The organism is Arachnia propionica (genome assembly GCF_003859805.1).
In the GTDB taxonomy this organism is placed as follows: Bacteria; Actinomycetota; Actinomycetes; order Propionibacteriales; family Propionibacteriaceae; genus Arachnia; species Arachnia propionica_C.
In genome coordinates this window covers 1-56515 of the sequence record NZ_RQZG01000012.1, presented here as the reverse complement: position 1 = coordinate 56515, position 56515 = coordinate 1, and the positions used below count along the sequence as shown (strand labels likewise).

54 protein-coding genes and 1 tRNA gene (1 of these 55 cut by a window edge) are annotated in these 56515 nt (G+C 68.3%); 27 read left to right on the top strand and 28 right to left on the bottom strand.

Annotation, left to right across the window (positions count from 1 at the left end; translation table 11 throughout):
• Positions 1-477, bottom strand: the 5' portion of a protein-coding gene (locus tag EII34_RS10730) for a CoA-acylating methylmalonate-semialdehyde dehydrogenase (protein WP_124845156.1). Its footprint begins 1020 nt before the window's first position; only the first 477 of its 1497 coding nucleotides appear in the window; its start codon is at positions 475-477; its stop codon lies beyond the left edge, outside the window.
• Between the two features lie 256 nt (positions 478-733).
• Between EII34_RS10730 and EII34_RS10725 the strand changes: the two genes are divergently transcribed.
• The 7 genes from EII34_RS10725 to EII34_RS10700 all read left to right on the top strand — a co-directional run bounded on the left by EII34_RS10725 (position 734) and on the right by EII34_RS10700 (position 6932).
• Positions 734-1921 (top strand): Gfo/Idh/MocA family protein, encoded by a 1188-nt coding sequence (locus EII34_RS10725; RefSeq protein WP_124845155.1) that lies wholly within the window; start codon positions 734-736, stop codon positions 1919-1921.
• A gap of 13 nt (positions 1922-1934) precedes the next feature.
• The gene (locus EII34_RS10720; protein WP_124845154.1) at positions 1935-2933 is read left to right on the top strand and encodes a sugar phosphate isomerase/epimerase family protein; all 999 of its coding nucleotides are present in this window, start codon (positions 1935-1937) and stop codon (positions 2931-2933) included.
• A 400-nt stretch (positions 2934-3333) separates the two neighbouring features.
• Positions 3334-3684, top strand: coding sequence for a hypothetical protein (locus tag EII34_RS10715; protein WP_124845153.1), 351 nt, complete (start codon positions 3334-3336; stop codon positions 3682-3684).
• Positions 3671-3910 (top strand): hypothetical protein, encoded by a 240-nt coding sequence (locus EII34_RS10710; protein WP_124845152.1) that lies wholly within the window; start codon positions 3671-3673, stop codon positions 3908-3910. The genes EII34_RS10715 and EII34_RS10710 overlap by 14 nt, the downstream gene beginning before the upstream one ends.
• Positions 3911-3991: 81 nt before the next feature.
• Positions 3992-4135, top strand: coding sequence for a hypothetical protein (locus tag EII34_RS16000; RefSeq protein WP_185711298.1), 144 nt, complete (start codon positions 3992-3994; stop codon positions 4133-4135).
• Positions 4132-5544, top strand: a complete 1413-nt coding sequence (locus EII34_RS10705) for a hypothetical protein (RefSeq protein ID WP_124845151.1) — start codon at positions 4132-4134, stop codon at positions 5542-5544. Before EII34_RS16000 ends, EII34_RS10705 begins: the two co-directional genes overlap by 4 nt.
• 8 nt (positions 5545-5552) lie before the next feature.
• A complete protein-coding gene (locus EII34_RS10700) occupies positions 5553-6932 on the top strand; it encodes a hypothetical protein (protein ID WP_124845150.1) in 1380 nt (459 codons plus the stop codon).
• Between the two features lie 64 nt (positions 6933-6996).
• On the opposite strand, the gene EII34_RS10695 is transcribed toward EII34_RS10700, so the two are convergent.
• From EII34_RS10695 to EII34_RS10675, 5 genes are all read right to left on the bottom strand, one after another.
• Complete coding sequence (locus EII34_RS10695) at positions 6997-8133, bottom strand: Wadjet anti-phage system protein JetD domain-containing protein (protein ID WP_124845149.1); 1137 nt, start codon at positions 8131-8133, stop codon at positions 6997-6999.
• Positions 8130-11522: an ATP-binding protein gene (locus EII34_RS10690; RefSeq protein WP_124845148.1), complete on the bottom strand. Its 3393-nt coding sequence runs from the start codon at positions 11520-11522 to the stop codon at positions 8130-8132. Before EII34_RS10690 ends, EII34_RS10695 begins: the two co-directional genes overlap by 4 nt.
• Positions 11519-12085 (bottom strand): DUF4194 domain-containing protein, encoded by a 567-nt coding sequence (locus EII34_RS10685; RefSeq protein WP_124845147.1) that lies wholly within the window; start codon positions 12083-12085, stop codon positions 11519-11521. Before EII34_RS10685 ends, EII34_RS10690 begins: the two co-directional genes overlap by 4 nt.
• Positions 12082-13509, bottom strand: a complete 1428-nt coding sequence (locus EII34_RS10680) for a DUF3375 domain-containing protein (protein ID WP_124845146.1) — start codon at positions 13507-13509, stop codon at positions 12082-12084. The genes EII34_RS10685 and EII34_RS10680 overlap by 4 nt, the downstream gene beginning before the upstream one ends.
• A 268-nt stretch (positions 13510-13777) precedes the next feature.
• Positions 13778-13860 (bottom strand) — tRNA-Leu (locus EII34_RS10675).
• Between the two features lie 103 nt (positions 13861-13963).
• Here EII34_RS10675 and EII34_RS10665 point away from each other — a divergent pair.
• Positions 13964-14926 (top strand): hypothetical protein, encoded by a 963-nt coding sequence (locus tag EII34_RS10665; RefSeq protein ID WP_185711297.1) that lies wholly within the window; start codon positions 13964-13966, stop codon positions 14924-14926.
• Between the two features lie 11 nt (positions 14927-14937).
• Here the strand turns inward: EII34_RS10665 and EII34_RS10660 are convergent, their stop codons facing one another.
• Positions 14938-16092: an AZOBR_p60025 family cell surface glycopolymer formation protein gene (locus EII34_RS10660; RefSeq protein ID WP_124845143.1), complete on the bottom strand. Its 1155-nt coding sequence runs from the start codon at positions 16090-16092 to the stop codon at positions 14938-14940.
• 304 nt (positions 16093-16396) lie between these two features.
• Here EII34_RS10660 and EII34_RS16590 point away from each other — a divergent pair, with 304 nt between their 5' ends.
• Positions 16397-16525, top strand: coding sequence for a hypothetical protein (locus tag EII34_RS16590; RefSeq protein WP_260425128.1), 129 nt, complete (start codon positions 16397-16399; stop codon positions 16523-16525).
• Between the two features lie 2 nt (positions 16526-16527).
• On the opposite strand, the gene EII34_RS10655 is transcribed toward EII34_RS16590, so the two are convergent.
• From EII34_RS10655 to EII34_RS10645, 3 genes are all read right to left on the bottom strand, one after another.
• A complete protein-coding gene (locus EII34_RS10655; protein ID WP_124845142.1) occupies positions 16528-16872 on the bottom strand; it encodes a hypothetical protein in 345 nt (114 codons plus the stop codon).
• Between the two features lie 137 nt (positions 16873-17009).
• Positions 17010-17477 carry a hypothetical protein gene (locus EII34_RS10650; protein ID WP_124845141.1) on the bottom strand — a complete coding sequence of 156 codons (468 nt, stop codon included), beginning with the start codon at positions 17475-17477 and terminating at the stop codon, positions 17010-17012.
• Positions 17478-17562: 85 nt separating this feature from the next.
• Positions 17563-18552, bottom strand: a complete 990-nt coding sequence (locus tag EII34_RS10645; protein ID WP_124845140.1) for a GTP-binding protein — start codon at positions 18550-18552, stop codon at positions 17563-17565.
• Between the two features lie 72 nt (positions 18553-18624).
• Here EII34_RS10645 and ykgO point away from each other — a divergent pair, with 72 nt between their 5' ends.
• Positions 18625-18747 carry a type B 50S ribosomal protein L36 gene (gene ykgO, locus EII34_RS10640; RefSeq protein WP_124845139.1) on the top strand — a complete coding sequence of 41 codons (123 nt, stop codon included), beginning with the start codon at positions 18625-18627 and terminating at the stop codon, positions 18745-18747.
• Between the two features lie 148 nt (positions 18748-18895).
• Here the strand turns inward: ykgO and EII34_RS10635 are convergent, their stop codons facing one another.
• Together EII34_RS10635 and EII34_RS10630 are read right to left on the bottom strand one after the other, a co-directional pair.
• On the bottom strand, positions 18896-19375 hold the full coding sequence (locus EII34_RS10635; RefSeq protein WP_124845138.1) for an NUDIX hydrolase: 480 nt from the start codon (positions 19373-19375) through the stop codon (positions 18896-18898).
• A gap of 1 nt (position 19376) precedes the next feature.
• Positions 19377-20453 (bottom strand): branched-chain amino acid aminotransferase, encoded by a 1077-nt coding sequence (locus tag EII34_RS10630; protein WP_124845137.1) that lies wholly within the window; start codon positions 20451-20453, stop codon positions 19377-19379.
• Between the two features lie 60 nt (positions 20454-20513).
• On the opposite strand from EII34_RS10630, the gene EII34_RS10625 reads away from it, so the two are divergent.
• The 3 genes from EII34_RS10625 (at position 20514) to EII34_RS10615 (ending at position 24792) form a co-directional block, all read left to right on the top strand.
• Positions 20514-21749 (top strand): ROK family transcriptional regulator, encoded by a 1236-nt coding sequence (locus tag EII34_RS10625; RefSeq protein ID WP_185711296.1) that lies wholly within the window; start codon positions 20514-20516, stop codon positions 21747-21749.
• A 359-nt stretch (positions 21750-22108) separates the two neighbouring features.
• Positions 22109-22939 (top strand): hypothetical protein, encoded by an 831-nt coding sequence (locus EII34_RS10620; protein WP_124845135.1) that lies wholly within the window; start codon positions 22109-22111, stop codon positions 22937-22939.
• Between the two features lie 548 nt (positions 22940-23487).
• Positions 23488-24792 (top strand): MFS transporter, encoded by a 1305-nt coding sequence (locus EII34_RS10615; protein WP_185711295.1) that lies wholly within the window; start codon positions 23488-23490, stop codon positions 24790-24792.
• Positions 24793-24953: 161 nt separating this feature from the next.
• Here EII34_RS10615 and EII34_RS10610 read toward each other — a convergent pair whose 3' ends face one another.
• The 3 genes from EII34_RS10610 to EII34_RS10600 form a co-directional block, all read right to left on the bottom strand.
• On the bottom strand, positions 24954-25934 hold the full coding sequence (locus EII34_RS10610) for a ribose-phosphate diphosphokinase (RefSeq protein ID WP_124845133.1): 981 nt from the start codon (positions 25932-25934) through the stop codon (positions 24954-24956).
• Positions 25935-26024: 90 nt separating this feature from the next.
• Positions 26025-26912, bottom strand: coding sequence for a PAC2 family protein (locus EII34_RS10605; protein WP_124845132.1), 888 nt, complete (start codon positions 26910-26912; stop codon positions 26025-26027).
• Positions 26913-26957: 45 nt separating this feature from the next.
• A complete protein-coding gene (locus EII34_RS10600; protein ID WP_260425133.1) occupies positions 26958-28100 on the bottom strand; it encodes an MFS transporter in 1143 nt (380 codons plus the stop codon).
• Between the two features lie 297 nt (positions 28101-28397).
• Between EII34_RS10600 and EII34_RS10595 the strand changes: the two genes are divergently transcribed.
• A complete protein-coding gene (locus EII34_RS10595) occupies positions 28398-28733 on the top strand; it encodes an ArsR/SmtB family transcription factor (protein WP_124845130.1) in 336 nt (111 codons plus the stop codon).
• A gap of 59 nt (positions 28734-28792) precedes the next feature.
• Here the strand turns inward: EII34_RS10595 and EII34_RS10590 are convergent, their stop codons facing one another.
• Positions 28793-29335, bottom strand: coding sequence for a YceI family protein (locus EII34_RS10590; RefSeq protein ID WP_124845129.1), 543 nt, complete (start codon positions 29333-29335; stop codon positions 28793-28795).
• 58 nt (positions 29336-29393) lie between these two features.
• Positions 29394-30719 carry an MFS transporter gene (locus EII34_RS10585; RefSeq protein WP_311767288.1) on the bottom strand — a complete coding sequence of 442 codons (1326 nt, stop codon included), beginning with the start codon at positions 30717-30719 and terminating at the stop codon, positions 29394-29396.
• A 167-nt stretch (positions 30720-30886) separates the two neighbouring features.
• Here EII34_RS10585 and EII34_RS10580 point away from each other — a divergent pair, with 167 nt between their 5' ends.
• The gene (locus EII34_RS10580; protein ID WP_124845128.1) at positions 30887-32173 is read left to right on the top strand and encodes a citrate synthase; all 1287 of its coding nucleotides are present in this window, start codon (positions 30887-30889) and stop codon (positions 32171-32173) included.
• Positions 32174-32742: 569 nt separating this feature from the next.
• On the opposite strand, the gene EII34_RS10575 is transcribed toward EII34_RS10580, so the two are convergent.
• Both EII34_RS10575 and EII34_RS10570 read right to left on the bottom strand, forming a co-directional pair.
• Entirely contained in the window at positions 32743-33195 is a 453-nt protein-coding gene (locus EII34_RS10575) for a TY-Chap domain-containing protein (protein ID WP_124845127.1), read from the bottom strand.
• Between the two features lie 168 nt (positions 33196-33363).
• Positions 33364-34251 (bottom strand): NADP-dependent oxidoreductase, encoded by an 888-nt coding sequence (locus EII34_RS10570; RefSeq protein ID WP_124845126.1) that lies wholly within the window; start codon positions 34249-34251, stop codon positions 33364-33366.
• A 96-nt stretch (positions 34252-34347) separates the two neighbouring features.
• On the opposite strand from EII34_RS10570, the gene EII34_RS10565 reads away from it, so the two are divergent.
• Positions 34348-34764, top strand: coding sequence for a winged helix-turn-helix transcriptional regulator (locus EII34_RS10565; RefSeq protein WP_124845125.1), 417 nt, complete (start codon positions 34348-34350; stop codon positions 34762-34764).
• Here EII34_RS10565 and EII34_RS10560 read toward each other — a convergent pair.
• Positions 34757-36475, bottom strand: coding sequence for an ABC-ATPase domain-containing protein (locus EII34_RS10560; RefSeq protein WP_221620275.1), 1719 nt, complete (start codon positions 36473-36475; stop codon positions 34757-34759). The genes EII34_RS10565 and EII34_RS10560 overlap by 8 nt on opposite strands.
• 144 nt (positions 36476-36619) lie before the next feature.
• Here EII34_RS10560 and EII34_RS10555 point away from each other — a divergent pair, with 144 nt between their 5' ends.
• The 3 genes from EII34_RS10555 (at position 36620) to EII34_RS10545 (ending at position 40280) form a co-directional block, all read left to right on the top strand.
• Positions 36620-38179: a hypothetical protein gene (locus tag EII34_RS10555; RefSeq protein WP_124845124.1), complete on the top strand. Its 1560-nt coding sequence runs from the start codon at positions 36620-36622 to the stop codon at positions 38177-38179.
• Positions 38180-38430: 251 nt separating this feature from the next.
• Positions 38431-39456, top strand: a complete 1026-nt coding sequence (locus EII34_RS10550; protein WP_185711294.1) for an FAD-dependent oxidoreductase — start codon at positions 38431-38433, stop codon at positions 39454-39456.
• On the top strand, positions 39453-40280 hold the full coding sequence (locus EII34_RS10545) for a sigma-70 family RNA polymerase sigma factor (RefSeq protein WP_124845122.1): 828 nt from the start codon (positions 39453-39455) through the stop codon (positions 40278-40280). Before EII34_RS10550 ends, EII34_RS10545 begins: the two co-directional genes overlap by 4 nt.
• A gap of 13 nt (positions 40281-40293) precedes the next feature.
• Here EII34_RS10545 and EII34_RS10540 read toward each other — a convergent pair whose 3' ends face one another.
• The gene (locus EII34_RS10540; protein ID WP_185711293.1) at positions 40294-40905 is read right to left on the bottom strand and encodes a TetR/AcrR family transcriptional regulator; all 612 of its coding nucleotides are present in this window, start codon (positions 40903-40905) and stop codon (positions 40294-40296) included.
• Between the two features lie 64 nt (positions 40906-40969).
• Here EII34_RS10540 and EII34_RS10535 point away from each other — a divergent pair, with 64 nt between their 5' ends.
• Positions 40970-41383 carry a hypothetical protein gene (locus tag EII34_RS10535; RefSeq protein WP_124845120.1) on the top strand — a complete coding sequence of 138 codons (414 nt, stop codon included), beginning with the start codon at positions 40970-40972 and terminating at the stop codon, positions 41381-41383.
• Positions 41384-41514: 131 nt separating this feature from the next.
• Positions 41515-41907 carry an SRPBCC family protein gene (locus EII34_RS10530; RefSeq protein WP_124845119.1) on the top strand — a complete coding sequence of 131 codons (393 nt, stop codon included), beginning with the start codon at positions 41515-41517 and terminating at the stop codon, positions 41905-41907.
• Between the two features lie 42 nt (positions 41908-41949).
• Here the strand turns inward: EII34_RS10530 and EII34_RS10525 are convergent, their stop codons facing one another.
• Positions 41950-42297, bottom strand: a complete 348-nt coding sequence (locus EII34_RS10525) for an L-rhamnose mutarotase (RefSeq protein ID WP_124845118.1) — start codon at positions 42295-42297, stop codon at positions 41950-41952.
• Between the two features lie 164 nt (positions 42298-42461).
• On the opposite strand from EII34_RS10525, the gene EII34_RS10520 reads away from it, so the two are divergent.
• The 4 genes from EII34_RS10520 (at position 42462) to EII34_RS10505 (ending at position 47684) form a co-directional block, all read left to right on the top strand.
• On the top strand, positions 42462-44933 hold the full coding sequence (locus EII34_RS10520; RefSeq protein WP_124845117.1) for a sodium-translocating pyrophosphatase: 2472 nt from the start codon (positions 42462-42464) through the stop codon (positions 44931-44933).
• Positions 44934-45042: 109 nt separating this feature from the next.
• Positions 45043-45495, top strand: coding sequence for a DUF4282 domain-containing protein (locus EII34_RS10515; RefSeq protein ID WP_124845116.1), 453 nt, complete (start codon positions 45043-45045; stop codon positions 45493-45495).
• Positions 45496-45529: 34 nt separating this feature from the next.
• Entirely contained in the window at positions 45530-46657 is a 1128-nt protein-coding gene (locus EII34_RS10510; protein ID WP_124845115.1) for a lipid II:glycine glycyltransferase FemX, read from the top strand.
• 1 nt (position 46658) lies between these two features.
• On the top strand, positions 46659-47684 hold the full coding sequence (locus EII34_RS10505; protein ID WP_124845114.1) for an alanine racemase: 1026 nt from the start codon (positions 46659-46661) through the stop codon (positions 47682-47684).
• Position 47685: 1 nt separating this feature from the next.
• On the opposite strand, the gene EII34_RS15995 is transcribed toward EII34_RS10505, so the two are convergent.
• The 5 genes from EII34_RS15995 to EII34_RS10485 form a co-directional block, all read right to left on the bottom strand.
• Entirely contained in the window at positions 47686-47826 is a 141-nt protein-coding gene (locus EII34_RS15995) for a type II toxin-antitoxin system Phd/YefM family antitoxin (protein ID WP_185711292.1), read from the bottom strand.
• A 36-nt stretch (positions 47827-47862) separates the two neighbouring features.
• Positions 47863-48249: a hypothetical protein gene (locus EII34_RS10500; protein ID WP_124845113.1), complete on the bottom strand. Its 387-nt coding sequence runs from the start codon at positions 48247-48249 to the stop codon at positions 47863-47865.
• Positions 48246-48797: a hypothetical protein gene (locus EII34_RS10495; RefSeq protein ID WP_124845112.1), complete on the bottom strand. Its 552-nt coding sequence runs from the start codon at positions 48795-48797 to the stop codon at positions 48246-48248. Before EII34_RS10495 ends, EII34_RS10500 begins: the two co-directional genes overlap by 4 nt.
• Before the next feature lie 31 nt (positions 48798-48828).
• The gene (locus tag EII34_RS10490; RefSeq protein WP_124845111.1) at positions 48829-50241 is read right to left on the bottom strand and encodes a hypothetical protein; all 1413 of its coding nucleotides are present in this window, start codon (positions 50239-50241) and stop codon (positions 48829-48831) included.
• 238 nt (positions 50242-50479) lie between these two features.
• Complete coding sequence (locus tag EII34_RS10485) at positions 50480-52720, bottom strand: transglycosylase domain-containing protein (RefSeq protein ID WP_124845110.1); 2241 nt, start codon at positions 52718-52720, stop codon at positions 50480-50482.
• Positions 52721-52896: 176 nt separating this feature from the next.
• Between EII34_RS10485 and EII34_RS10480 the strand changes: the two genes are divergently transcribed.
• Complete coding sequence (locus tag EII34_RS10480; RefSeq protein WP_124845109.1) at positions 52897-53946, top strand: hypothetical protein; 1050 nt, start codon at positions 52897-52899, stop codon at positions 53944-53946.
• A 192-nt stretch (positions 53947-54138) separates the two neighbouring features.
• On the opposite strand, the gene EII34_RS10475 is transcribed toward EII34_RS10480, so the two are convergent.
• Positions 54139-55497 (bottom strand): haloacid dehalogenase-like hydrolase, encoded by a 1359-nt coding sequence (locus EII34_RS10475; protein WP_260425127.1) that lies wholly within the window; start codon positions 55495-55497, stop codon positions 54139-54141.
• Between the two features lie 96 nt (positions 55498-55593).
• Here EII34_RS10475 and yaaA point away from each other — a divergent pair, with 96 nt between their 5' ends.
• Entirely contained in the window at positions 55594-56364 is a 771-nt protein-coding gene (gene yaaA / locus EII34_RS10470; protein ID WP_124845108.1) for a peroxide stress protein YaaA, read from the top strand.
• The last annotated feature ends 151 nt before the right edge of the window (positions 56365-56515 follow it).

Here is a 56515-nt window from a genome sequence, read left to right as displayed (position 1 = left end):
CATCCACATCGGCACCATCACGGGGAAGTTGAACGGGCAGATGCCAGCCACCACGCCGACGGGCTGGCGGATGGTGTGGATGTCCACGCCGCTGGAGATGTCGAAGGAGTACTCGCCCTTCAGCGCGGCGGCGATACCGCAGGCGAAGTCCAGGGTCTCGCGGCCACGCTGGATCTCTCCGATGGCGTCCGAGTAGTCCTTGCCGTGCTCGTCGACGATGGCGCGGGCCAGTTCGTCCTGGTTGGCCAGCACCAGTTCACGCATCTTGAACATGATGGCGGTGCGCTTGGCCAGCGAGTACTTGGCCCACTTCTTCTGGGCGGCGCGGGAGGAGGCGACGGCGTGGTCGAGATCAGCCCTGCTCGCCGACAGCAGTTCGGCGGTCACCTTGCCGGTGGCGGGGTTCTCGACGGGGATCGTGTGGTCGGGCTGGCCCTCGTACGGAGCGCCGTCGATCCAGTGGGAGATGGTGGGCATGGGTTTCCTCTCGAAGGTGGTTCAGCCTGGGGTGACCCCGGCGTCGGGGCACACCTCACACCTGAAGCTTTGTCCATACAATACCACCGGATTGCTGACATGGCATCCCCTCCCCCACCCCACGGGGAGGAGCAGGTGACCATCTGAGATGCGTGGCGCGCATCTCAAAGTTTGTCCGAACATCCAGTTGAACTTTGCCCATCCCGGGTGGATGATGGTGGCACAGCCCCAGCGCTCACCGTCGAGAGAGGTTCCCATGTCCCCCACGCTCTCGGTCGCCGTCATCGGCGCCGGCATGGCCGGCCGCACCCACGCCAACGCGTGGCGGCAGGTCAACACCATCTACGACTCCGACCTCCCCCGGCTGAGACTGGCCACCATCGCCGACCAGCACCTGCCGTTCGCCGAATCGGCGGCGAAGGCCTACGGCTACGAGCACGCGACCGCGGACTGGCGCGACATCGTCGCCGATGACGACATCGACATCGTCTCCATCGTGGTGGCGAACTCGCTGCACCGTGAGATGGCCGAGGCCCTGGTCAGGGCCGGTAAGCACGTGCTGTGCGAGAAACCCCTCGCCGACACCCTCGACGACGCCGCCGCGATGGCGGAGCTGGAGGCCGGCCACGACGTCGTGACCGGTTTGGGGTACTGCTACCGCCGCAACCCGGGCATCGCGCGGATCGCGGAACTGGTGCAGGACGGCACCCTCGGGACGGTGAGCCACTTCAACGGCTCCTACTTCTGTGACTACGGTGTCGATCCCCTGACCCCCATCGCGTGGCGCTACACCGGCCCGATGGGCTCCGGCGCCCTCGGGGACGTCGGCTCCCACCTCATCGACGCGGCCGAGCTGGTCTGCGGCCCGATCGTCTCCGTCAGTGGCGCGATCCTGTCCACCGTCATCACCGAACGCCCGACCCCGTCAGGGGTGGTGATGGGTGGTCGCGGGGTCACCGCTGCCTCCGGGGGTGAACTGGTGCCCGTCACCAACGACGACGTGGCCACGTTCACCGCACGCTTCGCGTCAGGGGTGGTGGGGACGTTCTCCGTCTCCCGCATCGCCCACGGCACCCCCAACTCGTTGCGTTTCGAGGTGATCGGCACCGAGGGCCGCGCCGACTTCGACATGGCCCGGGCCGGGGAGATCACCCTCACCGACTCCTCCTCCCCGGTAGGTCTCGGCGGGCCTCGCCAGGTGCTGGTCGGGCCGTCGTTCCCGTACTTCGCCAACGGGTCGTCGATGGCCTTCCAGGGGGTCGGCTTCACCCAGATCGAACAGTTCACCTATCAGGCCCACGCCTTCCTGCAGCAGGTGGCGGGGGTCACCGACGGCGCGCTGCCGCCCTGCGCGTCGTTCGCCGACGGCCACCGTGAGCTGCGGATCGCCGACGCCATCGCCCGCAGTGCCGCCGCTGACGGCCTCACCATCACCATCGACTGATCAGGAGCATCCCATGGCCTTCACCTACGGTGCCTACACCGCCTGCCTGCAGGACCGGAACCTCGACGAGGTCCTCGACATCCTCTCCGCCAACGGATTGAGCGGGGCCGAGGTCAACGTCGGCGGTTTCATCCCCAGCCCGCACGCCCACGTCGATCTGCTGCTCGGCAACGAGACGGCCCGGCAGGAGTACCTGGAGAAGTTCGCCTCCCGGGGCATGACCCTGTCCGGGTTGAACGCCTCCGGGAACCCGCTCTCCCCGCTTCCCGGGGTCGGGCCGAAGCATGCCGAGGACGTGTACAAGGCCATCGACCTGGCATCGAAGCTGGGGGTGGCGGAGATCGTGACGATGTCCGGCTGTCCCGGGTCCGACCCGGATGCGAAGTACCCGTCGTGGGTGGTCAACCCGTGGAACGGGGTGGACCTGGACATCCTCGACCACCAGTGGTCGGTGCTCGTCCCGTTCTGGCAGCAGGTGGACCGGTTCGCCGCCGAGCGCGGGGTGAAGGTGTGCTGGGAACTGCACCCGCACAACGTGGTGTTCAACACCCCGACCTTCGAGCGTTTCATCGCGGAGGCGGGGACGACGAACATCCACGTCAACCTGGACCCCTCCCACCTGTTCTGGCAGCAGATGGAACCCATCGACGTGATCGAGCGGCTGGGAGCCCACATCGGGCACGTCCACGCGAAGGACACGAAGATCTTCCCCGGGGCCAGCTACCGGGGTGTGCTGGACACCTCCTTCACCCGGGTCCCCGCCGACGATCCGGGCAAGGTCCCCACCGGCATCGGGTTCTGGTGCAACGCCTGGCCCGAGGACCCGGCGTGGCGGTTCGTCGCCGTCGGCAACGGCCACGACGTGGACTACTGGACCCGTTTCCTGCAGGCCCTGCAGCGGGTCAACCCGGACCTCAACGTCAACATCGAGCACGAGGACTCCTCCCTCGGCCAGGAGGAGGGGCTCGCTGTCAGCGCGAGGACGCTGCTCGCCGCTGCCGCCAACCTCTGATCCTTCGCCCCTGCTGGCCCCGATCCGGTCGTCTCACCCCGGATCGGGGCCGTCGGCAGCACATCCTGGGCACACGTCGCCGATCCCGGCCGGGTACGCGTTCGACATGATGCGGTTGCGGGACGACCCCCACTGTGACCGGAGGTCCGCGCCGACCCCACCAGCAACGCCCCTCGACGGGACCGTCCGTGTGGCGGCATCGGCTGGATGCCGCTGGGCAGCAGCCGGATACAGGACGTCGTGGCCCCGCGCTGGTCGACCTCGATGAACCGACGACATGGCTCCTGATCAAGGATCCGGCTGGCGGTTCCCGGATGGGGAGAACTGATCTCCCCGACCTGTTCACACAACTCGACCAGGTGCACAGGGCCGCTGGGGCCCGGAGAAGCACCACCCCTTCATGGGCGAGGCGCTGGCACCCACCGGCGCCCTGCTCGACGACACCCACGCCTTCCTCCTCGTGGTGGCAGGGATGCCCACCGGCACGAAGCCGGAGCAGGTCCGGGGCCTTGCCCACCTCGTCACGGTACGGCTCAGCGATGTCACTGTCGTGGCACACGTCGAGGTCGGTCGGAGCATCGGGGGGTTCCAGGCCGTCAGCCCCACCCTCAGCCTCACTGCCGACGGTTCCGGCCTGTTGATGGGGGCGGGGTGTCACGGGCGTCACGTCCTCACCGGCGAGGTGATCGATCCTGCGACGGTTCCCGAGGACATCACGGGGGAACTCGCTGCATCGCGTGGGAGCACCTGAGGACCCCCACCTGGTCCTGAAGGAGCACGACACTGACGGGAGGATCGCGCTGCGGGCACCCGAGGAGAGGACCACGAAGGCCCTCTGGGCGGCGCAGGAACGCCCCGTCCCGTGGAGTGCCGCCGTCCATGGGGGCTGCTCCGCGAACCAGCCGCCACCCCTCGAGAACTCCACGAACATCGCCCTCAACGGCCACTGCCTCTCCGCGGAGACATGGCGATGGTGACCGGGCGTCGAGGTGACCTCCTGGTTCCCTAGAATGCCTGAAAGGCCCACGACCGACGTCGGGCCCGAGAACAGGGGTCTCATGCACCGTCGCACCTTCCACACCCTCACCCACACCGAGCCCGGGGTCCTGCCCGAGACCGAGCACCCGCCGACCGGTCCTGTCGCGATCACCTCCCGGGGACACGGCGCCTTCTTCCAGGCAAACAGGCAAGGGCGACGATGACGACGGCACGGCCCCTGCTCCCCCGCCGGAGGTTCCTCACGACCCTGGCCCTCGCCGGGACGGCCCTGACAGGCCTCAGCGGCTGCTCGTGGCTCGGGTGGGGCTCCTCGGACCCCGCTGGCCGTCTCCCCTGGGGATTCGAGAAGAAATCCGCATGGCCCGGGGCCAAGGCGGACGTGGTCATGACCGGGATCAGGAACCAGTACCTCACGGCAGCCATGGTCATTCCGGAGCTGAGGCACATCTTCCGCGATGGGTGGACCCCGGTGGTCGTCGATGTGACAGGACCGACGACGCGGGCCGTCTCCCTCACCGAGGACGGCTCCTGGACCACCGTCAAGGTGACCCCGCAGAGCCCCGACGGGCACGGGGATTCCCCGGGAACCGCCCGTACCGTGCTGTTCCCCGGACCCGCTGTCATGGACGACACCCACGCGTACGTGACGATGGGTGTGGTCCCCCTCGAGAGGCCTGACCAGGACATCACCGAGGTCCTCGAGAAGGGCTCTGCCCTGGTGCTGCTCAAGATCCACCTGGCCGACGGGGCCGTGGTCGGGTCGGTGACCCTGGGCGAGCGTTGCAGGACCGGCGAGAAACTCCACGAGGAACTGCAGCTGTCCTTCAACGAGGACCGCACCGCACTGCTCGTCGCCCACGACAACAGGCTGACCGACGGGGCCGACTGGCTGGGGCTGCGGGTCAGTGCCGGGACGTTGGGGGTCGAGTTCGACGCCCATTCACTCCTGCGACACCAGCGGGACCCGATCGTCACTCCTCTGGGCCAGGCCATCGCGGTGCACACGGGAGCGAATCAGGCACGACTCGTGGTCTTCCTGACCAACGGTGAGACCCTTCAGAAGCCGGACCGCAGGGTGGGTCGGGTGATGGGTGGCTGGTCGTATGAGACCACCGGCACCCGCGGCGGGGAGACCCATGTGATGCGAAACGTGCTCACCGGGCAGGAGAAGTCCCTCCCAGCCCACCTGGGCGGCACGTCCTTGCCGTACCCCTCCTGGCCGAGCGTGTTCATCGATCCGCTGGTGTCGGTCAGGGACCTCAGTGGAATGCCGCTGACCATCCATCAGCCGGACTCCGACACCCCCACCCGGACCGTCACCCTGAAGTCGTACGGGGACCTGCTGTCCGCGGGCTTCCACCAAGGAGCACTCTACCTCTGGCACCGGGAGACGGATGCACAGCAGAAGACGAAGAACCTCCTGGTCATCCAACCGCTGGGCAGCGATCAGGAACTCCCGCTCGAGTGGTCCGCCGATGCTCCCTTGAACGACGTGCACGTCACTGCCTGGGGCGTCCTCGACGCGGACACGATCAAGGGCCCACGGTTCTACCGCGCCACGCAGTGGCTACCGGGGGCAGCCACGCCGTCCCCCACGTCCAGTCCTTCCTGAGGAGCATCATGCGTCGTCGTCACTTCCTCTGGGTGGGGGCCGTCTCCGCCCTGTCGGCCTGCGCCGACACCCCCGCCATTCCCGAGACCGTTCCCACGCCCAACATCCCACCGGCACCGTCGGCCTCCACCTCCCCGCCTCCGGAACCGCCGGGCTCCTTCGTCGTCCCCACCTCGTTCCGACATGCGCCGACGTGGCCAACCGCTCCCGTGGCCACCCGCATCACCGCCGTGAGGCACCACTGGCTGTGCGGTGCAGTGCTGCGAGGGGAGAAGGACCCCAGGGGGCAGGAGGAGGCATGGTTTCCCGCGGTCGTCAACGTCAAGGGGCCGAGCACCTGGATCCTCCAGCTCGATGACTCCGGCACCTTCGCCACCGAGAAGGTGGAGCTCGACGCCCTGGTCACACCGTCGCCCGGGGCCCCCGTCGAGGAGGACGGACGCGGTCGGCCACTCACCGCGGGTCGGGCGGTGCTGGACGAGCAACACGCCTACCTCGTGGTGGGGGTGCAGGAAGCAGCGTCCCGGTACGCCCTGCACGTGGTCAAGGTGGGGCTGGGCGACGGCGCCGTCGCGGCCACCGTGAAGATCCGGGAGGGGATCGACCCGCACGCCATCCGCGCCCTGACCCTGAGCCTCGACGAGACGGGACGAGAACTGGTGCTGGTCGGGACCACGACGCTCAAGGCCCCCGGGGATCACGTGGCGGTCCGGCTCGTCACGAGCGATCTCTCCGTGCGGTTCGATGCCCACGACGTCGTCGCGGACGCCACCCCGGTGATGAACCACGTCCTCGGCGAGGCCATCGTGCTGACCCGCCAGGACGGCACCCGGGTCGTGGTGGCTCCGCTGACGGGAAGCGTGGTCGAGGTGGGTGCCTGGATGCCGCTGTTCGTGGCGGGTGAATGGCTGTACTTCGCGGATCTGGTGGACGACGACACCGAGCAGTGGAACCACGAGGCGGTCCACGTCACGTCGTTGCGTCATGACGCCACCATTGATCTGCAGGACATCACCAGCCATGGCGCGGTCAGTTTCAGGCCCCCACAGATCTGGTCGGAGTCCCGGGCACTGATCGGATCCGCGGACCACGAGAAGGGAGGCTCGTTGTGGGTGTGGCGGGTGGGAGCCCCAGCGCCCGACTTCAGGGTCACGGCCGGTCTGGATGAGCGTCCTCCTCGGGCCAGGGCCATCTTCGGCAATGTCCTGTACTCAGGCCCCAACGACAAGGACACCCTGAGCGATGACGCGACCCTCCACCTGCGGAACCTGGGCTCCGGCACGATCATCGCCGAACTACCTCTGCTGGGGAATGCGGAGGCCCTCGCGGTCACGTCCTGGGGACTGGCCAACGAGACATTGTTCTACCCGGCCATCGGATGGTCATGACTCAAGGTGGTTGGCAACAGTCGCCAAAGCGACTGTTGCCAACCACCGAACACCTGCGCAGGACTCAGCCCAGCCGCTCCAGGGCCCAGGGCCAGCAGATCAACTCCTGCTCCAACCGGACCCTGCTCCCCAACCGGTCCTCCACCAGCTCGCGGTACAGCAACCCCTCCTGAGGGCTCAGCCTGGACAGCGACGCCACCGTCGGGCGTCCCTCACGCACCCACTGGTCACGGTGCTCCAGCAGCGTCTCCCGATCCATCAGCACCGAACGCACCTCGGGCAGCCAGCCACGCAACCGGTTCAGGATCGCAAAACCATGCGTGTCGATGTCACCCCAGTACGTCACCTCCACACCCGCCAGCCACGGCAACCGCCCCACCCGGTCCACGTCGAAACCGCGTCCCCACAGCACCACCCCGTCATCCGGAACCGGCACACTCAGATACGTCACCTCGTTCTCGACGATGAGGGCCCGCGACGGCGTCAACTCCAGCCGGGCCAGCTCCTCGGCCCGCACCGCCACCTCACTGAGCCCGAGCCACCCCAGCCCCGACCCGAGCCGCAACCGCACCAGCTCCGGGCGACGCCCCAGCCCCAGATCGTCGAGGAAACCCGTCGCTGAGCCCCGCACCCGCAGCAGCTCCGCCAACACACCCCGGTGCCGTTCCGCGAACTTCGTGTCCACCCCCGGCGCACTCATCTCCCGCAGGTGCCGTCCCGATCCCCGGTGCCCGTCCAGCCAGGTGAAGGTGGCCAGCAGCGCCCGCCAGTCGTCGATCCGCAACGCCCGCAGCGGATGCTCCAGCACCCACGCCCGCACCGTCGGGACCCCCGCCACCAGCGCCAGCACCTCGTCGAACCGGTCCACCTCCGCCCGCGACCCCAGCAGCCGCCACGCCTGCTCCAGGCTCGTGACGACGGCGTGGCTGGGCAGCCGCTCCCGCTGGAACCGCCGCCCACCGACCTGCTTCCACACCAGTTCGAAACAGTCCCCACCCCCGGAGGCCTTCTCCAGCCTGCTGATCCACGCCTCGATCCGCGCCAACTGGTCCGCGACCTCCGCCGCACGCGGCCCCTTCAACGGCACCCGGATCGGCACCAACTCCTCCCCGGCGGCGTGGGCACGCAACAGCTCACCGCTGTTCCAGCGACGCTGCACCACCACCCGGACCGCCTCCGGCCCGGACCATGCCGTCCTCATCGCTCACGCCTGCCTCGTCTGCTCCGGTACTCCTCGATGGTCATGGTGTGCAGCCGCGAATTGGTGCCACCCGGGTTGTCCACGTACCCGATGGCCCGCACGTACGGCTCGATGACCTGCACCTTCTGCAACGGCGTGATGATGAGCAACTGCAACCCCAGCTTCGCGAACAACGTCAACGCGTACCGCGTCGAGGCGTCCGAGCCCCGCCCGAAGGCCTCGTCGATCACGGCGAACCGGAAGTCCCGGGAGCGCTCCACCCCCCACTCCAGCCCGAACTGGTAGGCCAGCGACGCCGCCAGGATGGTGTAGGCCAACTTCTCCTTCTGACCGCCGGACTTGCCGTCGGAGTCGGAGTAGTGCTCCCACTCCTCGTCGGTGTCGTGATCCCGCTCCGAGGCGGAGAACACGAACCAGTTCCGCACATCCGTGACGCGACGGGTCCACGCCCGATCCGCCTCGGCATGCCCCTCCCGACCCCGGAACCGCTCGATGATGGCCTTGACGTCCAGGAACCGCTGCTCCGAGTAGTGGTCCCCCGACAGGGCGTGATCGACGGCACGCCGCAGGTCCTCCCGGAAGGCGATCACGTCGCTGTTGTTGGTGTTCTGCTTCTCCAGCCGCACATAGCGACCCGGGTTGTAGTCGATGGCCCCGAGCGCCTCGTTGATGTGCGCCACCCGGTCGTCGATCTGCTCGGCCTGCCGCCGCAACCACGCGTTGAACTGCGCCAACTCCCGCACCGTGTTCGTGTTGAGTTGCTGCTTGAACTCCTCCTCGAAACGGGGCAGGTCGTCGTCGCTGACCTGCCGGTGCAGCGCGACGAACTCGTCCCGCGCCTCGACGGCCGGGTCCAGGTCCACCCTCAGCTCCGGCCAGCGCCGCAGCACCTCGTTCATCCCGGCGAGCAGACCCTGCCCCAACCCGCCGAGCTCCCGGTGCAGCCGTTCGATCCGACGCCCGAGGTCGTCCTCCAGCTGCTCCCTGGCCGGTTCCCATGCCGCCGAGGTGGCGGGCATCGTCCCGAGCTGCGTGATGAGCGCCGGGTAGCTGGCCCTGGCCCGCTCCGGATCGGGGTGCGCGGCGACGCGGGCGTCGTCAGCCGCCCTCGCCTGCTCCGCCTTGACCCGCTCCCCCTCCAACCGGGCCACCTTCTTGGTGAGTTCCTCGATCACCGCATCGGTCCTCGCGATGCGCCCGGAGTTGGCCTCCAGCTGACGGGTGATCTCCACCAGCCGCGACGACGCCCCCTCAAGCCGTGCCCGTTCGGTCTCGGCCGCCTGGGCACGGGCCGTCGCCTCCTCGTGGTCCAGATCGGTCCAGGAACGGTACTCCCCCAGCCGGTTCAGGGCGTCCAACTGCCCCTGGATCTGCTCCAGCTCACCCCGGGCCGCCGACACCTCCTGCTCCGCGTGCCGCACCGCCTGCTGCAGTTCCGCGACCTCCTGCTGCAGCACCTGCAGTTTGCGTTCATTGCCCCAGCCGAGCACCCACCGTCGTGGATCATCGGCACGGTGCCGGTCGTCCTTGACGTGCCGGTCCCCGTTCCTCACCTGCCCCTGGCGGGTGACGGCCCTGGCCACGTGGAAGTCACGGAACTCGGCCAGGTCCTCGGCGCAGCGATGGTCGGCACGCCGCTGCAGCTCCTGCTCGAGGTACGCCGCGAACGGTCCGTCACGGACCTCCAGGCAGTCCGCCAACCGCAGCCACGGCGACGGCTCCGCCTGGCTGCGGATGCGTCGCGTCGAGACCCGCTCGTAGGTGAGCCGGGCTCCGACCCGTCGACCGTCCCGCCCCGGCAGCTCCAGACGACGCTCGTTCACCCACGCCGACACCACACGGTAGTGCTCGTCGGGCACCAGCAGCGACAGCGCGAAACCACGCAGCACCCGCTCCGCAGCTCCCCGCCACTGGCCGTGCTCCTGTGACACGTCCAGCAGCTCCCCGGCGAACGGCAGCTGGTCCGTGGTCAAGCCCAGGTCGTCGCAGAGCAGCTCACGGAGCATCACCTGCTCAGCGGGGAGGTTGCTGCTGCGCTGTTCCAGGCTCTCGACCTCCCGCGCCACCTCCGCCAGGCCACGACGGTGGTCACGCACCCGGGCCTCCGCGTCACCACGCCGGGCCTCGACCTGCTGCCGGGCACTCACCAGCCCGGCGGTGAGCTCACCGGTGGTCGCGAGCAGGGCCGCGAAGGCGTCGGCGTCACCGACCGGCGCCAGGCCGGCCTTGCCGACGGCGTCGTCGAATGCGCCCCGCCATCGCAGTCTGGTCCCGGCCTCGGTGCGGGCGTCGCGGGCGAGACGCTCCAGCTCCCCGATACGGTTGCCGCCCGCCTCACTGCGCTCCTCGATGAGGGTCTCCCGTTCCCGCTCCAGGGCCTTGCGACGCTGCCGCTCCACATCGCACTGCGACTCCAGCCGGGTCTCCTCGACGACGCAGGCCGCCACCTCGTCGGCGAGCAGCTGGGCGCGATGCTCGGCGACGAACAGCCGAACCGCCTCCAGCTGCGCCTGACCGGCCTCACGGCTGCTCAGCGCCGTGTCGTAGCGTTGACTGGTGGCCACCAGCGGGGTCAGGACCTCGAGCTGCTCCCGGGCCCGTCTGACCGCGTCGTGGGCCTTGGTGAGGTCGTCGAAATGGCTGAGGATGCCCGCCACCCGACCCGAGGCGTCCGCCGGCTCCAGCATGTGGTCCCGGACGAACTCGTTGAGGTTCCCCACCGATTTCATCGACACCGTCTGGTGGAACAGCTCCAGGGCCTGCTGGGAGCGGATCCCGAGCAGCCGTCGCAGTGACGACGCGTACTTCGGGTAGTCGTCGAAGAGGGTGACCTCCGGGTCGGAGCGCAGCCGTTTCCGCAGGGCCTTCAGGTCGGTGCCGAAGTGCCCGAAGTCGGTGTGGACGTCCAACGCCCTGGTGGCGGTGACGAAGAACCGGTACGGCTGCCCCTTCGGGTCACGCTGCTGGAACACCTGGGCCAACGAGATGGTCTCGTCGAAACCGTCGTTGCTGAACACCCCGACGATCACGGAGTAGGTGGTGCCGTCGGTGCGCAACCCGACGGCACGGGAACGCCCGGAGGACTCCACCCGCTCCGACTTGTAGTGCCCCTCCACGTAGGAACGCAGGGTGCGTTCCCGTGCATCGGCCCCGGCGGCCTTGTTGTAGGCGATCCTCCCGGCGGGCATGAGCAGGGTGGTGACGGCATCGACCAGGGTGGACTTGCCGGAGCCGATGTCCCCGGTGAGCAACGCCGTCTCGCCGTCGGGGGTCAGCCGCCACACCCGGTCGTGGAAGGTGCCCCAGTTGAACACCTCCAGGTGCTTGAGCCGGTACCCGGCACGTCCTGCGGATCCGAGCTCGACGGTGGGGAACAGGGCGTCGCTCATGACTCCACCCCCGCGTACTGCCGCAGTTTCGCCTCGAAATCAGCCATCGTCTCCGCATCCACGAATGCCTTGAGCACCCGCTGCACCTCCCAGTGGTCCGGCTCCCCACGCAGCGGGCGCAGGAACCCGAGGTCCGCCACCTGCTTGACGGTGCGTTCGGCCTGATCGGCGATGCGTGCCTCGTTGGAGGTCTCGGCCTGGAAGGTGCGCAGCAGGTCGACGATCTGTTCCCCGGTGAGCACCAGTTTGGAATCGGTGGACAGGGACTCGAACTCGGCGAGGCGTTTGCGCAGCAGCACCAGCAGCAGGGAGACGTTGTAGGTCAGGGCCCGGCGACGCACCAGTCGCGGCAGCTCGTCGTCGCCGTCGTCGGAGCGGGAACGCAGGTAGGCGAAGCCCTCGGCGTCGGCGACCACCACGTCCACCCCGATGTCGGCGAAGTGGTCGCGGATGGCCCCGGAGGCGCGCTCCAGGGTGCCCCAGGTGTCCTCGTCGACCTCCCGGTAGACCACTCCCTGCATCAGTTTGATGATGGCCCGGCTCACCTCGGGTTCCACACTCATCGTCGTCTCACCGTCACCTTCGGTAGTCGTGCCCGACGCCATCGTTGCTCGTCGTGCTCGTCGGGGTAGTCCAGCACAGTGACGTCGCCGTCGTCGAGTTCCACGCTCAGTTCGTCATCGCTGATGCTGAGGTAGCCGACGATCTCGGCGGCTCCCTGCTCCAGCGGGTACAGGTCCACGATGTCCTCCAGCTGCATCGAGGACCTCGGCGGCAGGACGCCCCGCACCAGCTCGGCCAGACGGGCGGCGTTGACGAAACGCTGCGTGAACAGGGCCTCGTCGTCGAGGGGGTCGTCCCCCACGGGCGGGATGAGGCTGACCACGTCCGCCGTCGTCGGGGGTTCGTAGAGGGGACGTTCGAAGGGCAGCACGATGGGCAGGCCGGGCAGGTCGATCTCGATGCCCCACTCAGGGGGTGCGTCGCGGACCTGGAGGGCGGCGGCCTCGATGCCGCGCACCAGGTCCAGCACACGCCGGTTCTCCAGCCACACCTGGTCGTCGAGGAACCGCCGGAGCTGTTCGGACAGTTGTCGGACGGTGTGCTGGGTGCGTTCGGCGGCCTCGGCCCAGTCGTGGTGGATGGTGCGCAGCCGCTGGTCGGCGTCGGGTCCCAGCAGGTCGGTGGCGCGGGAGAGCAGCGTGCTCAGTTCCTCCTGCTGGCTGCCCGACAGCAGGAAGTCGTGGAAGGCCTGGAAGCTGCGGCCCTGGTCGGAGCCCGTGATGTCGCTGCGGGAGCCGACGAGTTCGGCCAGCAGGTCCCCCTTGGTGCCGTCCCAGCCGGCGATCTTCTCGCGGGCGGCCCGGTCGAGGTGCCGGAAGTTCTCCTCGACCTCCCGGAAGTCGCTGAGCAGGGCGCGGGCGGTGGTGGCGACCTGCTGGTAGCGGTCACGGACCTTGACGTCGTCGAGGATGGGGGGTTGCCCGGCCTCGACGGCGGCGATCTCGGCGTCGATGAGGTCACGGCGGCGCTGCAGCTCGGCCAGGCGGGAGGTGGGGTCGGCATCGGTGCCGTGGACGATCTGGCGGAGCAGGTCGACGACGGTGTGGAGGCGTGACTCGGTGCCGACGAAGGAACGGGCCTGGAGGGAGTCGACCCAGGCATAGGCCTTCTCGAAGGCGGGGGTGACCTCGTAGTGGATCTCGTCGTGGCCGGGTGGGTAGAAGCGGCGGAGGTACCCGGCCTCGGGTGCGGCCCACTCCTCCAGGTACTGGGTGGGTGGGCGCGGGTAGCGTTCGTCGCCGTCGACCAGGGCGAACAGATGGTCCTCCAGGGCCGAGGCGACGATGTGGGCGGGGGTGGCGCCGCGGTTGACGGTGACGAAGAAACCACCGAGGAAGGACAGGATGAGGGGGCTGTTCGTGGCTCGCAGCAGCCGCCAGGCCGCACTCTGGTCACGCAGCAGCTCGACGGCGGGCTGGTCCACGTCGTCCTCCTTCCCTGACGGACCAAGCTTATTACCGCCTTCCCACCGACCCACCCCGCGGTTCGCCTGCCTTGCGGCCGGTTCGCCTGCCTTGTTCGGAATTACCTGCCCAACAAGACAGGCAATTCCGAACAAGGCAGGCAAACCCGATCCAGGACAGGCGAACCGACGGGGCGTGACGGGGGGAGTGACAGGCACTGGGCCTGCGGTGGTGGGGCTGGACGTCCGGAAATGGGAGAACCCCCGGCTCCACCGGGGGTTCTCATCGTGCGCGAGAGAGGAGTTGAACCTCCACGCCCTTGCGGGCACCGGCACCTGAAGCCGGCGCGTCTGCCATTCCGCCACTCGCGCATCGGATTGTTGATCCGAGGATGAACACTACCACGCCTTTGGTGCCGTACGCCAATCCCGCCGCTGGTGACCGGATGGCCCCTTGCCCCTTAGCATGGTGTCCATGAGCAACAACCAGTGGCCCGGCGGCGGACAGCCGAACGGCCCGATGGGAAACCAGCCCCCACAAGGACAGCCCTACCCCCAGCAGGGCTACCCGCACCAGGGTGGTCACCCCCAGCAGGGACAGCCGTACCCCCAGCAGGGACAGCCATACCCCCAGCAGGGCCAACCGTACCCCCAGCAGCCCTACGACCAGTCGGCGCAGTCACCCTACGGCCAGCAGCCCGGGTATGACCAGCAGTCCGGATACGGCCAGCAGCCCGGATACGGCCAGCCCGGATATGACCAGCAGCCCTACGCCCAGGCGTACGGCATGCACGAGGCCACCGCACCCCCTGCGAAGCGCGGCGTCAACCCCCTCGTGATCGTCCTGGTCGTGGTGATCGTGCTCCTGCTCGGTGGGCTCGGCTTCTACTTGGTCACCAAGGGCAAGAGTGGGGAGACGACCGCCCCCTCCACCGCCCAGCAGAGCAGCACCCCGAGCGAGACCAGCCAGGAGCCGACGAAGAGCACCGAACCCACCAAGAGCGCGACGCCGGCCGAGACGTCGAAGCCGACGGAGACCACCGCGACGGCCGGCCAGCAGCCGACCACCGGGACGAACTCCAATGTTCCGGCGTTCCCGGACTCGTTCGGCCAGTTCACCACCGGCCCCGACACAGACGAGACGACCAGCACGGAGACGATGGCCAAGGTCTACACCCAAAGCGGTCAATTCACGGTTTTCAGCGTCGTCTTCATCGAGCTTCCCGGCGGGAAGGATGCCGCAGCCGGGACCCTCAAGAACCTGGAGACCCATGGCAGCTCGGTCTGCGGAACATTGAGCGACACCGGTGCGAGCAACGAGGTCTACACCTGCTTCACCGATGCGCATGGTGGCACCCTGACCAGCACCATGATCCCGGCCACGAGCGCTGCCGACGTGGCGGCCACCACCCAGGAATTCATCACAGCCTGGAAGTGACCTGCTCCGACCTACTCCCGGTGGTCGTGGATCGTCGCCCTGTCGACGGTTCGCGACCACCGGGCCGCATTTCCGGTGACGGCCAGGACCAGCAGGAGCGCCGCCAGACTGAGCGTCACCGACGGGATGCGGAACATCTCGTGCGGGTACAGCAGGGTGCGCCACCCCAGCGTCGAGACCAGCACGCTCTGCAGCAGCACCACGAGACCCAGTGCACTGCGCTGGACCAGGCCGACCACGGAGGCCACCACCAGCACCGCCGCGACGGCGAGGAGCCCCGGCACCGCCGTCGACCCGATCTGTGAGGACAGGAAATCACCGACACGCATCTGGTTGGCCAGGTCGAAGGTCTCCAACCAGCCGACGACGGGGGCACCGACATTGCCGTCGTCATAGGTGCTCTGCTCGGCGGTGAACCGGGAACGCACGTACAGCAGCCAGGCGGCGAGGACGACGGGACCGGCCAGCAGCGGCGGGACGGGCCGCCAGTCGATGGTGCGGGTGCGGATCCAGCGCAGCAGCTCCGCCAGCCCGAGGGCGACGGGGACCAGCACGAGTTGCTCCTTCATCAGGCACACCGCCACCCCCAGGGTCGCGATCACCGGCCAGGAGCGCTCCTCGCGGTGCCAGGCCAGCAGCAGCGCGCAGATGAGCGCCACCTGCCCGGGCTCGGTCAGCGCAGTGCTGGCGCTGAACAGCAGCCCGGGGGTGAAGCACACCAGCAGCCCCAGCCAGGGCGACCCACCGAGCCTGCGGGCCAGCGCCGACATGAGCACCGCGGCCGCCACCGTCGATGCGACGCTCAACCCCCAGAACACCCACGGCAGCAGCGTGGGCTGCCCGAGGGACAGCAGCCCGGCGACCCACCCGTGGAGGGGATGCCCGTAGCGGTACGCGGCCAGGTCGATCAGGTCGTGGGCCTGCCCCGTCGCGAAGGGGTCGAGCGCCACCGCCACGTAGTAGGTGCCGTCGTAGTGGTCGGCCGCGGTGGTGAAGAGGAAGGCCGGGTCACGCTCCGCCAGCAGGGCGGCCAGGGGGTCGGTGGTGGCGACGCTGAGCAGTCGGCTGGGATGGAACGGCGCCGGGTGCGCCAGCAGCTGGCACAGCACCGTGACGACGGCGGCCATCAGGCCACAGACCACCGGGATGCCGAAACGGTTCCTCACTCATTGCCTCCCGAAGTCCTGGGCTCTCGGGCCCGCAACCGTTGAAACGCTCAACCCGCCACGGATCCACCTCATCATTGCACTTCAGCTCGATGCCGGGAATTGACTCCGCATCACGCCAGCCCATCGTGTACTGCTCACTGCCGTGGATCGTGACAAGGTCCCCCGCACGTCCAGGAGGTCCCGACATCGACAGCTGGGTGTGCTGGCGGAAGGACTCACCCCTTGGCCCGGAGCGGCCAGAGGACCCGACCCCTGGCCCCCGGGGTGAGCAGGGCGTGGATGCGCCACCTCGTGCGCCACCATGAACCGCATCGCCTCCCACTGGTCGTTCTCCCGGCACCCGGCGAAGAAGTCCGTGCCGATCACCACCACGTCCCGCATCCCGTGGTCCTTGCGGCACGGCTCGATCGACGGGTCGCTCACCAGGTAGGCCTACGGCACCCGACTGAGCCCCGCCGCCACGATCATCTCGTGCAACTGCGGGTACTGCTCCGCCGTGATGGCAGCTCCCCTGGCCCGCGGCTTGGCACGTCGCATCCCCCGGAGCAGGATGAGGCTGATCGGCAGCATCATCGCCAGGCCCACCTCACCCAACAGGCCCGTGGCCTCCTCCCCCAACTCTCCCTCGATGGGCAACGCCACCAGCACCAGCACCACCAGCGCGACGGCCAGCACCATCACGACCCCGGCCACCACCAGCGCAGGACGCTCCCCGGGGTGCCGCAGTTCTCGTCGCTCAGCAGCCGTGATCGGGGACTCGGTGAACAGATCAGACATGCGGGCGAGCATGGAGGGCCGCCGGGCCTCGCTCCGGAACACCACGACGACACGGCGTCAGCAGGAGCCGAACAAACCGACACGACCGGTGGAGGGGAAACCCTCGGTTTCCCCTCCACCGGTCGGACAGGAGTGGCTCAGTGGTCCTGAGGCTGCTCCGGGGTGGTCTCCTCCGGCTGCGAGGTCTCCCCCGAGCGACGGTTCACCACGTCACGGCCCTTCTCGCTCAGTTCGCGGAAGCCCTTGTTGATCTCGTCGACGAACTTGTTGAGGTGCGTTCCCAGCTGCTCGAGGAACTGGCGGGCACCGGGCGCGTCGACCTCCGGATGGGTCTTGGCGTACTCGGCCTTCTGGTCGTCGTAGAACGCCTTGGCCTTCTCACCCACCAGCCCCGCGAATCCCGCGATGGCATAGCCGGCGTCGACAACGAACCTCGCCGCGTCCTCCCCGAAGGGCTTCCTCTCCTCATCGGTGTGCGGCTCGGTGACCACCTCACCGTCGACGGTCTCCGTCGCCTGTTCCGCCTCGTCGCCGAAGACCTGCTCGGCGTGGGTATCGTGCTCCCCAGCCTGCTGCTGGCTCTCGTCGTGGTTCCAGTCGTTCATGATTCCTCCTCGGGCACCTGTTCCTCCAGTGTGCCCCCGTTCCCGCGCGGGAGAAGAGGGACTTCCCCTGAATCGTCCCTGAGAATCAACGACGGCTGGGGTCGGGCCAGGCGGGCAGCGGATCACGCAGCTCACGCCACCTCCTCGGCCCGGCCAGCAGTTCACCGTCGTCGAGGGCCGCGGCGTCCAGGGCCAGGGTCAGCGCTGTGACGTCCAGGTCCACCCCGATGATCCCCAGGTCCTGACCGATGGCCAGCACCTCCTCGTCGGCGGTGTCCACGGCGACGGGGTCGAAGGCGATCACCGTTCCCACGTGATCCCACTGCGCCACCACGCCCGGGCGGGTCGCCAGCCGACAGAAGCCACTTGAGCGCAGCACCGTGCCGTAGTGCTCCCCCGAGATCGCATCCAGCGTGGCCAGCAGTCGCTCCGGGTGCAGCGGTCGCACCTGTTCGTAGCGGAAGGCCTGGACCCGCGGGTGGGCGTGCAGGGGCGAGAGGTCGTCGCTGAGCAGCGCCATCCACCCGGGCCGGTCCTGATCGACGGTGTAGGGACGCTCCCGGTCGAGCACGACGCCCACCCCGGTATCCAGTTCGATCCGGGCCTGTGGGCCCAGGTGGGCGATCAGGGCCAGCACCACGTCGAGATCAGCCGTGTTCCGCCATCCCACCACGACGACGGTGGATGCGTACTCCAGCTGGGCGCACACCGCACGGGCCCGGGTGGTGAAGCGCACCGGGGCGGGGCCGTCGCCCACCGGTTCCGTGACGGTGTCCATCCCCCTCAGGTCCGCGATGAGGTGGGCGGCGTCGACGACGCAGATGATCTCGACCAGTCGGGTCGGTCCCTCCGGGTCGGCCAGGGCGCCGATCACCCGGGGCAGGGAGACGCCGTCGGGGAACTCGATGACGGCCTCCCCCAGCTGGGCCTCACGTGCAGCGGCGACGACGGGGTCGCGGTGTCCACGCAGCTGGTCGGCTGTGATCAGGGACATGACGTTGATCTCGGCCAGACTGGCCGCACAGCGTCGCCTCTCCGGCAGACAGGCTCCCACCACCACCACATCGATGCCCACAGCGCAGCACATCCTCTCGACTCGACCACGACGAGAGAGAATGATAACGTTTCTCAACAGGAGGTGTCAGTCATGAAGGTCAGAGCATCCATCCGCGCGTTGAAGATGCAGCCCGGGTCGCAGATCGTGCGACGCCGAGGCCATCTCTACGTCATCAACAAGAAGAACCCCCGGTTCAAGGCCCGGCAGGGCTGAACCGGTCGATCCCGAGGCAAGGGGCGGTGCGCTGGCAGGTCGCACCGCCCCGTTTCATCACGTTCTCGGGCATCAGGTATGCATGTTGTCAATGACATGCCCAAGAACTCACTGAAATGACATAACGTCGGGTGTTCGAGAGGGCGGATCAGCGGGAGAGGACGACGGCGTCGGCCACCAACTCACCGTCACGGTACGGCATCACCGCGTGGAACGGACGCGAATCCTCATCCAGCACCAGCGGCACGAAGTACCGGTCCCCCTCCCACATCGGCAGGTCCATCACCTCGGCCACCGGCACCCAGGCCAGCGGCCCGTCGTCGTTGCGCCCCGGCGGCTCCCCGTCGAAGTCGTCCACCACGAAGACCAGCCCGAACCAGTCCGCGCCGTCCGAGCCGAACCCCGGCCAGGAGATCGTGCCGCGCAGCTCAGCCGAGCGGACCTCGATCCCGGCCTCCTCCCTGAGCTCCCGCCTCAGACAGCTCAACACGTCCTCATCCGGCTCCAGCTTCCCGCCCAGCCCGATCCACTTGCCCCGGTGGTCGTCACCGTCGCGACTGCGGTGCACCAGCAGCACCCGACCACCCTGCCGGACGTAGCCGAGCACCCCGATCACGGGCCGGATCACCTCAGCAGACCTTCCTCATCCACCCGTGGACGTCCTCGGCCCGGCCGTACTGGATGTCCAGCAGGTGCGCCCGCAGCGCCTGCGTCACCGGACCCGGTTCACCGTCGCCGACCTGCTGCTCCCCGTGCTCCGGCGAGTTGAACCCGACGATGGGCGTGATGACCGCCGCCGTGCCACAGGCGAAGGTCTCCACGACCCGGCCGGAGGCCACACCGTCGCGCAGCTCGTCGATGGAGATCTGCCGCTCGACGGGCCTCAGGTCGTGATCGACGGCGAGCCTGAGCAGCGAGTCGCGGGTCACCCCCTCCAGGATCGAGCCGAGCGCCGGGGTCACCAGCTCACCGTCGCTGGTCACCATCATGAAGTTCATGGTGCCGCACTCCTCCAGCCAACGATGCTCCGCACCGTCGAGGTAGAGCACCTGACCGCAGCCGTGCGCCGCCGCCTCATTGGCCGCCGCCAGCGAGGCCGCGTAGTTGCCACCACACTTCGCGGTGCCGGTGCCACCGGGGGCGGCACGGGTGAAGTTCTTCGTCACCCACAGCTTCACCGGGGCCGGGTAGTACGCGCCGACGGGGGTCGCCAACAGCCCGTAGATGTAGTTCTTGGCCTCGCGCACCCCGAGATACGGCTCGTTGGCGATCTGGAAGGGCCGAAGGTACAGCGACTGCTCGCCGTCGCCCTGCGGCACCCACGCCTGTTCCAGCTCCACCAGCTCGTGCAGCGACGCCAGGAAGGCCTCCTCAGGGAACGGGGCCATCTCCAGGCGGTGGGCCGAGGAGACGAACCGGGAGGCGTTGCGCTCCGGCCGGAACAGCCACACCGAGCCGTCGGCGTGCCGGTACGCCTTCAGACCCTCGAAGATCTCCTGCCCGTAGTGCAGCACCGCAGCCGCGGGGTGCAGCCGGAAGTCATCGGTGGCGACGATCCTCAGGTCGTGCCAGCCGCGTCCCTCCGTGTAGTCGGCCACCGCCATGTGGTCGGTGAAGTGCTTCCCGAACACCGGATCGGCGACGACGGCCTCGCGCTCGGCGTCGGGGGCGGGATGATCGGTCCGGTGCAGTTGGAACGTGGCCATGTCGCGGAGACTATCCCATACCGCGGCACCGGCACAGCCGTCCCATGGTTCAATGGCCTCATGCATCAGGGCATCAACCTGCCCCGACTCGGGGGATACAACCTGAGCGTCGTCCTCGACTGCATCAGGCGACATCCCGACGGCGTGAGCCGGGTGGAGATCAGCAAGGCCACCGGGTTGTCGGCCCAGACGGTCTCCGGCGTGACCCGTCGCCTCCTGGACGAGGGGCTGGTGCAGGAGGCGGGCACCCACAACGCCGGGATGGGCAAGCCCCGCACCATCCTGAGGACCACTCCCTTGGCGATGCTGGCGGTGGGCATCCACGTCGACCCCGTGATGGTCCACGGCGTCGTCGTCGACCTGACCTGCCAGCCGCAGGTGGAGACCGCCACCGCGACCTCCCACGACTTCGACCCCGAGGCCGCCGTCACCCAGATCGAGACGACGGTGCAGGAACTGCTGGGCGATCCGCTGCTGATCAACCCCCGGCTGGTCGGCGTGGGGATCGCGATGCCGGGTCCCCTGATGAACGGCATCGTGCTCGATCCCCCGACCATGCCGACCTGGCGCAACATCGACCTCGGCTCCCCGCTGTCGCAGCGGCTGGCCTGCCCGGTGTTCGTGGAGAAGGACGTGATCTGTTCCGCGACGGGCGAGAAGTGGCTGCGACGGGGCTCGGGGGACTTCGGGTACCTGTACCTCGGCACCGGCGTGGGTTTCGGGCTCGTCGCGGGCGGGGAGGTGCAGTTGGGCATGACCGGCAACATCGGTGAGATCGGGCACCTCAGGGTGGCCTCCTCCGGCACCCCCTGCCCCTGCTGCGGCACCCCCGGCACCCTGGGGCAGCTGGCCCTGCCGGAGAGCATCGTGCGTGAGGCCCGGACCCTGGGGATCTCCGATGAGCCCGAGCCACGGAGCCAGGGTGAGGTCGGGGAGCAGTTCCGCAGGCTCTGCGCCCGAGCCGACGAGCCGTCGGTGGAAGCCCTCTTCGTGCGGATGGGGGAACACCTGGGAGCCGCCGCTGCGACGCTGAGCGACATGCTGGACCTCAGTGAGATCGTGCTCGGCGGGCCGTACGGGCCGTTGCTGCCCGAGGTCACCCTGCCGCACCTGAGAGATGTGACCAACTCCCGGGCGGTGCTGCGCACGGCGCGCGAGGTGAGCATCTCCTCCGCATCCTCCCCGCACGCCTCGGAGAGCGTCGGGGCCGCCTCCGTGGTCCTCGACCGTCTGCTGTCGGCCAACACCCGCCAGCTGGTCGACGCCCAGGCACCTCCCAACCCCCTCAGCCACTGACCCCCCGACGTGCCCCTTCTCCGCCCTTCCCCGGAGCACGATTCGCGGGCACAGGACGTCTCACCGTCGGCGGGTTCAGGTGGTCGACGGCGAGAGGGTTCTTCCCTGGCGGTTCCTGCCCGAGAGGAGCGCTCCTCGACGAGGCCTCCACCCGTCTCAGGGCCCGCACCGTGGGCCAGAGGTCGCGACACGGGTCCTCTGCACGCTCCGGACCCGCCTCGACCAGCGGCTGGGGCGGCGATCAGGCCAGCGGCGGATGGCTGCCGGGATGCGCCGTCGTGACGCGCAACACCCCCCGGCGGGTTGACATTCCTGAGAATCCTGAGAGACTCTTCCCCGGGGGTAGTGAATGGAGAAGGATGCGAAAGCTCGCGCTGTGCCTGGCCATCACGGTCATGGTCCTCACCGGCGTCGTGCTCGGCTCCCGGGCCACCGCCGATGAGAGCGACACACCCGTCGGCCCCTCCGCCGTCGGCATCCATGCGCCGTGCCCCGTCACCCATCCGTGGCCCGGCAAGGACGTCTCCATCACCAAGATCAAGGAACAACTCGCGGCGAACTACGGGCTCACCCTCACCGGCAACGGCTGGAGCGACGCCCACCGCGAACAGATCCGCATCGTGTGGCAGTCGCTCGACGCCGTCGCCTGCACCGATTTCATGGCCACCATCACCGAGAAGAACGGGCAGGTCGGACTCAACGCCGGCTCCATCCGGGGCTACGCGTGGGGCGACTGGTCGCTGACCAAGGGCGGTCACGTCACCTTCGACTTCGCCAAGTGGGCCGAGGTCATGGACGACAAGGACCCCGGGAAGCTGTCCCGACTGGTCATCCACGAGTTGACCCACGCCTGGAACTCCGACCGTTTCGGCAACCCGGCCTACTGGCGTGAATTCCAGACCCTTGCGAAGAAGGAAGGGCACTTCAGCGAGTACGCCGGGAGCAAGGACACCGAGATCCTGGCCGAGACCGTCGGCTACTACGTCGCCCGCTGCGCGAAGGACAACCCCTACGACACCCCCCGCCACAAGGCCTACTACGAGTGGGTCAGGAAGAACGTCTTCGACGGCCGGGAGTTCGGCCCCGGCCCCGGCAAGAAGGCCGCCTGCGACGTGACCGCCGAGGAGATCGCCGCCACGACGACACCGTCGCAGCCCGCCTGGATCAAGGCCCTCACCGGGAGCGAGTGAGACAACGACGACCCGCTGGGGACCTCTGCAGGCCCCGAGCGTGGATGTTCCCGAGTCGCACACCGGCCTTCCCGCACCACCGCCTCGCCCCATCCCGGGGTGGGTTTCCTGGAATCCGAGGCGGCCCGGTTCGCCTGCCTTGTTCCGGTTCGCCTGCCTTGATCATCAATTGCCTGTCTTGTTCGGGTTTGCCTGCCTTATTAGACAGGCAATTCGATTTAAGGCAGGCGAACCGACACCAGGACAGGCAAACCCGAACAAGACAGGCGAAAACGAACCGGAGCAGGACAGGCGAGCCGACATCAGGACCGGCGAGCCCACAGCAGGACAGGCGAAAGCGCCCCGGCCCGGCCCCGCGTGACCACGAACCCACCCATCCGGCACACACCGGACCACACCGGTCACGCTGGGGTGCTGTCCACGAGACCTGCTCCGGGCACCACCCCGGAGGTCATGCGCTGTCCCGGGGCCGAGTCCCGGGGCCGAGGAATCTGCGTCACCGAACCCCGGGGCAGCCCTTACAATCTTCCCGAGAATCGGGAGGAACTGTGCGCAACGAACGCATGGCGTGGGTCGTGTGGACCATCAGCATCCTCGCCTACGCGACGGCGATCATGCACCGCACCAGCCTCGGCACACTCGGCATCCAGACCGCCGAGCACTTCAACACGAGCATCGGCATCGTCTCCACCTTCGTGATGGTGCAGCTGGCCGTCTACGCCGTGACCCAGGCCCCCGTCGGCGTCCTCATCGACCGCTACGGGGCGCGGGCGGTACTCGTCGCGGGGTCCCTCATCATGACGGTGGCGCAGACCGGCATGGCCTTCACCGACTCCCTGGGCCTGGCCCTGGCGGTCCGGGTGCTGCTCGGCATCGGCGACGCCTGCATGTTCGGTGCGGTGCTGCGGCTCATCCCGGCCTGGTTCCCCGCCCCGCGGGTGCCGGTGCTCAGCCAGCTCTCCGGATTGCTCGGGCAGCTGGGGCAGATCGCCGCCGTCGCCCTGCTGCTGCCGCTCCACTCCCTGCACGGCTGGGCGACGACGTTCCTGGTCGCCGCCATCTGTTCACTGGCCTGTGCGGTCGGCTGCGCCCTGCTGGTCAAGGACGTCCCGGCCGGGGCGACACGTCCCCTCCCCGCCGAGGACCGCATCCGTGACCTCCCGAGAGGAATCGTCGACGCGTGGCGACACCCCGCCACCCGGCTCGGCTTCTTCGTGCACCTCACCAGCGGTTTCAGCGTCAACGTGTTCGCGATGATCTGGGGCATCCCCTGGCTGATCGTCGCCCAGCACCGCTCCGAGACCGAGGCCGCCTTCCTGTTCAGCCTCACCGTCCTCGGCTCGATGTTCTTCGCACCGTTGCTGGGCTGGCTGACCGCCCGGCACCCCCTCCGGCGCAGCAACCTGGCCCTGGTGGTCATCGGGGCCCACGTCGTCGCCTGGGGGATCGCGCTGCTGTGGCCCGGCCCCGTCCCCTGGTGGCTGCTCATCACCCTGGTGCTGGCGATGGCCGCCGGTGGTCCGGGCACCGGCATCGGTTTCGACTACCCCCGCACCCTGCTGCCCGCCCACCGGTTGGGAGCCGCGAACGGCCTGGTCATCGCCGGTTCCTTCACCGGCGCGACGCTGTGCCTGCTGCTGATGGGCACGGTGCTGGGCTGGCTGGCCCCCGACGGCGACTACACCCCGGCCCAGCTCAACCTGGCGATGGCACTGCAGCTGCCCTTCTTCGCCGCAGGCATCGCCGGGATCTACATCACCCGGGCCCAGCTGCGCACCAAGATGCGGGCACACGGCGTCGTCGTCCCCACCTGGCGCGAGGTCGCGGCGCGCATCCGGCAGTCGCGTCACTAGCCTTCCGGGGCCCGACCCACGGGCCACCGGGGCAGGAGACCCGCCGGACGATGACGACGCCCTGCCGCCCTTCACCTGCGATTCGTGCTGCCATGTCCCGGCGCGGTGAGGATCTCACCCCTTCGACGGGACCGGACCATCTGCCTGATGGGCCTCAGGACTCAGAACAGCCCCTCCGGCTCCGGCGGCGGGGCGTAGGCCGGGTCCACCCCGTTGAACAGCCTCGACACCGACTGCCCCTCGTGGATCCTGGCGATGGCCTCCGCGAACAGGGAGGCCACACTCAGCACCTGCAGGCCCGGGAAGTTCTCGGGCGCGGGTACGGTGTTCGTGGTCACCACCTCCGCGATGTGCCGGGCGGTGGTGAGCCGCTCCACCGCCTTTCCGGTGAACAGGCCGTGGGTGCAGGCGACGGAGGCCTCCACGCAGCCCTCCTCCACCACCTTGGAGACGATCTCGACGATGGACCCGCCCGTGGCGATCTCGTCGTCCAGCACGATCACCTTCTTGCCCGCGACATCGCCGACGATCGAGGAGATCACCACCTTGTCGTCCGCCAGCCGCTGCTTGTTCCCCGCCGCAACCGGCAATCCCAGGAGCCGCGCCAGCAGCGTCGCCTGCTTGGCGTTGCCGAGGTCCGGGGAGACCACCACGTGGTTGCTGAGATCGCGTCTGCGGTAGTGATCGGCGATCACCCCGAGAGCGGTGAGGTGATCCACCGGGCAGGAGAAGAACCCGTGCACCTGCGGGGCGTGGAGGGCCATCGTCAGCACCCGGTCCACCCCGGCGGTGACCAGCAGGTCGGCGACGAGGCGGCCACCCAGGGAGATCCGGGAGGCGTCCTTCTTGTCCGAGCGCGCGTAGGCGTAGTGCGGCATGACGGCGGTGATCTGCCCTGCCGAGGCGCCGCGCGCCGCGTCGATCATCAGCAGCAGCTCCATGAGGTGCTCCTGCGTGGGCGGCACGAGCGGCTGCACGATGTAGACGTCACGTTGTCGGCAGTTGGCCAGCAGCTGCGCCTGCAGGCAGTCGTTGCTGAACCGGGAGATCCGCGCGTGGGAGCGTGGGATGTCGAGATGACCACAGATCTCGTCCGCCAAGCCCGGATGGGCGGATCCTGAGAAAACGACGATGTCCTTCACGACTTCCCCCTGACCTGGACGACCGGACCCAGCCTAGACCGCTCACCGGCGTTCAGGCCAGAAGTTCACACGATTCCGCACGCGTGGCGCTCAGCCCTGCGGCGGGTCGTCGTTCTGCTGGGCCAGGAACTTCTCGACGGCGGCACCGAGCTCATCGGCGGTCGGCAGGAGTTCGCTGGTGGCCTCGGAGTAGCGGTCGTACTGCTCCTCGAGCTGCGCCAGCAGCTCCGCCGCGGTCTCGTCGTTCGCGGTGTCGGCCTCGATGGCCATGAGGTTGGCCTGGGCCTCCAGGTCCAGCTCATCGGTCGGCAGCCTCAGTTTCGTCGCATCGGCCAGGTGGTGCATCACCGTCGCGGCCGCCTGTCCGAACGAGGAACCGGCCAGGTAGTGGGGCACGTGCGCACCGACGCCGAGGGTGCGGATCCCGATCGGCCCCAGGTGGAAGTCCAGGTAGGAGATGAACGACGCGGGGATGGTCAGCCGGTCCACCCAGCGCGGGTTGGGCACGCGCAGGTCCTGGCTGTTGGAGTAGACGGTCAGCGGGGTGGGGCGGGTGTGCGGCAGGGTCATGGGGAAGCCGTGGGCGCTGACGATCATCCCGACGTCGAGCTTGCAGAACAGTTTCTCGAACTCCTTGACCAGCAGCTTCCAGCGCTGGTCCGGTTCGGGTGCGCGCAACACCAGGAAGGGTTCGTCGTCGGCGTCGTTGGCGATGTGCAGCCGCGCCACCGGCTGCTCGACGGAGACCCAGTGGTCGGTGTCGAACAGCATCCCGGGGCGACGCGCCCGGTAGTCGTGGACCAGGTCCCAGTCGAAGGTGCCGAGCAGCTTCGGTCTGCAGTGCTCCAGCAGGGTCTCGATGACGGTGGCACCGACCCGCCCCGCGTCGAGGTAGCCGTCGAAGAACATGAAGATGGGCATGAGGGGGACGGCCTCCTCCTGCCACACCTGTTCATCGATGGTGAACCACTCAGACATGTCCCCAGCCTATCCGAGGCACCCCAACGCCCTCCTGCAACCACGTCAGCACGGTGCTGCGTGGGACCGCTCCAGCTCGTTCGTGTGCCGCGGGGCCGCGATCAGCCACGCCACGCCCAGGGCGATCACGCCCACCGCGGGAAGCACGGGCGCACTGGACCGATCGAGCAGGAACCCGCCGAGTGCACCGCCTGCGGCAGCACCGAGGTAGAGGCCCGACACGTTCAAGGAGACCGCTGTCATCGCGGCCTCCGGGGCGGCTGCGATGGTGCTGGCCTGCAACGGCGGGTTCAGGGCCCAGGCGAACACGGCCCAGACCGCCAGGCCGGGACCGAACCACCACACCGGGGCCGTCACCTGGACGATGACGGTCAGCGCAGCCAGCGCGAGGACATGACCTCCGAGGATCATCAGGCGTGCCCACCGGGCCCCGTGGAGATCGGTGAGACGACCGCCGAGAAGGGCCGATCCGAGCCCGACGACCCCGACGACCAGCAGCAGGAACGGCAACGGCGCGTCGGTCCCGAGAGTGTGCAGGGTGATCGGCCCGAGGTAGGTGTAGAACATCAGGCCTCCGGTACCGCAGGCCAGGACCGCGACCACCATGCGCAGCACGCCGGGGTTGCGCAACGGGGCGAACCGCTCCGCGAGGGTGCTGGGGGCGGACCCCGGCAGGCGCGGCATCGTCGCCGCGGCGATCAGCGCGGAGCTCGCCGCCACGGCTGCGATGAGCACGAATGTCGTGCGCCAGGACAGGACCTCGGCCAGCCAGGTCCCGACGGGGACCCCGGTGAACAGAGCCACCGTCAGCCCTGTCGTGACCACGGCCAGGTATCTCCCCTGTCTGCCCTCAGGTGCCCCCTCGGCCGCCGTGGCGAAGGCGGTGGTCGAGACCACCGCAGCCGAGAGGCCTGCGAGGACACGCACGATCATGAGGGATGTCATGTCGTGGGCGAGGGCACATCCGATGTTGGTCAGCACGAAGACGCCAAGTCCTGCGAGCAGCACGACACGACGCGGGCGACGATCCACCCACACGGCGAGCGCCGGGGCACCCAGCGCGAAGGCGAGGGCGAAGGATGTGACGAGCTGCCCAGCAGCCCCTGCGGTGACGTGGAGGTCCGCTGCGACGGTGTTCAGGACCCCCGCGATGACGAATTCATCAGTGCCGAGGGCCAGTGCGGCGATGAACAGGGCGGTGAGTCAGGACCAGTCTTGACGCATGGTTCCCCTTGTGGACGAGCAAGCATGTTCGATGTTCGACGAACACAAAACATGATAACCAATGTTCGACCATCGTCGAATATTCTTCCGCGCGCATCATCACACAGGGCACAGGACCGGGGCAGGGGCCACCACGACGTCCTCCCGGCAGGGCAGGACGACGAAGAACATCGGGACAGTCGAGGAGTTCTGGCGACACCAGGGGCCAGGGGCGACCGCAACGGATTCCACCCTCACCGCTCCCCCTCCTACAATGACGAGATGCCCCCGCCAGACACCAAGCACCCGGCGACGGGAGAACTCTCACTCACCCGAGTGCTCTCCGCACTGTCCGACCCCCTGCGGCTCGGCATCGTCTCCCTGCTCTCGGACGGGCAGGAACGCCAGTGGGGCGAACTCGACGCCCCGGTCTCGAAATCGACCCTGAGCCACCACATGAAGACCCTCCGCAGCGCAGGCATCACCCGCACCCGCGCCGAGGGCACCCGCTGTTACGTCCGTCTCCGCAGCGCCGACCTCGAGGAACGCTTCCCCGGACTGCTGGGATCAGTGCTCGACTCGGCCTCCACCGACGCCACCCCCGTCGGCCTCAAATGACGTGTGGCCCCGCCGTCACGGATGACAGCAGGGCCACACGGGGCAACGGGTGATACGACTCAGGCCTTGATGAGCGAGACGTCGAAGACGAGGTTGACCTTGTCGGAGACGAGCACACCGCCGGCCTCCAGCGCGGCGTTCCAGGTGAGCCCGAAGTCGGAGCGCTTGATGGTCAGCCCACCCTCGAAGCCGACCCGCTCGTTGCCGAAGGGATCGACGGCGACGCCGGTGAGCTCCATGGGGATGGTGACCTGACGGGTGGTGCCGTGGATGGTCAGGTCACCCGTGACCTCGACCTCGGTCGGGTTGCTGAGGGCGACCGCGGTGGAGCGGAAGTCGATGGTGGGGAACTGGGCCACGTCGAAGAAGTCGGGGCTGGTCAGGTGGGCGTCGCGGTCCTTGTTGCCGGTGTCGACGGAGGCGACGTCCAGGCTGATGCTGACGTTGCTGGCAGCCGGGTCGGACCCGACGAGGTGGGCGGTGCCGGTGGCCTCGAAGTGGCCGCGGACCTTGGTGATCATCGCGTGGCGCACCTCGAACCCGATGTTGGTGTGGGTGGGGTCGAGGGTGTAGTCGGCGTTGAGGTCGGTGAGGACGGTCATGTTCATCTCCTGCGTTCAGTGGTTGATGCCTCAATGATAATTGATGCTTCAACAACTTTCAAATCGTCCTGTGCCCGTCCTCCCTGACCGGCAGCAACGCCACCAGACCGGCCGCCAGCACCAGCACCACACCCAGCACCCCGAAGTGCACGGCCGACTCGCCCACCGGGACCAGCAGGGACCCGACCCACAGCAGCAGCACCCACATCGTCGACGACAGGAAGGACACGGCCCGCCCCGTCGTCGCGTACAGCCCGAACACCTCACCGGAGTGGCCCTCCGGGATGATCCGGGCCAGGAACGACCGCGACGCGGACTGTGCCGGGCCGACGAACACCGTCATGAGCAGCCCGAACACCCAGAACACCCACTGCCCGCCGCCGTGGAGCACGAACATCGCCACCCCCAGCACCACCAGGGAGACCAGTGAGATCAGGATCACCCGCTTCGGACCGATCCGGTCGTCGAGGTGCCCGAAGGCGATGGTCGTGATCCCCGCGGTCACGTTCGCCACCACACCGAAGATGATGACCTCGGTCGGGGAGAACCCGAACACCTTCACCGCCAGCACCGCGCCGAAGGTGAACACCCCGGCCAGACCATCGCGGAACAGGGCCGACGACAACAGGAACCAGATGGTGTGCGGCGAGGCCCGGTAAATGCGTCGGATGGAGGCGAACAGCTCCCGATAGGCGGCGGCCACGCCCTGCCGCGGCGGCGGGGAGGCCACCGGATGATCCTTGATGGCCAGGAAGATCGGGATGGTGAAGACCACCGTCCAGGCCCCGCACAGCAGCATCGCGTTGCGGACATCCGTCGCATCCACGTCACCACCGGAGGCCCCGACGATGATGAGCAGGATGACGATGCCACCGAGATACCCCATCCCCCAGCCGAGCCCCGAGACCCGACCGACGGTCTCCGGCGTGGCGACCCGCTCGATGGAGGCGTAGTAGTTGACGTTCGCCACCTCCGCGACGACGTTGCCGAGCCCCAGCAGCACCAACCCCAGCCACAGGTGGGAGGGCTCCGGTGCCACGAACCACAGTGCCGCGGACAGGACCGCCAACGCCAAGGTCTGCCACATCAGGTGCCTCATCCGTTTGCCGGAGCGGTCCGAGCCCTGCCCCAGCACCGGGGCCAGCAGCGCGATCAGCACCCCGGCGACGGCGGTCGCGACACCGAGCATCGCCGCCGGGGTGTCGTCGTGCTCACCCGTGCCGAAGAGGCTGCCGGAGGAGATGTAGGCACCGAAGACGAAGGTGGTGATGACGGTGGCGAAGGGCTGGGTCCCCCAGTCCCACAGGCACCAGCTGAGCACCCTGCCCCGTGTGACCCTGCGGTGCCCCAGGGCCATTGCCTCGTCGCCGTCGGTATCGCTCACAGGGCCACGCTACCCATCCTCCGGGACTGCTGGCGGAGTTGTTCGCTTCGCGTGCGAAGAATTCACTTCCACCGGTTGGGCTGTATGGTTGGGCGCACGCCACCGATGGCAGGCAGCACAACGGCGACATCGCACCGTCGCCATCAGCAGGAAGGTTCACCGGAGACATGACTGATACCGCCACCTTCAAGCACGGCGACGCCGAGCTGGAGTTCGGGGTCGTCGAGGCGACCGAGGGCAACAACGGATACGACATCAGCACGCTGCTGGGCAGCACGGGCAACTCCACCCTGGACGTCGGATTCGTCAACACGGCCTCGTGCAGGTCCGAGATCACGTTCATCGACGGCGAGAAGGGGATCCTGCGGTACCGCGGCTACCCCATCGAACAGCTGGCCGAGAAGTCGTCGTTCCTGGAGGTCGCGTACCTGCTGATCTACGGTGAGCTGCCCACGCAGACGCAGCTGGACGAGTTCCGGGACAACGTGATGCGGCGGATGATGCTCGACGAGCGGATGCGGGAGCTGTTCCGTTCCTTCCCGCGTGGTGCGCACCCGATGATGGTGCTCAGCGCGGGAGTGATCGGTGCGGGCGCGTTCAACCGGCAGTTCCTGGACCCGCACGACCCGGAGCAGGTGGAGATCTCCACCCTCAAGCTGCTCGGGATGATGCCGACGCTGATCGGCTACGCCTACAAGTCGTCGGTGGGTGAGCCGTTCCTGTACCCCTTGACGAAGCTGAACTACGTGGAGAACTACCTCAGGCTGTCGTTCGGCACGCCGCAGGAGGAGTACGACCTGGATCCCGCCGTCGTGCGGGCCTTCGAGACCCTGTTCCTCCTCCACGCCGACCACGAGCAGAACTGCTCGACGGCGACGGTGCGCATGGTCGGGTCGTCGGATGCGAACATCTTCGCCGCCGTCGCCTCGGGCGTCAACGCCCTGTCGGGTCCGTTGCACGGGGGCGCGAACCAGGCGGTGCTGGAGATGCTGTCGTACCTGAAGGAGGAGGGTCTGGACGTGAAGACCTTCGTCTCCCAGGTGAAGGACAAGTCCTCCGGGGTGCGGCTGATGGGCTTCGGCCACCGCGTCTACAAGAACTACGATCCCCGTGCCCGGATCATCAAGTCGCACGCGGACCAGATCCTCCGGGCGTCGGGGAAGAACAACCAGATGCTGGACATGGCGCTGGAGCTGGAGGAGACGGCACTGAACGACGACTACTTCATCGAGCGTCGGCTGTACCCGAACGTCGACTTCTACACGGGTCTGATCTACGAGGCGATGGGCTTCCCGGCCTCGTACTTCACCGCGCTGTTCGCGCTGGGACGCCTCCCCGGCTGGCTGGCCCAGTGGCGCGAGGAGCACGCCGACCCGAAGCGCAAGATCGGTCGTCCCCGCCAGATCTACGTCGGCCAGCCGAAGCGCGACTACGTGCCGATCGAGCAGCGCTGAGAAGCACGTCCTCACGGCCGTCCCCGCGTTGCGCACCTGGGGAGGCGAGCGCGGGGAGGTCGCGGTCGAGGCCCGGTGGCGAGTCCCGAGCACCCCGTCACCGGGGCTCGACCCAGTCGTCCGGAGTTGTCGGGTCGGCAGGTGTCCTGAGCACCGCGCCACCGGGGCTCGACGCCGAGACGCCAGGTGCCCTCGGCCCGACCGGCGGCGGAATGCCCGCTGTCCTGCCCGGGCCCGTGGGCATCCCCTGCCCGTCATCCCGTGACAACCGGTTTCGCCTGTCTTGAGCACGGTTCGCCTGTCTTGTTCCGCTTTCGCCTGCCTTGTTCGGGTTTACCTGTCCTGAGACCGTTTCGCCTGTCTTGCGCACGGTTTGCCTGCCCAAAATCGAATTGCCTGTCCAATAAGGCAGGTAAACCCGAACAAGACAGGCATTTCCGCCCCAGGACAGGCGAAACCATCACAAGGCAGGCAAATCAAGGGGGTGCAGTCGCCAGGAGTGGACCTGGTGACGTTGACGAGGAGTTCCCGGGTGCCGGAGTGTCCTCAGGCAGTGGCGGTTGAGAGGCTCAGTCGTTGATGGGGCCGTCCTCGCGGGTCCGGGCCAGGCCGAGGCTGGGCCAGCTGAGGGGTTTCTCCTCGGTCCTCGAGAACAATCCGAGGAAACTCTTGCTGACCTCCCGCCACGAGGCATAGGTGTGATCGGCCAGCCCGGTCCAGCCGAAGACCACCTTGAGGACGTAGCCGGTCTCGGCGACGACGGTGCCCGCGTCGTCGCCGGTGGCCGGATGCGGGAAGGTGCGACGCCAGATGCCGGACCAGGAGTCGATCATCACCCAGCCCCGGTCCGTGAGCCGGGGCTGGTCCTCGCTGGACTCGTTCGACACCTCGACGACCAACTCGGCGGCATCGCGGATGAACTGGACCAGTCCGCTCGACCCGCTGATGACCAGGCGGGCACCGTCGGGCAGCTTGGGCAGTACCTCGGCAAGTGCCGGCTCGAACTCACGCCAACTGGTCATCGTCGCTCCTCGGGATCGCAGGTGTGCCCATCGTAGCGAGGGCCACACATCCGTGTTCTCACCGCGTTCCACCCCGAAAGCGCTGCAAACGTGCGGAGCGTTGCTGATGGGAGCGTTCTCAAGAGCAACGCGCCGCACGTTTGCAGCGCTTCTCTGCTGGACCACCAGCTACACCAGCACGACGCGACCCCGCAGCCCACTGGTGCGCGACAGCGCGAGCGCCTCCTCGATGTCATCGAGCGGAAGGCGTGCGGCGATCCGTAGTGGCAGCTCGCCTTGTCCTGCACGGTTGACCAGGGTCTGCAGCAGCGCCGCGTCAGGCTGCACGAAGACCGCCGTCGGGCTGATGCCACGACGTGACTCCGGCACGGCCGGCGGGATCACCCCGACGTAGCGGCCCCCGTCACGCACGACGTCGAGGCTCTGCTCGGGGATCACCGCGGCATCGAGGACGGCGTCCACGGTCAGCCCTTCCAGCCCCGCGGTGTACTCCACCCCCAGGGAACGGACGAAGGTCTCGTCGCCCGGCCGTGCGAGGCCCACCACCTCCCAGCCCCGTTCCCTGGCGAACAGGCAGCCCAGTGCGCCGACGGCGCCCGCGGCCCCCGTGACCAACAGCCTGCCATCCGGTTCCCCCAGCAGGTCGACGGCCTGCCACGCGGTGAGTCCGTTCAGCGGCACCGTGGCCGCCAGGTCGAAGGGCAGCTGGCCCGGCAGGGGGGCGACGGCCTCACTCGGCACCACCACCTGCTCCGCCAGGGCACCGAGTGGCTTGTCCACACCGTGGCTGAGCAGCGCGACGCGATCTCCCGGTGCGACACCGGCCACCTCCGGGCCCACCTCCAGCACCACACCGGCCGCATCCCAGCCGAGCCCCACGCCGTCACTCTGGGTGACCATCCCGAGGTCGTGGTAGAACCCGTCGAGGGTCTGTGCATCCACCGGGTTGAGGGCGCTGGCGTGCACCTGCACCAGGACCTGCCCGGCGTCGGAACGCGGGACGGGAACCTCCGCCAGGCTGAGTGCCCCCGGGGTCCTGCTGATGACTGCTCTCATGATGTCCTCCTTTTCTTGACTCCCACCTACGATGGCCGTGGTCCCCGTCTTGCAGAAGAGGGCACTTCAAAGTGCCGTAGCCACCCAGGAGAACCCATGCCGACCAGCACAGCCGCCCAGCGTCGCGAGTCGGAGAAGCGAGCCTTCGACGCCTACCTGGCCAACTGTCCCAGCCAGAAGCTGTTCGCCCGCATCAGCACCAAGTGGACGATGCTGGTGCTGTGCCGCCTCGGGGACAGCAGCACGCCCCTTCGCTCCGCGGAACTGCACCGACAACTTGCCGGGGCGTCGCAGAAGATGCTCACCGAGACCCTGCGGAACCTGGAGGCCGACGGGCTGGTGAACCGCAGCGTCGTGGCGACGGTGCCGGTCTCGGTGAGCTACCACCTGACCGAGCTGGGTCGTTCGCTGCTCGAGGCGATCCTGCCCTTGAAGCAGTGGGCGGAGGACAACTACGAGCTGATCGAGGCCGCTCGGGAACAACAGGGCCGAGGTGATCCTGCTCTCAGCTGATCGGGTCGGAGTGTCCCCGCCCCAGCCGCAGGCGTCGGTACCGGTTGACGGCGGCGTGGATGTCATGGCGACGGGGCCGGGCCAGGTGGCCGGGATGCCCCTGGAAGGGGGAGAGCCAGTCCAGGCCGTGCTCGTCGATGCGGCGTCCGATCTCGACGACGACCTCGGCCAGGGACATCTCGCGACTGCTCACCAGGTCGACGATGCGGTCGAGGGCGTGGGCGATGGCCTCGGTCTGGGCCGCATCCACCAGCTGCGCCACCGCCGTCAGGTCGATCATCTCGTCGCCGAACTGGATCGCGCCCCTGCCTCGTGCCCGGGCCGCACGCCCCTTGCGCGACGGGGTGAGCGAGCCCCGGGTGAGCAGCCGTGGTGGTGACCCGGTGAACACCCGGGCGCTGTCGCCGGGAGGTGTTCCGGCGATGCGGTGGGCCTCAGCGGTGACGTCGCTCACCTCGTAGGCGTGGAGCGCGATGACGTGGTCGGCCACCCCGAAGAAGGCCCCGGAGCCGCCCGCGACCAGCACCGTCGAGACTCCCTTCTCCGTGAGCAGGGGCCGGATGCGCTCCACGAACGGGGTGATCGGTTCCCGGCTGGCCGGGATCAGCTGCCGCATCCGGTCGTCGCGGATCATGAAGTTGGTGGCCGAGGTGTCCTCGTCGATCAGGAGGGTGCTCGTCCCTGCCTCCAGTGCCTCGACGAGGTTCGCAGCCTGCGAGGTGGAGCCGGAGGCCGTGGTGGTGGAGAAGACGCGGGTGTCGACGCCGGTCGGCAGGTTGGTGATGAACGGGGAGATGTCCACGCCGGTGACGGCCCGTTCGTCCTCGGCGCGGATCGTCACCGCGTCGGCACGGGTGATGACCCACTCCCGGCCGTCCCCGGCGATGTGGGGATGGACGCCACGCTCCAGGGCCCGCAGCAGGGTGGACTTGCCGTGGTAGCCGCCGCCGACGATCACGCTCACCCCTTCCGGGATGCCCATTCCCGTCACTCGCCGACCACTGGGCAGGTCGAAGCTCACGCGCAGGGAATCCGGACTGACGAACGGAACCGCACGGTGTGCCAGTGGGAGGTCGGAGTCGCCGGAACGACGGGGCAGGATCGCGCCGTCCCCGACGAAGGCGACAAGCCCCCGCTCCGCCAACAGGCCCTGCAGGTGGTCTTGGTCGCGGTGGAGGACGACGTGGTCGCGCAAGGCCTGCTGGCCCAGGTTGGCGTGCACCAGCGACTGCTCGGCGATGCGCGGCAGCACGTCGATGAGCAGCCGACCCGCACCGCGACCGTCGATCCGGCGGCCAAAGGCGGGCAGGCCGACGTCGATCCGGGCCTCGACGCGGTCGTCGGCGATGAGCACGCTGGTGCGCTCCAGCACCTCCTGGCCGGGGGTTCCGATGTGGACCAGGCCACTGTTGCCGGTGCCGGTCGGCCTCGGCACCGTCCTGCGCGCGACCTCGGCGAAGGTCCGGGTGAGGAAGTCGCTCGTCGCGACCCGCCCGGCGGGGTCGTGCGTGAGGTCGTCGGGGATGCCCGCCACCTCACGGTCCAGGATGAGGCGGATCCGCGACGGCGGCGCGTACGGATCGGCGGCCACGTGGTCGACGGTGAGCGTGAGCGACCCGATCCGGTGCTGCCCCCGCAGCTGGCGGTAGGAGGGGTAGCCGTGCCCGTCGATCCGGTCGAGGGTCCGCGACAGGGTGTTCGGATCACGCACGGTCGACCTCCGGCACCGGGGCTGACTGGGTTGAGAACATCGCAACAGTGTAGGGAACAGCCCCTTCGCTCGTTGATTCTCACCCCTGAGCATCACCATGGATCGCTCCCTGCGGAATCGCTGGTCCAGTGCCATAGTGGGGGCATGAGCACAGCAGAACCCATCATGGCCTCATCGCCGAACGACCCTGAAGGAGTTGTCATACCGATCAGCCCCGACGTGGGCGTCCTCTTCACCCGAAACGCCGAGGAGGCCAGTCAGTTCGAGATTGAGGAGGATGGACAGCTTGGAGAGGTCAACTGGGGCAACCTGACAGCCACGTTCACCAGCGGCATGAACATTGTCGCGCAAGTGTGGAACGGCTTGTCCCACGCCGCAGGGATCGTGCGCCTGACCGACTCCACGCTCGAGGCCATGTCTGCTGGCGCACAGGCGATGAAGGTGAATGGCGCCTTCGGTGGCGTCCTGCTCAAGAACGGAAAGATCGCGCAACACGTCGGGTGGCTGCCCGCCACCGGAGCTCAGGCCGCCACAGTGCTGTCCGCGCTCGGTCCTGCAGCGAGCTTGTTCGCCCTCACCCTGCAGATGACAGCTCTCTCACAACGCATCGGCAGCGTGGAGCAAAAGCTGGATCGGATTCTTGACATCTTGGAACAGGAACACAGGAGCAGTCTAAAATTTGCCGCCGGGAAAATTCTGGAAGCACTCAAACATGTCAATGGAAATGGCCAGATTCCTGAACATCTGCAAGCTCAACTGCGAGACGCAGAATCATCAATCAGCAAGGCCTTTGATTTCTTCACCAACACACTGAAGGACCACCAAGCAGCCAAGCGAAACGCCACCAACCACGAGAAGCAACAGGTTCTCGACCACATGCAAGCCGCACAACTCGCCACCGATGTGCGCTTTCGGATCAACTGGATTCTCGCTCAGCAAGAACCGGCTGAGAGCAGACGCGTTTCCCTGGAAATAACATTCGATCAACACTTCAAGGACTCCACCGTAATTGAAGAATGCGGCACCCGAATCCATCGCACCGCACTCAGACAGGAACTGCTCGAACCATCCTTGCGTCACAAGGCTGAAAAGAAAGCCGGGGAAGTCAAGGAAATGGCACTCTCCCTCCTCCCCAACAAGAAGGCCAAGGAGGAACCATTCAGTCTGCTGGAAGGGCTCGAGCAGCTCCTGCCCCAGCTGGCCATCCAGGTGCCAGAGGATGCAGTGCTCGTCGGGGCCCAGCCGGACTCCCCCGAGGCGAAGCTTGCGGCTCTGGGCCTCGCAGAACTTGCCCCGAAGGACACCTTGGTTGCGATGGCGGTTGCTGACAAGCACCTCTTGGTGCTCAGCAAGGAGATGTTCCATGCCCCAAGACTGAAGGACCTGGAGAAAAATGGAGTACTGGGCGAGACCAACGACTTGAGCGAGTTGCGCTACCTCCGGATCAGCGACCCCAAGGAGAAGGACGGAAGACTCAGTTTGGAGCTGTGCTGGAAGAACCGGTCGGACTCGTTCGTGATCAAACCCGATGATGACGTTGCCGAGTGGCAAACTGCCCTCGCCACATTCTTCGATCGCCTCGCAGCCCATGTTCGCCACCCCTGCGATGATGAGCTCACAGCACCACTGTGGCTCACCGGCTCCGCACCATGCGGGGTGAAGCAGCTGACAGCAGGCGACCCAGACCAGGACGACACCGCCTGAGGGCATGGTACATCCCAGCCCACGAGGGCTCCGCCCAGCCGCTGCTCACGCCAGACCTCGAGCGCACGAAGTCCGTGGCAGGCCCCGAGCACTCCGCTGACCCTGAGTCCCCGTACCGTGCACCAGAGGTCTCGACTCGGTTCCTCCGCAGATCTCCGGAACCGGCTCGACCAGCGGTAACCATGGACGTGGCGTGCCGAGTCGCAGCCAGGAACACCCGCATGTCACACAACGGGAGCCCGCATCGTCGCATGGGTATGGATGTGATCGTGATCGGGGCCGGGTACGCCGGCCTGTTGGCCGCCAATCGGATGGCCCGCCACGCGCGGGTGCTGCTCATCGACCGCCGGGACAAGGCCGTGGACCGGATCCGGCTGCACCAGCTCGTCGCCGGGACCCGGCATGTCGACAAAGTGGCATGTCCCTTGAGAACACGGCTCCACCGTCGCGCCGACCTGGCCCGCGGCGAGGTCGTCGACGTGTCTCCGGGCCGGGTCCACCTCGCCGACGGTCGCGAGTTCCAGGCCCAGCACATCGTGCTGGCCTGCGGACACGGAGTGGCCCGGCCCGGCTCCCTCGACTCGCTCGAGGCCGCCCTCACCCTCCGCGACGCACTCTCCCGGCTACGCTCAGGCACCGTGGAGGTGATCGGAGCAGGACTGACGGGCATCGAGACCGCGACGGAGATCGCGGCCGCACGCCCCGACCTCACCGTGTCCCTGGTCCACCGCGACCTGCCGGACCTCGCACCCCGGGCCATGACCCAGCTGACGACCCGCCTCGGCCAGCTCCGCATCGAACTCACCGAGCAGTCCCGGGGAGGCGACCTCACCATCGACGCCACCGGCCCCGACCCGGAGCCCCTCACCCGGGGCCTCACCGTCGATCCGTTCCTGCGCATCCTCCGCGACGGCCAGCCGCAGCCCGGGCTGTGGGGTGCCGGGGACGCGGTGCGCGTGGCCGGGCGCGACTGGCTGCACCGTGGCTGCGCCTCCGCCATGCCGATGGGGGCCACCGTCGCCGACGCAGTGCTGGCCAGCCTCGCGGGCCAGGCCCCGAAGCCCCTCGACTTCGGCTACGACAAGCGCCTTCTCTCGCTGGGCCGCGGCGTCGGCAGCCACGAGTCCCTGAACCCCGACGGCACCCCGACCGGCCGCACCGTCACCGGACGGATGGGAGCTGCGGCCAAGGAGCTCATCTCGCGGGCCGCCTGGCTGGTCCCCGCCCGCCTCCCACACCTCTACGGCCCGGCCATGTGGGCGAGGGGGCCACGATGAGCGACGCGTCACGACACCGCAACCTGGCGGTGCGGCTGGCCTACGACATCACCGGCTCGTGGGCGGACGCCGAGGAGATCGCACAGGAGGCCCTGGCCCGGGTGTGGATGACGACGGAGGTCCGCGACCCACGCGCCCTGCTGGCCCGCATCACCACCAACCTGGCGATCGACCGGCTGCGCACCTCCCGCACCGACTACGTCGGCCCCTACCTGCCCGAACCCGTGCTGACCAGCGACGGCGCAGACGAAGCGGTGGAGCGGGCGGCAGAGGTGGAGGTCGCGCTGCTGGTGGCGCTGGAGGCGCTGTCACCGATCGAACGCGCCACCCTGCTGCTGCACGACGTGTTCGCCTTCAGCTTCGACGAGGTGGCCGAATTCCTCGACCGCTCCCCCGCCGCGGTGCGGCAGGCCGCCTCCCGGGCCCGGGCCCACGCGGCCCGCCGTCGCCCCCGGTTCACCCACGACGACGCCACCACCCGCCAGCTGGTGGAACGCTTCTTCGCCGCCGTGCGCGACGGGGAGGTGGCGCAGTTGGTGGACCTCCTGGCCACCGACGTGACCCTGGTCTCCGACGGCGGCGGCGCCGTCGCCGCGGCTCGTCGCCCGGTGGTGGGCTCCGAGCAGGTCGCGCGGTTCCTGGCGGGTCTGGGCGCGAGGTTCGCGGGTCGGGTCACCATCGCCCCGGCCCACCTCAACCGGGCGGATGCCCACCTGGTGTTCGTCGACGGCGCCCTGGATCAGGTGGTCTGGCTGGGGATCCACGAGGGTCGGATCGAGGCGCTGTACCTGGTGCGGAACCCGGCCAAGCTCCGGGCCGTGTGAGAGCTGCCGGACCTCACGAGATCAGGTCCTCCACCACCCGGGCCAGCAGGCTCCGCGCCTGATCGACGGTGACCCCGGACCCCTCGGTCAGGACGTCGAGGCACAGCCCCGAGACCACCGAGGTCAGCATCAGGGCCGCCTCCGTCACGTCGAGCGGGTCCGCTGCGGGTCGGAACCTGCTGGTGCGCTCCCGGGCGCGCAGCCTCGCCCCGTCGTCGACCAGTCGGGTGAGCCACGCCTCGACCAGGGTCCGTCGCCGACGGGTGACACCCGCCAGGTGCTCCCGGGTGGCCCCACTGGCCTCAGGTCCGGTCCCGGCCCGGTGCATGTCGAACCACATCTGCTGCCGCCAGGGCTCCTCGGGCAGGAACTGCTGGAGGCAGGCCGTCAGCCGCTCCGCCGGGGTCAGGGAGGGCTCCTGCAGCCGGGACTCGTCGATGTCCTCGCCCAGCATGCGTTCCAGCACCGCGACGTGCAGGCCACCCTGGCTCGGGAAGTGGTGCCGGAGGGTTCCCATCCCCACACCGGTCGTCGTCGCGACGGCCCGCACCGTCACCGCTCTCAGCCCGGAACGCCGGGCGATCCCGCAGGCTGCCTCAAGGATCCGTTCTCGCGTCGTCGCCATGCCCCACGCTAGCACGGCGTACCACATGATGGACGGCTGTTCCCCACCACCGTAGGCTTGCCCCATGGACGATCGGGAACAGCGGAAGGCCGACGCACTGCGTCGCCTCGAGTTGGCGGAGCAGGCGGCCGAGCTGGAGGCGTCCCGGGCGCAGGTGCTGATCGACCGGTTCATCCGCGACGCGAGGGCCGCGGGCATCGCCCCGGTGCCGTTGCAGGCCACCACCCTCGACGGCCATGTCGTCCGCACCGACAAGCAGGGCTGGTACCTGCGGCAGAACCGCTCCATCGCCATCGACACCGACGGCGGCTACCAGGTGCTCATCGTGCCGGGAGGTTTCATGGCGCGACTGAAGGGCGTGAAGCTGGAGGCGAGTCGCCCGTCGCTGCAGGTGGGGCGCGGCGGCCGCGACGGTGAGACCGGCGAGCTCAGCGAGTTCCTGTCCTGGGTGCTGGAGGGCCGGACCCCGCAGGACTGACCACCCACCCTTCACGTTCTTCCAGTTCTTCGACATTTTTGTGTCCCTGCCCCTTCCGTTCCGTGGAGCAGCCACTAGGCTGGCAGCACCGGACGCCACAGTCGACGCCCGGAGTGGACGAAAGGCACATCATGGAGACCACGGAGGCAGTCAGCGAAACCAAAGTCGTCGTGAGCCGGGTGACCGAGACCCCGCTCAAGGACGTGTGGGCCTTCATCATGAGACCCGAGGGCCAGGCCACCCTCCTCGGCGAGGGCGGGGTCCTCGGCAACAAGGGGGAGGACTGGCGGGCGACCGACGGCACCTACGGCATCACCCGCAGCTTCCACCCACTGGAGCAGATCCGCTTCTCATGGCACGGGTCTGAGGGCGCTCCCGCCACCCTGGTGGACCTGCAGCTGCACACCGAGGGTGATGGCACCCGGCTCGACCTGAGCCACGAGAACCTTCCCTCCGACGCCGACGTGACGGCGCTGGAGACGAAGTGGACCAACGCCCTGGACCAGATCGTCGCTGGTTCCTGACCCCGCTTCCCGTGGGCCGAGCGGCCTCGGCCCACGGGAGGTTCACCCCGCCTGTCGCGCCGTCTGGAGTTGATCGGCGAGGTTGAACACCTCACGCAGCGGTGTGGCGGCCTGATCCGCCCGCGTGTCGAGGCCGACGAAGAACCTGGACATCTCCGCCTCCCACCGCGCCGCGACGGGGGAGGCCGCGAGATACGCCTGCGCCGCCTCGTCGTCGTCGGTCTCGTAGTAGCCGACGAGCCTGCCGCCCTCGGCCAGGAACAGTGAGTAGTTCCTGCGGCCGGCGGCCTCGATCTCGGCCAGCATCTCCGGCCACACCGGGCTGTGCCGCGCGATGTACTCGTCCAGCAGTTCCGGCCTGACCTGCAGCTCGAAACACACCCTCGTCATCGAACACCTCCTGAAGACAACGGCACCATCATGCCCGACCCTGCATCCGCGCAGGTCAGCTGCCCGATGCACACCCCCGATGATTTCTGTCAGGGCACAGGCGTAGAGTCCTGACCACGGTGTTCGGCACGGCAGCCGAGCCCCCACACTGCAAGGGAGCAACGATGACCGAGGAGCCCAGGAGGGCAGAGACAGCTGGCAACCCACGACGGCGCTGGGCGCTTCCCGGAGCGGCGGTCGGTGTGGCGACGCTTGCCGGGTGTTCCACCGGCGGCGGTGGTGGCGGGCACGTCGGGGGCGAGGCGAATCTGCAGCTGCCCGACCTGAACTCCGTGACGCTGCTCGGTCTGCCGGGCGGCACCCTGCTCGGGCTGGGGCTCATCGTGTGCGCACTGGGGCTCGGTTTCGGCATCCTCACCTACGCGCAGCTGCAGCGGATGCCCGCCCATCAGGCGATGCGTGAGGTCTCCGAGCTGATCTACGACACCTGCAGGACGTACCTGAAGCAGCAGGGCCGGTTCCTGATGCTGCTGTGGGCGTTCATCGCGGCCATCATCGTCGTGTACTACCTGTTCCTGGCGAACTTCGGGGTGGGCAGGACGGCCGTGGTGATCCTGTTCTCCCTCATCGGCATGGGGGGCTCCTACGCGGTGGCCTGGTACGGCATCCGCGTCAACACCCTGGCGAACTCGCGCACCGCGCACGCCGCGATGTCGGGACGCCCCTACCCGTGCCACGACATCCCGTTGCGTTCCGGGATGAGCATCGGCATGGTGCTGATCTCCGTGGAACTGGCGATGATGCTGGTCATCATGGTGTTCCTGCCCGGGGAGATCGCGGGCGCCTGCTTCCTGGGCTTCGCCATCGGTGAGTCGCTGGGGGCCTCGGCACTGCGCATCGCGGGCGGCATCTTCACCAAGATCGCCGACATCGGTGCGGACCTGATGAAGATCGTCTTCCACATCAAGGAGGACGACGCCCGCAACCCGGGTGTGATCGCCGACTGCACCGGGGACAACGCCGGCGACTCCGTCGGCCCCTCCGCCGATGGTTTCGAGACCTACGGCGTCACCGGGGTGGCACTGATCACCTTCATCCTGCTCGGGGTCTCGGACCCCCTGGTCCAGGTCCAGCTGCTGGTGTGGATCTTCGTCATCCGCGCCGTCATGGTGGTGGCCTCCGGCATCTCCTACTACGTCAACGCGGCCATGACCCGGGCCAGGTACGCGACCGCCACCGAGATGGACTTCGAGAAGCCCCTGACCAACCTGGTGTGGATCACCTCGGTGCTGTGCATCATCCTCACCTTCGTCACCTCGGCGATGCTCATCAGTGGGCTGGGCGACGGCCTGTGGTGGAAGCTGTCCCTCATCGTCAGCTGCGGCACCCTGGCCGGTGCCCTGATCCCGGAGCTGGTGAAGGTGTTCACCTCCACCAATGCCCGGCACACCCGTGAGGTGGTGGTCTCCTCCAACCAGGGCGGGGCCTCCCTCAACATCCTCTCCGGCCTGGTGGCGGGCAACTTCTCCGCCTACTGGATCGGCTTGGCCATCACGGCACTGATGGGGCTGGCCTACCTCATCTCGACGCTGGGTCTGGATGCCATCATGATCGCCCCGGCCGTGTTCGCCTTCGGTCTGGTGGCCTTCGGCTTCCTCGGGATGGGGCCGGTGACCATCGCCGTCGACTCCTACGGTCCGGTCACCGACAACGCCCAGTCGGTGTTCGAGCTGTCAACCATCGAGGAGCTGCCCGGCATCCACGACGACCTGCAGCGCGAGTACGGCATCGATGCGGACTTCGAGCGGGCCAAGCACTTCCTGGAGGCCAACGACGGCGCGGGCAACACCTTCAAGGCCACGGCGAAACCGGTGCTCATCGGTACCGCCGTCGTGGGGGCCACCACCATGATCTTCTCCATCATGATGGGGCTGACCAACCGCCTCACGGAGGGTCTGGAGAACCTGTCGCTGCTGCACGCCCCGTTCCTGCTCGGGCTGCTGCTGGGCGGGGCGGTCATCTACTGGTTCACCGGTGCGTCGATGCAGGCCGTCACGACCGGGGCGTACCGCGCCGTGGAGTTCATCCGCACCAACATGCATCTCGACGGTGAGACGAAGGCCTCCCCCGAGGACTCCAACAAGGTGGTGGCCATCTGCACCCAGTACGCGCAGAAGGGCATGTTCAACATCTTCCTCGGGGTGTTCTTCGCCACCCTGGCGTTCGCCTTCGCGGAGCCGTTCCTGTTCATCGGGTTCCTTGTCGCGATGGCCCTGTTCGGTCTGTACCAGGCCATCTTCATGGCCAATGCCGGTGGGGCCTGGGACAACGCCAAGAAACTGGTCGAGGTGGATCTCGCCGCGAAGGGCACCGGGCTGCACGACGCCACCGTCGTGGGCGACACCGTCGGGGATCCCTACAAGGACACCTCCTCGGTGGCGCTCAACCCGGTCATCAAGTTCTCGACGCTGTTCGGGCTGCTGGCGGTGGAGCTGGCGGTGGCGATCAGCGCCCAGGGCGCCGGGACGGTGGCACACGTGTTGGCCGGGCTGTTCCTGCTGGTCTCCGGGTACTTCGTGTACCGCTCGTTCTACGGGATGCGGATCGGCGAGGACCTGAAGGACATCCAGGTCTGACATTCCTTTGGCCAGGTGTCGGGGTGGCGGCGTCGTTCGGGTGTCGCTGCCACCCCGAACCATGGAAGGGTTCTTGTGATCCCCTCGATCTCCTCGGAAGGATTGGTGCATGAGCAACCAGCAACCCTACGACCCGAACGTCTCCGGCAACGTGTGGGAGCAGTCCCAGCCCACCGGCAACGTGTGGGACCAGCAGGCGATGGAGGCCTGGGGCACCCCGGCCCAGCAACAGCAGCAGGCCCCGGCCGCTCCCCCGCCGCCTCCGCCCGCCCCCAATCCCGTCGCGGTGTACTTCCGGTCCCTGTTCGACTTCACGTTCGGCTCACTGCTCACCCTGCGTGCGGTGAAGATCGCGTACCTGGTGCTGCTCATCGCCCTCGGGGTGCTGCTGCTCACCGACACGATCGGGGCCTTCACCATCGACGCCGGGACCGGTGTGCTGCGGCTGTTCACCTCCGCGGTGCTGTTCCTCGCCGTGGCGACGGCGCTCCGGGTGGCGCTGGAGGTGGCGGTGGCGGTGGTCCGCAGTTCCGAGGAGATCCGCTCCCAGCTCCACCGGTAGGCGAGCAGACCCGGGAAGCCGGTAGGTTTGGGGCGTGAGCATCACCGTCCGCCCCATCTCCGCCGCCCAACACCTCGCGTTCATCGAGGCGCGCGGCGAGGCCAGTTTCCTGCAGCTTCCCGCCTGGGGACAGGTCAAGCCCGAGTGGCGCAGCCAGTCCATCGGTTTCTTCGACGGTGACGTGCTCACCGGCGTCGGTCTCATCCTGTTGAGGCAGCTGCCGAGGCTGAGACGTCACCTGGCCTACCTGCCGGAGGGTCCGGTGCTGGACTGGGAACGCCCCGATGTGGCGGAGCACCTGGACGCGCTCGTCGCCCACGCCAGGAGGGAGAAGGCGTTCGCGGTCAGGATCGGCCCGACGGTGGTGCACCGTCGCTGGCTGGCCCCAACCGTCAAGGAGGCCATCGCGGACGAGAAGATCTCCGTGCTCTCGGAGGCGACCCCTGACGAGACGACGCTGGTCGGCACCCGCCTGATCCGCTCCTTGGAGCATCTCGGCTGGCAGCCGCAGGGGGAGGGCCACGGGTTCGCCGCCGGTCAGCCGAAGTTCAACTACCAGGTGCGGCTGACCGGTGCCGACGGCGGGGCACTGACCGATGAGCAGCTGCTGAAGGGCATGAACCAGCTGTGGCGGCGCAACATCAAGAAGGCCGACAAGATGGGGGTCACGGTGACGCGTGGGGAACGCGCGGACCTGGCCCGGTTCCACGAGATCTACCTGGAGACCGCGGCCCGTGACGGTTTCACCGGGCGGGGGCTCGGCTACTTCGAGACGATGTGGGATGCGCTGAACGGCGAGACCCCGGATCGGATGCGGGTCTACCTGGCCGAGCACGAGGGTGACCTGGTGGCCGCGACCACCTGGATCCGGGTGGGCCGTCACGCCTGGTACTCCTACGGGGCCTCCACCACGGCGAAGCGGGAGGTGCGTGGCTCGAACGCCATCCAGTGGCAGATGATGCGTGACGCCCGCGATGCCGGGGCAACTGTCTACGACCTGCGTGGCATCACCGAGGGGCTTTCCGCCGACGACCCGGAGATCGGCCTCATCCAGTTCAAGGTGGGCACGGGCGGCGAGGCCGTGGCCCACGTCGGGGAGTGGGACCGACCCATCAATCCCCTGCTGTACTTCGCCTTCCAGCAGTACCTGAAGCGACGGTGACATGACTCTCAGCCTCAACATCGACACACGTGCCTGGCGTGCCAACGTCAAGGCGGTCCACGACGAGTTCCCCGGTCTGGTCCCGGTGGCCAAGGGCAACGGGTACGGTTTCGGCCTCGACGTGCTGGCCCGTGAGGCCGCCCGGATGAACGACGACTGCATCGCCGTCGGGATCGCCCAGGAGGTCGCGGTGGTGCGGGCCGCCGGGTGGAGTCGTGACGTCGTCGTGCTGAACCCGTGGCGCCCCTTCGACCCCGTCGCGACGGCGTTGCTGGAGGACCCGGGGGTGATCTCCACCATCTCACGGCTGGAGGACCTCGACGAGGTGTCGCGGTCACACCCCAGGGCCCGGGTGCTGGTGGAGATCAGGACCTCGATGAACCGGCACGGCATCACGGCCGAGGAGATCGCCTCGGTGGGGCTCGGGTCGTTGACCTTCGAGGGCTGGTCGCTGCACTTCCCGCCGACGGGGGTGCTGGCCGAGGCGCAGCAGCTGGCCTCGGCCGCCGTCGCGCAGCAGCGTGGCGCGGTGTGGGTGTCCCACCTGAACGCATTGGACTACCGCAGGCTGCGCACCCATCTGGGGGTGCGCACCCGGATGCGGATGGGCACGAGGCTGTGGATGGGAGAACCAACGGCGTTGACCACCACCGCGACGGTGCTGGACGTGCACCGGACCTCGCGGGGCAGCCGCCACGGCTACCACCAGATGCGGGCCTCCCGCGACGGGTGGATCGTCGTGGTCTCGGGTGGTACGGCGCACGGGGTCGCGCTGGCGGCCCCGCCGTCGCAGAAGAGCCTGAGGTCGCGTGGGGTGACGGTGGCGCAGGGGATGCTGGACGCGGTGGGCATGTCGTTGTCGCCGTTCACCGTCGCCGGGAAGAAGCGGCCGTTCGCGGAGCCCCCGCACATGCACGCCTCGATGCTGTTCGTCGGTGGGGCCGAGCCGGGGGTGAAGGTCGGCGACGAGGTCCCGGTCACCTGCAGGCTGACCACCACGACCTTCGACGAGTTGCGCTGGAACTGATTCAGTCCTTCACGGGATCGACCGTGCTGATCCGCCAGCGTGGCCTGCCTCGTTCGGTCACGATGACGTCATTGTCGTCGTCAACCTGCTGAAGGGTGGCGGCCGTGTCCTGGTTCAGCTCGCGTTTGGTGACCGTACGCACGGAACCAGAAGCAGTACATTCGTCAGACATTCACGGTCAGTGGATCGCCCACCCCACCGACAGCAGTACCACGACCACGAGGAACAAGGCCCACTGGGCTTGTCGAGCGTAGTCCTCCCGCCTCGCCCCGGATGCCACCAGAGTGACCAGCCAGGCGATGAGGTAGCCCACCTGGAGGACCAGCAGGATTGCGACCAGCGCCCAGGAGAAAGGGATCACCTCGAGACCGAGCAGCAGGATGACCGCCCCCTGCACCAGCAGGTCGATGCTGGCCATGTGGAAGACACAGCGTCCGGTGAGCCAATGGCCGAAGTGGTCGCGGGTGGCGGGGCGGAGCTGGCGCTGCTCCCTGTCCCCGGCGACGACGTGGACCGCGCAGGCCGCGAGCAGCAGGAGACCGGCGATGAGGAAGGGAAGGTTCATGACTCCCGCTCGGCCCGGTTGCGGATCGCGGCGATCATCTCCCTGCGGATCAGGGTGCTCCCGGCCCGGATGAGGGTCCAGTAGGCGCGGAACAGGACCGCGGCGGACCGACTCGTCGGCTGGCACAGCGTGCGGGTCTCGATGAGGGTGCGGGAGTCGTCGGTGGGGGTGAGGCACCACTCCATGCCGTACCTGAGCCACCCCGGTTCGTCGAAGGCGACGAAGTCGTCGAAGGAACCGACGCGGCGGGTGCGCGGGACGGGCGACCACGGCTTCCCGATCATCGCGAGAACGCAGGAGCGGGGCGCCTCCTGCAGCATGACCGCGTACGGGGCGAACAGGTCCAGGCAGGTGACGTCGTCGGTGACCCGGCCGAGCCCTCGTAGCCGCATGAGGACGCTGCCGACGGGCAGGTCGTCCCAGCGCAGCGCGACGAGGGCCTCCCAGACCTTCTCGACAGGGGCAGCGACGACCCCGAGATGCGCGCTGCGCACCGATCCGGCCCCGAGAACCCGGCCCAGCGGCCCTGACACGGCTCGTGATCCCATACCCATCAACCCTACTGCCGTGGGCAAGGGCTCACGGCCGGTGGCGGTCCGGGATTCCCGTGGTCCCGGGCACTGTCTCGAGGAGCGGCCCGTCGATGCCGGCGAGCCGCTCGCCGTCGTTGAGGACGCCGCCGATCGGGTCCGGGATGCCCGGGGTGCGGAGGCCGTCGCGGATCGGATGGGCGGCATCGCGCACGCACCGGACGAAGATCCAGATCTCCACCCCCACCCGGATGAGCAGGGTGAGGAAGTACAGGTTCGGGTTGCTGCTGAGGTGCCCGGCCAGGTACCCCCACACCGCCGCCCAGTAGAGCACCTGCGTGACGCTGAAGGCCACGAGTTCGAGACGGTACGGCCTGGCCAGCACCAGCACGACCAGCAGCCACAGCGAGGTCTGCGGCCCGTAGGACGCGCCGAGGAGCACCGTCGGGAACACGAACAGGGCGATGACGACGCCGACGCGTGGCCTCAGGTGTCTGAGATACAGCCACACCATGAGACACGCCAGGGTCAGGCTGGTCAGCAGGAGACCCAACGAGCCGGCCGAGCGCACCTCCCAGCCGACCATCCTGCCCGCGAACAACAGCGACCCGTAGCCGACCTCCTTGTCCATCTCCGCACGGTAGAACTCCAGCAGGGCCACCGGCTGCCACACCAGCAGCGGCAGGTTCACCACGACGACGCTGCCCACCGTCGGCAACACGAACTGCATCAGCTGCCGCGACCTGCCCCGCAGGGCGATGGTGAAGGCCACGGCCAGGGCCACGGTCAGCGCCAGCAACGAGGCCCCGGCGGCCAGCCCGAGAACCAGTCCGGCGACGGCGGGCCGTCGTCTGGCGAACTGGAGCAGTCCCACCGCCACCAGGGCGATGCCCAGCAGGTCGTAGGAGATCAACCCGGAGGCCAGCACCACCGGGGAGGCCGCGACCAGCATCCCGTCCCAACCGGGGACCCGTGACTCCCGGGAGCCACGGCCGAGGAAACTGACACACACCACCACCACGAGGAAGCTGACGAACAGCACCAGCATCATCACGGCGAGGAACACCTGCGCCTGGGCCAGCTGCAGATCGACGGCCTGCGGACTGCCCGGGGTCAGGCCGGGGTCGCCGGGACGCAGCACCAGGGTCAGCCGCACCGCGAGCAGCAGCACCAGCCCCAGCAGGGGCGGGTGGAGCATCGGTGATCCCTGAAGCGGGGAGTCCCCCGCCCCGAAGTGCTCATTGGTCCAGGCCACCGTGATGTCGGAGTAGCACAACCGGATGAACGCGTTGACGGTCTCGGTGGAGCTGGTCTGCACGCACGGCACCTGACGCAGCGCCAGCACGATGAACAGCCCGACCCCGACGACGAGGCTCCACCGCAGCGGGTTGAACCACTGGCCCCGCGGGCGGGCGTACCGCCCCATCGGCCCCCCGAGCCCGGCAACCAGCGCATTCCTCATGGGGAAACTCTAAGGGGTGGGCCAGCCCTGCCGCCCATCTCAGCTCGTGGCCCCGCAGCCACCCACCCCTGCCGACGTCCTGTCGTCCCTCACCTGCGATTCGTGTCCACAAAGTGTGGGTCCGTGGGCAACGGACCGTCGGGCAGCAGCCCCTCGGACCTGCGGGTGACCGGGGAACTCGGCCCCGACCAGCGCGTGGGTGGGCGACCGCGGCCCGGGCGACGGCGTGGTCGTCGCGCTACTCGTTCTCCCCCTCGTTGTTGGTCGAGCTGGGTTCCGGGGCCGGTTCGGTCGGGGTGCGACTCGGCCTCGGGGCCTCCGACTGCGTGGGTTCCTTCGTCGGTCTCGGTTCCCTCGGCGTCTCCGAGGGCTCCCGGCTCGGTTCCCTCGTCGGGGCCTGCGTCGTCGGGACGGGTTCAGGGTCCTGCCCCCCGGTCGGGACCTCCGTCGGGCTCTCGGTGGGGGTCTCGGTCTCCGTCGGCTGCTCCGGCTGGACCACCGTCGACGACGGGCTGGGCGAGGCCGACCTGCCGTCGATCTTCTTCGGGGCGTCGAAGTCCAGCACCTCCATCCCCTCCGAGACGGTGGTCATGTGATCCACCCACGTCATGAGCGGGTAGGACGACCCGAAGAAGGTCTTGTCCTGCGGGCGCTTGTACGGATCGAGGTCCTCGTTGCCGGAGTCGCCCGCCACGTACATCACGGCCGTCGAGACCTGCCGGGTGTAGCCGACGAACCAGGCGGAGGTGATGTCGTCGCCCACACCGTTGGTGCCGGTCTTGCCCGCGACGGGCCGCTTCAGTGCCGAGGCCTTCTTGCCGGTGCCCTCCTCGACCACCGAGGTCAGGGCGTCGGTGACATTGGCCGCGACGTTCGCGTCGATGTTCTGCGCCGGCTCCTGTTTCGCCTCGTAGAGGATGTTGCCGTGCCGGTCGGTGACCTTCGCGACGAAGTGGGTCGGCTTGTACTTCCCGCCGTCGGCCAGGGTCGCGTAGGCGTTGGCCATGTTCAGCGGGCTGACCTCCGCCGCACCGAGCGCGATGCGGTTGTTCGGGTCCCAGCCCGGACCTTCCGGCGCGCCCGCGTCGTTGGCGGCCTTGATGACCTCCTGCGGCCCGTCCTTGATCTCCTGGGTCATGTCCACGAAGGCCGTGTTGATGGATTCGGCGATGGACCTGCGCAGTGTCACGTCACCGTACTGGTGGCTGAACTCGTTGCGGACGGGCTTCGGGTCGCCGCGCGGGGTGAAGGTGTCGCCCTTGAGGATGCTGTCCAGCGAGTACCCGTTGCGCAGCCCAGCGACGGCGGCGAAGGTCTTGAACGTCGACGCGGCCGGGCGGGGGGTCGTCGCCCAGTTCCGGGAGTTCTCCACGTAGTCGGGCCCACCGTAGAGGGCCAGTACCCCGCCCGTGCCGGTGTCCACCGAGGCGATGCCGATGTGGAGCTGTGCCGGGTCCTGCGGGGTCGAGGCGTCGGCGGCGGCCTGCTCGGTGTACTTCTGGGCGGTCTCGACGGCGCTGTTCTGCATCGCCTCGTTGATGGTCGAGGTGACGTGGAGACCACCACCCTGGACCTGCTCCTCACTGAACCCGAGGGCGTCCAGCTCGGACTCGATCTGGGTGATGAGGAATCCCTTCGGCCCGCCGTAGCGGTTCGACTTCGGCACCTCGGGGAATTCCGGTAGCGCGGCCTGGTTGGCGTCGTGCTCGGCCTGGGTGATGTATCCCTCGGCCAGCATCTGCTTCAGCACGTACTGGTAGCGGCCCAGCAGGCGTTCACGGTGCTTGTCACCGCCCGATGGGTTGAACCCGGCCGGGTTGTTGAGGATGGCGGCCAGCGTGGCCGCCTCGGCGAGGCTGAGCTCCGCCGCCGGCTTCAGGAAGTACGATTTCGCGGCGGCCTCGATGCCGTAGGCGCCGCGCCCGAAGTAGATGGTGTTGAGGTAGCCCTCCAGGATCTGTTCCTTCGGCACCTCCCGCCCCATCTTGATGGCGAGTATCAGCTCCCGGATCTTGCGTTGGGCGCTGCGTTCCGAGTTGAGGTAGAGGATCTTGATGTACTGCTGGGTGATGGTGGAACCGCCCTGCACCTCGCCGCCACGGGCGATGCTCCACATGCCGCGCGCCATGCCGGTGAGGGAGAAACCGGGATCGGTGAAGAACGACGAGTTCTCGGCTGCGATCACTGCGTCCTTGACCACCTGCGGCATCTCCGCGTAGGTGAGGGTGACGCGGTTCTGGACGGCGAGTGAGCCCAGCTGTGTGCTGCCGTCGTCGTAGTAGAGGAAGGTGGTGTTGGTGGTGAAGTCGCTGTTCGGGTCCGGCAGTTTGGTGGTGGAGTAGAGGTAGAAGAAGGTGCCGACCCCGGTGAGTCCGAGCACGATGAGCAGGGCCACGAAGCCCAGGGCGATCCGCCCCAGGATCTTCCGTGCCCGGGACTTGCTGCGGCGGGCCTTCGGCTTCTTCTTCTCCTCAGACATGGGGTCCAGACTACGGCCCGGGATCAAGGTTTCCCACCCCGGGGGCCGCGGTGGACATGTCTCACCTGGCCGAAAGTACAATGATCTACGACGTGATCTCGGCCTCGAGAATGTCCGAACGTGACGGACAAACCGCTGTCAAGACAGCGTCAACGTCTGCCGCCACGATGGGTGGCATGCCTGATTCCTCCTCGTCCTCACCCATCTCCTGCTCCCCCGTCGCGGTCCTGACCGGGGAACATCGCGTGATCCCTGCCGTCCTGACCGACGACCGCACCCTGCTGCTCGCCGCCGATGGCTCGGTGACCAGGGTCGTCGACGACGGTCTCGAGGAGCGCGGTCACCGGTTGGACTGCGCGTCGGGGCCGGTGGTCGCGGCGGTGCGCGGTGACCTGCTGGTGGCCCAGGAGAGTGACGGGCTGCGGTGCCGCGACGCCGAGTCCTGGGCCGAGCGCTGGGTGAGTCCGCTCGAGGCCGAGCAGGTCTGTCCCGGCCTGGACGGCTCGCTGGTGTGGGTGGTGGAGCGGCTGGAGCCGGAGCACATCAAACTGCACTGCCTGGATGCCACGAACGGCGTGGCCGTCGCGGTGGCGGACATGATGGACCCGTTCTTCGCGTCGATCACGCAGCTGGATGTCGTCACGGTGACCACCACGCCGGGCGCGCAGCAGATGATGCTGAACCTCGGTGGTGGGCAGGACGGCATCGGGTCGTGGCTGTTGACCCTGACCCAGGGGGTGGGCCGGAAGGAGGTCCGCGCCACGCAGCTGTTCCCCCGCCAGGATCGGGCACAGGTGGCGTGGTCCCCGTCGGGACGGCGGGCCCTCGTGTGGGACAACGACGACCACCGCTACCTCAGCTGCGACTGGGCGGGTGTGAGGCCCACGGTCACCGCCGAGGGGGACACGGAGATCTTCGACGAGGTCGACGGGGTCGGCTTCTGGGAGACCTTCCTGACCGAGGACCTGGCGCTGGTGCGAAGCGGCGACGGCCGCGTCTGGACCTTCGATCCGGCGACGTTGACGCTCGGGCGCGAACTCCAGGTCGAGGGCTTCCCGCTGGTCACCGCCCGCGAGATCTTCGGTCGTGACAGCGAGTACACCATGTCCCCGTTCCATCACGCGGGGCGCGCAGGACGGCACCTGGCACTCACCACCTGGGCCGGGCCTGACGGCAGCCAGCAGACCGTCGTCGTGGAGGTCGCGGACATCGTCGCGGCGCTGTGACCGGGACCGGAGGGTGGGTGCTGCCCCGGTGGTGCACGAACCGCCGCTCTGCTTCCACCCCGCAATCGGCGGCGAACCGTCGAACATCTGCGAGTCGTGTCTGGGGCGCGGGGGTGGGGAGCACCGTCGACCGCCCCGTCAGGATCTCCCCGTTCCCATCCCGGGACGACGATCGCTTCCCGCGTGTCAGGCTCAGCGGTGGACCGTGTCCTGCTGGTCCTCGATGAGGTTCCCGGCGATGTCCTTCAGCGGACCCTTCCCGCCGTCGGGCAGGATCTCACCGGCGGTGGAGCAGGGGTAGGGATCGTCCTCCTGGTCCTCGGGATCGATGAACATCGGGTTGATGAGCCACTTGCCGTCCTCGTTGTCATAGGCGTGACACATCAGCTCCGTCTTGTTGCGGTTGATGGCGAGCCTCAGCTCCGTGGCGTCGATCATGAAGGAGACATCGGTGTCGGAGTCCCCCGCGCCGAAGACGGCCCGCTTGTCCTCGGGGGCCGGGTCGAAGGCGGCCGGACCGGTGATGCCGAAGATCTGCTCGTTGACGCGGCACCGCTTGCCCTCGATGTAGGTCATCGACGTCTCGTCCCCACCGCACGCGGTGAGGGTGCTGGTGAGCCGGTCGCCGTCGTGGACGACGGTCACCCCCATCACCTTGTCCCCCTCGAGCCCGAGCGACTCGGCCCACACCCGCACCACCGGCTCCGACGACGCGGAGACGATCCGCACGTCGAAACCACGGGCCTGCATCACCTGGATCAGGTCGGTGACCTGGTCGTAGTGGCGCACCCAACCGGTGACGTCCTCGCTGCCGACCTGCTGCTGCGTGCCCTCGGGGGCGTTCAGGTTCTGGTCGCGTGCCTGACGGGCGAAGTCCATCACCTCGGCGTCGGTGTACCCGGCGAGCAGCTGCGCGGCGAAGGCGTACTGAGGTTCGATCCGTCGCGCGTTGTACCCGGCGAAGGCCTTCAGGTCGGCGGTGGTCTCGCCGTCGGAGTAGACCTCGAGGATCTCGTCGGCGCAGGCCATCCCCGCCGGGGTGTCGGTGGGCAGTGGTTGGCCGGGCTCGGCCAGGGCCCCGCACGCCGTCGTCAGTGCCTGTGCCGCCTCCGGGGTGAGCCAGGTGCTGACCGTGGCCCAGTCGGCGGGTTGCAGCACCTTGCCGTTGGCGATCATCCAGTAGGTGGTGGCGTCCCCGATGTCGTTCTTGACGACGGTGTTGTCCCAGTCGAACAGTGCGAGTGGGGCCCCGGAGGCGACGTCACCGGCACCACCGCAGGTGCCCAGCCGGGTGAGCATCTCGCTCAGCCTCTGGTGGTTGTCGCCGTACCAGCCGGGATCGACGGCGAGGTCGGGGCAGTCCCCGGCACCGGTCGTCGACGTCGTCGCCGCTGTCGTGGTGCTCCCCGCCGTCGCAGCCGACGTCGGGGCCGGATCGGCCTGGTTCCCACCACCGCCACAGCCAGCCAGCAGCACTGCTGTCAACGTCAGGGCGGTCAGTCCCGGTCGCACGTCCATGTTGTCCTCATTCCCCATGTGATGCCCGCTCATGGAGGCGTCCTCGCCTCCATCGATCACGATAGTCCTGACCTCGCCGGACTCCCAGACCAGTTTCGATCTTTCGACCCCGACCAGTCACAATGAGGGATGCTCGCTGTCATCTCGCCCGCCAAGACCCTGGACCTGACCTCCCCGCTTCCCACCCGCAACCACACCGAACCGCGGCTGGTGGCGGAGTCTGCCCGGCTGATCGACGTGATGCGGGAGAAGTCGCCGCAGGAGATCGCCGCGTTGATGCGCATCTCCGACGACCTGGCGCACCTCAACGCGGCGCGCTACCACGACTTCGACCCCGAGCACACCCCGGACAACGCCCGCCCCGCCGTCCTGACCTTCGCCGGGGACGTCTACCAGGGCCTGGACGCCCAGTCGTTCACCACGCGCGACTTCACGGAGGCCCAGAAGACGCTGCGGATCCTGTCCGGACTGTACGGGCTGCTGCGCCCGCTGGACCTGATCCAGCCGCACCGGCTGGAGATGGGCACGAAGCTGGCGACGGCGCGGGGCAGGAACCTCCATGACTGGTGGGGCAGCACCGTCACCGATCTGCTGGCCGAGGACCTGGCCGCCTCGCCGGGCGCGCAGGTGCTGGTCAACCTGGCCTCGCAGGAGTACTTCGGTGTCGTCGATCCCGAGCGTCTCGGCGTGAAGGTGATCTCCCCGCGCTTCGAGGACCGCGGCCGCGACGGCGTACCGCGGGTGGTCAGCTTCCACGCCAAGCGGGCCCGGGGCACGATGGCGGCCTGGCTGATCCGGAACCGGGTCCGCACCGTCGCCGCCCTCCACGACTTCGCCGAGGACGGCTACACCCTCGACGACGCCCGCTCCACCGATCAGGTCCCGGTCTTCCATAGATGATCCGGACTGCAGGAGTCAAATCTTGAACGAAAGTTGGGGCGTTATTCACGAAGGTTTTTGTCATTGGGTTCTCAGGAGTTCGAGTTGGGTGACGATCCGGATGATGGCGGGGAGTTCGTTGAGGCGTCCTCGGTGGCCGGTGGCGAGTATT

Coding starts and splice junctions, on each gene's coding strand:
- EII34_RS10725 (WP_124845155.1), top strand. CDS start 734: ATGTCCCCCACGCTCTCGGTCGCCGTCATCGGCGCCGGCATGGCCGGC.
- EII34_RS10720 (WP_124845154.1), top strand. CDS start 1,935: ATGGCCTTCACCTACGGTGCCTACACCGCCTGCCTGCAGGACCGGAAC.
- EII34_RS10715 (WP_124845153.1), top strand. CDS start 3,334: ATGGGCGAGGCGCTGGCACCCACCGGCGCCCTGCTCGACGACACCCAC.
- EII34_RS16000 (WP_185711298.1), top strand. CDS start 3,992: ATGCACCGTCGCACCTTCCACACCCTCACCCACACCGAGCCCGGGGTC.
- EII34_RS10705 (WP_124845151.1), top strand. CDS start 4,132: ATGACGACGGCACGGCCCCTGCTCCCCCGCCGGAGGTTCCTCACGACC.
- EII34_RS10700 (WP_124845150.1), top strand. CDS start 5,553: ATGCGTCGTCGTCACTTCCTCTGGGTGGGGGCCGTCTCCGCCCTGTCG.
- EII34_RS10695 (WP_124845149.1), bottom strand. CDS start 8,133: ATGAGGACGGCATGGTCCGGGCCGGAGGCGGTCCGGGTGGTGGTGCAG.
- EII34_RS10690 (WP_124845148.1), bottom strand. CDS start 11,522: ATGAGCGACGCCCTGTTCCCCACCGTCGAGCTCGGATCCGCAGGACGT.
- EII34_RS10685 (WP_124845147.1), bottom strand. CDS start 12,085: ATGAGTGTGGAACCCGAGGTGAGCCGGGCCATCATCAAACTGATGCAG.
- EII34_RS10665 (WP_185711297.1), top strand. CDS start 13,964: ATGAGCAACAACCAGTGGCCCGGCGGCGGACAGCCGAACGGCCCGATG.
- EII34_RS16590 (WP_260425128.1), top strand. CDS start 16,397: ATGAACCGCATCGCCTCCCACTGGTCGTTCTCCCGGCACCCGGCGAAG.
- EII34_RS10655 (WP_124845142.1), bottom strand. CDS start 16,872: ATGTCTGATCTGTTCACCGAGTCCCCGATCACGGCTGCTGAGCGACGA.
- EII34_RS10650 (WP_124845141.1), bottom strand. CDS start 17,477: ATGAACGACTGGAACCACGACGAGAGCCAGCAGCAGGCTGGGGAGCAC.
- ykgO (WP_124845139.1), top strand. CDS start 18,625: ATGAAGGTCAGAGCATCCATCCGCGCGTTGAAGATGCAGCCCGGGTCG.
- EII34_RS10630 (WP_124845137.1), bottom strand. CDS start 20,453: ATGGCCACGTTCCAACTGCACCGGACCGATCATCCCGCCCCCGACGCC.
- EII34_RS10625 (WP_185711296.1), top strand. CDS start 20,514: ATGCATCAGGGCATCAACCTGCCCCGACTCGGGGGATACAACCTGAGC.
- EII34_RS10620 (WP_124845135.1), top strand. CDS start 22,109: ATGCGAAAGCTCGCGCTGTGCCTGGCCATCACGGTCATGGTCCTCACC.
- EII34_RS10605 (WP_124845132.1), bottom strand. CDS start 26,912: ATGTCTGAGTGGTTCACCATCGATGAACAGGTGTGGCAGGAGGAGGCC.
- EII34_RS10595 (WP_124845130.1), top strand. CDS start 28,398: ATGCCCCCGCCAGACACCAAGCACCCGGCGACGGGAGAACTCTCACTC.
- EII34_RS10590 (WP_124845129.1), bottom strand. CDS start 29,335: ATGACCGTCCTCACCGACCTCAACGCCGACTACACCCTCGACCCCACC.
- EII34_RS10580 (WP_124845128.1), top strand. CDS start 30,887: ATGACTGATACCGCCACCTTCAAGCACGGCGACGCCGAGCTGGAGTTC.
- EII34_RS10575 (WP_124845127.1), bottom strand. CDS start 33,195: ATGACCAGTTGGCGTGAGTTCGAGCCGGCACTTGCCGAGGTACTGCCC.
- EII34_RS10570 (WP_124845126.1), bottom strand. CDS start 34,251: ATGAGAGCAGTCATCAGCAGGACCCCGGGGGCACTCAGCCTGGCGGAG.
- EII34_RS10565 (WP_124845125.1), top strand. CDS start 34,348: ATGCCGACCAGCACAGCCGCCCAGCGTCGCGAGTCGGAGAAGCGAGCC.
- EII34_RS10555 (WP_124845124.1), top strand. CDS start 36,620: ATGAGCACAGCAGAACCCATCATGGCCTCATCGCCGAACGACCCTGAA.
- EII34_RS10550 (WP_185711294.1), top strand. CDS start 38,431: ATGGGTATGGATGTGATCGTGATCGGGGCCGGGTACGCCGGCCTGTTG.
- EII34_RS10545 (WP_124845122.1), top strand. CDS start 39,453: ATGAGCGACGCGTCACGACACCGCAACCTGGCGGTGCGGCTGGCCTAC.
- EII34_RS10540 (WP_185711293.1), bottom strand. CDS start 40,905: ATGGCGACGACGCGAGAACGGATCCTTGAGGCAGCCTGCGGGATCGCC.
- EII34_RS10535 (WP_124845120.1), top strand. CDS start 40,970: ATGGACGATCGGGAACAGCGGAAGGCCGACGCACTGCGTCGCCTCGAG.
- EII34_RS10530 (WP_124845119.1), top strand. CDS start 41,515: ATGGAGACCACGGAGGCAGTCAGCGAAACCAAAGTCGTCGTGAGCCGG.
- EII34_RS10525 (WP_124845118.1), bottom strand. CDS start 42,297: ATGACGAGGGTGTGTTTCGAGCTGCAGGTCAGGCCGGAACTGCTGGAC.
- EII34_RS10520 (WP_124845117.1), top strand. CDS start 42,462: ATGACCGAGGAGCCCAGGAGGGCAGAGACAGCTGGCAACCCACGACGG.
- EII34_RS10515 (WP_124845116.1), top strand. CDS start 45,043: ATGAGCAACCAGCAACCCTACGACCCGAACGTCTCCGGCAACGTGTGG.
- EII34_RS10505 (WP_124845114.1), top strand. CDS start 46,659: ATGACTCTCAGCCTCAACATCGACACACGTGCCTGGCGTGCCAACGTC.
- EII34_RS10500 (WP_124845113.1), bottom strand. CDS start 48,249: ATGAACCTTCCCTTCCTCATCGCCGGTCTCCTGCTGCTCGCGGCCTGC.
- EII34_RS10495 (WP_124845112.1), bottom strand. CDS start 48,797: ATGGGATCACGAGCCGTGTCAGGGCCGCTGGGCCGGGTTCTCGGGGCC.
- EII34_RS10490 (WP_124845111.1), bottom strand. CDS start 50,241: ATGAGGAATGCGCTGGTTGCCGGGCTCGGGGGGCCGATGGGGCGGTAC.
- EII34_RS10485 (WP_124845110.1), bottom strand. CDS start 52,720: ATGTCTGAGGAGAAGAAGAAGCCGAAGGCCCGCCGCAGCAAGTCCCGG.
- EII34_RS10480 (WP_124845109.1), top strand. CDS start 52,897: ATGCCTGATTCCTCCTCGTCCTCACCCATCTCCTGCTCCCCCGTCGCG.
- EII34_RS10475 (WP_260425127.1), bottom strand. CDS start 55,497: ATGAGCGGGCATCACATGGGGAATGAGGACAACATGGACGTGCGACCG.
- yaaA (WP_124845108.1), top strand. CDS start 55,594: ATGCTCGCTGTCATCTCGCCCGCCAAGACCCTGGACCTGACCTCCCCG.